Source organism: Klebsiella sp. V115_8 (assembly GCF_029967715.1).
Lineage (GTDB): Bacteria > Pseudomonadota > Gammaproteobacteria > Enterobacterales > Enterobacteriaceae > Klebsiella > Klebsiella quasipneumoniae.
Genome location: NZ_JASCAR010000025.1, coordinates 56,927 through 114,597 on the forward strand (window position 1 = coordinate 56,927; position 57,671 = coordinate 114,597).

48 protein-coding genes and 1 pseudogene (1 of these 49 cut by a window edge) are annotated in these 57,671 nt (G+C 59.1%); 15 read left to right on the top strand and 34 right to left on the bottom strand.

The features are described from left to right. The 4 genes from purM to ppx form a co-directional block, all read left to right on the top strand. On the top strand, window positions 1-767 hold the 3' portion of the coding sequence (purM, locus tag QLG03_RS09870; protein ID WP_004201922.1) for a phosphoribosylformylglycinamidine cyclo-ligase. The gene continues 271 nt to the left of window position 1, outside the view; only the last 767 of its 1,038 coding nucleotides appear in the window; the start codon falls outside the window, past its left edge; its stop codon occupies window positions 765-767. After that, window positions 764-1,405 carry a phosphoribosylglycinamide formyltransferase gene (gene purN / locus QLG03_RS09875; RefSeq protein ID WP_255988943.1) on the top strand — a complete coding sequence of 214 codons (642 nt, stop codon included), beginning with the start codon at window positions 764-766 and terminating at the stop codon, window positions 1,403-1,405. Before purM ends, purN begins: the two co-directional genes overlap by 4 nt. A gap of 178 nt (window positions 1,406-1,583) precedes the next feature. Continuing rightward, complete coding sequence (ppk1, locus tag QLG03_RS09880) at window positions 1,584-3,644, top strand: polyphosphate kinase 1 (protein ID WP_002913838.1); 2,061 nt, start codon at window positions 1,584-1,586, stop codon at window positions 3,642-3,644. A gap of 3 nt (window positions 3,645-3,647) precedes the next feature. Beyond that, window positions 3,648-5,180: an exopolyphosphatase gene (gene ppx / locus QLG03_RS09885; protein ID WP_004201914.1), complete on the top strand. Its 1,533-nt coding sequence runs from the start codon at window positions 3,648-3,650 to the stop codon at window positions 5,178-5,180. 54 nt (window positions 5,181-5,234) lie between these two features. Here ppx and QLG03_RS09890 read toward each other — a convergent pair whose 3' ends face one another. Further along, window positions 5,235-7,463, bottom strand: coding sequence for an EAL domain-containing protein (locus tag QLG03_RS09890; protein ID WP_032453707.1), 2,229 nt, complete (start codon window positions 7,461-7,463; stop codon window positions 5,235-5,237). A 370-nt stretch (window positions 7,464-7,833) separates the two neighbouring features. Between QLG03_RS09890 and QLG03_RS09895 the strand changes: the two genes are divergently transcribed. Then, window positions 7,834-8,007, top strand: coding sequence for a YfgG family protein (locus QLG03_RS09895; protein WP_017900441.1), 174 nt, complete (start codon window positions 7,834-7,836; stop codon window positions 8,005-8,007). Window positions 8,008-8,104: 97 nt separating this feature from the next. Here QLG03_RS09895 and QLG03_RS09900 read toward each other — a convergent pair. Beyond that, window positions 8,105-9,017, bottom strand: a pseudogene (locus tag QLG03_RS09900) (LysR family transcriptional regulator). Window positions 9,018-9,090: 73 nt separating this feature from the next. Between QLG03_RS09900 and QLG03_RS09905 the strand changes: the two are divergent. Continuing rightward, window positions 9,091-10,272, top strand: coding sequence for an MFS transporter (locus tag QLG03_RS09905; protein WP_044524332.1), 1,182 nt, complete (start codon window positions 9,091-9,093; stop codon window positions 10,270-10,272). On the opposite strand, the gene QLG03_RS09910 is transcribed toward QLG03_RS09905, so the two are convergent. Then, window positions 10,269-10,994: an SDR family oxidoreductase gene (locus tag QLG03_RS09910; protein ID WP_255988940.1), complete on the bottom strand. Its 726-nt coding sequence runs from the start codon at window positions 10,992-10,994 to the stop codon at window positions 10,269-10,271. The two genes, QLG03_RS09905 and QLG03_RS09910, sit on opposite strands and share 4 nt — an antisense overlap. A gap of 220 nt (window positions 10,995-11,214) precedes the next feature. Between QLG03_RS09910 and QLG03_RS09915 the strand changes: the two genes are divergently transcribed. Genes QLG03_RS09915 through QLG03_RS09925 form a run of 3 tightly spaced genes read left to right on the top strand, consistent with a single transcriptional unit; the run spans window position 11,215 to window position 12,725 of the window. Then, window positions 11,215-11,676, top strand: a complete 462-nt coding sequence (locus tag QLG03_RS09915; protein ID WP_032453709.1) for a DUF6130 family protein — start codon at window positions 11,215-11,217, stop codon at window positions 11,674-11,676. Window positions 11,677-11,711: 35 nt separating this feature from the next. Next, on the top strand, window positions 11,712-11,966 hold the full coding sequence (locus QLG03_RS09920) for a YdgH/BhsA/McbA-like domain containing protein (RefSeq protein WP_044524334.1): 255 nt from the start codon (window positions 11,712-11,714) through the stop codon (window positions 11,964-11,966). A 9-nt stretch (window positions 11,967-11,975) separates the two neighbouring features. Then, a complete protein-coding gene (locus QLG03_RS09925; protein WP_032453711.1) occupies window positions 11,976-12,725 on the top strand; it encodes an alpha/beta hydrolase in 750 nt (249 codons plus the stop codon). A gap of 61 nt (window positions 12,726-12,786) precedes the next feature. Here the strand turns inward: QLG03_RS09925 and guaA are convergent, their stop codons facing one another. Then, a complete protein-coding gene (guaA, locus tag QLG03_RS09930; RefSeq protein ID WP_008803811.1) occupies window positions 12,787-14,364 on the bottom strand; it encodes a glutamine-hydrolyzing GMP synthase in 1,578 nt (525 codons plus the stop codon). A 67-nt stretch (window positions 14,365-14,431) separates the two neighbouring features. After that, a complete protein-coding gene (guaB, locus tag QLG03_RS09935; protein WP_004151980.1) occupies window positions 14,432-15,898 on the bottom strand; it encodes an IMP dehydrogenase in 1,467 nt (488 codons plus the stop codon). 158 nt (window positions 15,899-16,056) lie between these two features. On the opposite strand from guaB, the gene xseA reads away from it, so the two are divergent. Beyond that, window positions 16,057-17,448 (top strand): exodeoxyribonuclease VII large subunit, encoded by a 1,392-nt coding sequence (gene xseA, locus QLG03_RS09940; RefSeq protein WP_255988937.1) that lies wholly within the window; start codon window positions 16,057-16,059, stop codon window positions 17,446-17,448. Here xseA and QLG03_RS09945 read toward each other — a convergent pair. The 12 genes from QLG03_RS09945 to QLG03_RS10000 form a co-directional block, all read right to left on the bottom strand. Then, window positions 17,432-17,650, bottom strand: a complete 219-nt coding sequence (locus QLG03_RS09945; protein ID WP_004201901.1) for a zinc ribbon domain-containing protein — start codon at window positions 17,648-17,650, stop codon at window positions 17,432-17,434. The genes xseA and QLG03_RS09945 overlap by 17 nt on opposite strands. Window positions 17,651-17,699: 49 nt before the next feature. Then, window positions 17,700-18,779, bottom strand: a complete 1,080-nt coding sequence (locus tag QLG03_RS09950) for a Gfo/Idh/MocA family oxidoreductase (RefSeq protein WP_255988935.1) — start codon at window positions 18,777-18,779, stop codon at window positions 17,700-17,702. Between the two features lie 118 nt (window positions 18,780-18,897). After that, window positions 18,898-20,376: a ribosome biogenesis GTPase Der gene (der, locus tag QLG03_RS09955; RefSeq protein WP_004144309.1), complete on the bottom strand. Its 1,479-nt coding sequence runs from the start codon at window positions 20,374-20,376 to the stop codon at window positions 18,898-18,900. A 113-nt stretch (window positions 20,377-20,489) separates the two neighbouring features. After that, window positions 20,490-21,668, bottom strand: coding sequence for an outer membrane protein assembly factor BamB (bamB, locus tag QLG03_RS09960; protein ID WP_023290632.1), 1,179 nt, complete (start codon window positions 21,666-21,668; stop codon window positions 20,490-20,492). Window positions 21,669-21,678: 10 nt separating this feature from the next. After that, window positions 21,679-22,299: a YfgM family protein gene (locus tag QLG03_RS09965; RefSeq protein WP_023290633.1), complete on the bottom strand. Its 621-nt coding sequence runs from the start codon at window positions 22,297-22,299 to the stop codon at window positions 21,679-21,681. A gap of 34 nt (window positions 22,300-22,333) precedes the next feature. After that, a complete protein-coding gene (gene hisS, locus QLG03_RS09970; protein ID WP_102004285.1) occupies window positions 22,334-23,608 on the bottom strand; it encodes a histidine--tRNA ligase in 1,275 nt (424 codons plus the stop codon). A gap of 91 nt (window positions 23,609-23,699) precedes the next feature. Then, window positions 23,700-24,821, bottom strand: a complete 1,122-nt coding sequence (ispG, locus tag QLG03_RS09975; RefSeq protein ID WP_004201890.1) for a flavodoxin-dependent (E)-4-hydroxy-3-methylbut-2-enyl-diphosphate synthase — start codon at window positions 24,819-24,821, stop codon at window positions 23,700-23,702. Between the two features lie 26 nt (window positions 24,822-24,847). Continuing rightward, the gene (gene rodZ, locus QLG03_RS09980; protein WP_023290635.1) at window positions 24,848-25,840 is read right to left on the bottom strand and encodes a cytoskeleton protein RodZ; all 993 of its coding nucleotides are present in this window, start codon (window positions 25,838-25,840) and stop codon (window positions 24,848-24,850) included. A gap of 276 nt (window positions 25,841-26,116) precedes the next feature. Then, entirely contained in the window at window positions 26,117-27,283 is a 1,167-nt protein-coding gene (locus tag QLG03_RS09985; RefSeq protein ID WP_002913894.1) for a bifunctional tRNA (adenosine(37)-C2)-methyltransferase TrmG/ribosomal RNA large subunit methyltransferase RlmN, read from the bottom strand. Between the two features lie 289 nt (window positions 27,284-27,572). After that, on the bottom strand, window positions 27,573-28,004 hold the full coding sequence (ndk, locus tag QLG03_RS09990) for a nucleoside-diphosphate kinase (protein WP_004144312.1): 432 nt from the start codon (window positions 28,002-28,004) through the stop codon (window positions 27,573-27,575). 160 nt (window positions 28,005-28,164) lie between these two features. Beyond that, entirely contained in the window at window positions 28,165-30,489 is a 2,325-nt protein-coding gene (gene pbpC, locus QLG03_RS09995; RefSeq protein ID WP_117136873.1) for a peptidoglycan glycosyltransferase PbpC, read from the bottom strand. Further along, window positions 30,490-35,439: an alpha-2-macroglobulin gene (locus QLG03_RS10000; RefSeq protein WP_255988929.1), complete on the bottom strand. Its 4,950-nt coding sequence runs from the start codon at window positions 35,437-35,439 to the stop codon at window positions 30,490-30,492. Window positions 35,440-35,645: 206 nt separating this feature from the next. On the opposite strand from QLG03_RS10000, the gene sseA reads away from it, so the two are divergent. The 3 genes from sseA to QLG03_RS10015 all read left to right on the top strand — a co-directional run bounded on the left by sseA (window position 35,646) and on the right by QLG03_RS10015 (window position 37,827). Continuing rightward, window positions 35,646-36,503, top strand: a complete 858-nt coding sequence (gene sseA, locus QLG03_RS10005; RefSeq protein WP_023290638.1) for a 3-mercaptopyruvate sulfurtransferase — start codon at window positions 35,646-35,648, stop codon at window positions 36,501-36,503. A gap of 164 nt (window positions 36,504-36,667) precedes the next feature. Then, the gene (locus tag QLG03_RS10010; RefSeq protein ID WP_023290639.1) at window positions 36,668-37,318 is read left to right on the top strand and encodes a DUF5066 family protein; all 651 of its coding nucleotides are present in this window, start codon (window positions 36,668-36,670) and stop codon (window positions 37,316-37,318) included. A gap of 101 nt (window positions 37,319-37,419) precedes the next feature. Then, a complete protein-coding gene (locus tag QLG03_RS10015; protein ID WP_147734017.1) occupies window positions 37,420-37,827 on the top strand; it encodes a hypothetical protein in 408 nt (135 codons plus the stop codon). Window positions 37,828-37,893: 66 nt separating this feature from the next. On the opposite strand, the gene sseB is transcribed toward QLG03_RS10015, so the two are convergent. The 11 genes from sseB to trmJ form a co-directional block, all read right to left on the bottom strand. Beyond that, complete coding sequence (gene sseB / locus QLG03_RS10020) at window positions 37,894-38,670, bottom strand: enhanced serine sensitivity protein SseB (RefSeq protein WP_135719573.1); 777 nt, start codon at window positions 38,668-38,670, stop codon at window positions 37,894-37,896. Window positions 38,671-38,766: 96 nt separating this feature from the next. Continuing rightward, window positions 38,767-40,053 carry an aminopeptidase PepB gene (gene pepB, locus QLG03_RS10025; RefSeq protein ID WP_117129413.1) on the bottom strand — a complete coding sequence of 429 codons (1,287 nt, stop codon included), beginning with the start codon at window positions 40,051-40,053 and terminating at the stop codon, window positions 38,767-38,769. A gap of 107 nt (window positions 40,054-40,160) precedes the next feature. Beyond that, a complete protein-coding gene (iscX, locus tag QLG03_RS10030) occupies window positions 40,161-40,361 on the bottom strand; it encodes a Fe-S cluster assembly protein IscX (protein WP_002913954.1) in 201 nt (66 codons plus the stop codon). Between the two features lies 1 nt (window position 40,362). Next, a complete protein-coding gene (fdx, locus tag QLG03_RS10035; protein WP_004201872.1) occupies window positions 40,363-40,698 on the bottom strand; it encodes an ISC system 2Fe-2S type ferredoxin in 336 nt (111 codons plus the stop codon). A 1-nt stretch (window position 40,699) separates the two neighbouring features. After that, a complete protein-coding gene (hscA, locus tag QLG03_RS10040; protein WP_255988924.1) occupies window positions 40,700-42,550 on the bottom strand; it encodes a Fe-S protein assembly chaperone HscA in 1,851 nt (616 codons plus the stop codon). A 15-nt stretch (window positions 42,551-42,565) separates the two neighbouring features. Continuing rightward, a complete protein-coding gene (gene hscB, locus QLG03_RS10045; protein WP_023290644.1) occupies window positions 42,566-43,081 on the bottom strand; it encodes a co-chaperone HscB in 516 nt (171 codons plus the stop codon). A gap of 74 nt (window positions 43,082-43,155) precedes the next feature. Then, on the bottom strand, window positions 43,156-43,479 hold the full coding sequence (gene iscA / locus QLG03_RS10050; protein WP_002913979.1) for an iron-sulfur cluster assembly protein IscA: 324 nt from the start codon (window positions 43,477-43,479) through the stop codon (window positions 43,156-43,158). Between the two features lie 17 nt (window positions 43,480-43,496). Further along, complete coding sequence (iscU, locus tag QLG03_RS10055; RefSeq protein WP_002913991.1) at window positions 43,497-43,883, bottom strand: Fe-S cluster assembly scaffold IscU; 387 nt, start codon at window positions 43,881-43,883, stop codon at window positions 43,497-43,499. Window positions 43,884-43,909: 26 nt separating this feature from the next. Continuing rightward, window positions 43,910-45,124, bottom strand: coding sequence for a cysteine desulfurase (gene iscS, locus QLG03_RS10060; protein ID WP_017900428.1), 1,215 nt, complete (start codon window positions 45,122-45,124; stop codon window positions 43,910-43,912). Window positions 45,125-45,302: 178 nt separating this feature from the next. Continuing rightward, complete coding sequence (gene iscR, locus QLG03_RS10065) at window positions 45,303-45,794, bottom strand: Fe-S cluster assembly transcriptional regulator IscR (protein ID WP_002913993.1); 492 nt, start codon at window positions 45,792-45,794, stop codon at window positions 45,303-45,305. 256 nt (window positions 45,795-46,050) lie between these two features. After that, the gene (gene trmJ, locus QLG03_RS10070) at window positions 46,051-46,785 is read right to left on the bottom strand and encodes a tRNA (cytosine(32)/uridine(32)-2'-O)-methyltransferase TrmJ (protein WP_023290645.1); all 735 of its coding nucleotides are present in this window, start codon (window positions 46,783-46,785) and stop codon (window positions 46,051-46,053) included. Window positions 46,786-46,905: 120 nt separating this feature from the next. On the opposite strand from trmJ, the gene suhB reads away from it, so the two are divergent. After that, the gene (gene suhB, locus QLG03_RS10075; protein WP_002913995.1) at window positions 46,906-47,709 is read left to right on the top strand and encodes an inositol-1-monophosphatase; all 804 of its coding nucleotides are present in this window, start codon (window positions 46,906-46,908) and stop codon (window positions 47,707-47,709) included. 47 nt (window positions 47,710-47,756) lie between these two features. On the opposite strand, the gene QLG03_RS10080 is transcribed toward suhB, so the two are convergent. Together QLG03_RS10080 and QLG03_RS10085 are read right to left on the bottom strand one after the other, a co-directional pair. Next, window positions 47,757-48,737, bottom strand: a complete 981-nt coding sequence (locus QLG03_RS10080) for a nickel/cobalt transporter (RefSeq protein ID WP_023290646.1) — start codon at window positions 48,735-48,737, stop codon at window positions 47,757-47,759. Beyond that, the gene (locus tag QLG03_RS10085; protein ID WP_023290647.1) at window positions 48,728-49,366 is read right to left on the bottom strand and encodes a DUF1007 family protein; all 639 of its coding nucleotides are present in this window, start codon (window positions 49,364-49,366) and stop codon (window positions 48,728-48,730) included. The genes QLG03_RS10080 and QLG03_RS10085 overlap by 10 nt, the downstream gene beginning before the upstream one ends. A gap of 124 nt (window positions 49,367-49,490) precedes the next feature. Here QLG03_RS10085 and csiE point away from each other — a divergent pair, with 124 nt between their 5' ends. Next, a complete protein-coding gene (csiE, locus tag QLG03_RS10090) occupies window positions 49,491-50,768 on the top strand; it encodes a stationary phase inducible protein CsiE (RefSeq protein ID WP_023290648.1) in 1,278 nt (425 codons plus the stop codon). On the opposite strand, the gene QLG03_RS10095 is transcribed toward csiE, so the two are convergent. From QLG03_RS10095 to QLG03_RS10110, 4 genes are all read right to left on the bottom strand, one after another. Further along, on the bottom strand, window positions 50,765-51,901 hold the full coding sequence (locus QLG03_RS10095; RefSeq protein ID WP_048336304.1) for a 3-phenylpropionate MFS transporter: 1,137 nt from the start codon (window positions 51,899-51,901) through the stop codon (window positions 50,765-50,767). The genes csiE and QLG03_RS10095 overlap by 4 nt on opposite strands. A 77-nt stretch (window positions 51,902-51,978) precedes the next feature. Beyond that, window positions 51,979-52,815 (bottom strand): aldose 1-epimerase, encoded by an 837-nt coding sequence (locus QLG03_RS10100; RefSeq protein WP_255988922.1) that lies wholly within the window; start codon window positions 52,813-52,815, stop codon window positions 51,979-51,981. Beyond that, the gene (locus QLG03_RS10105; protein WP_072422346.1) at window positions 52,815-54,251 is read right to left on the bottom strand and encodes a sugar porter family MFS transporter; all 1,437 of its coding nucleotides are present in this window, start codon (window positions 54,249-54,251) and stop codon (window positions 52,815-52,817) included. The genes QLG03_RS10100 and QLG03_RS10105 overlap by 1 nt, the downstream gene beginning before the upstream one ends. A 69-nt stretch (window positions 54,252-54,320) precedes the next feature. After that, window positions 54,321-57,587 (bottom strand): DUF5107 domain-containing protein, encoded by a 3,267-nt coding sequence (locus tag QLG03_RS10110; protein WP_255988921.1) that lies wholly within the window; start codon window positions 57,585-57,587, stop codon window positions 54,321-54,323. Between the last annotated feature and the right edge of the window lie 84 nt (window positions 57,588-57,671).

Genomic DNA, 57,671 nt, shown 5'->3' on the forward strand with positions numbered 1-57,671 from the left:
GCGTGAACGACCTGGTGGTTCAGGGCGCTGAGCCGCTGTTTTTCCTTGATTATTACGCCACCGGTAAACTGGACGTCGATACCGCAGCCAGCGTCATCAACGGCATCGCCGAAGGCTGCCTGCAGTCCGGTTGCGCGCTGGTGGGCGGTGAGACCGCAGAGATGCCGGGGATGTACCACGGCGAAGATTACGACGTAGCGGGTTTTTGCGTCGGGGTGGTGGAAAAATCAGAAATCATCGACGGCAGCAAAGTCGCTGACGGCGACGTGCTGGTGGCGCTGGCCTCCAGCGGCCCGCACTCTAACGGCTATTCGCTGGTGCGTAAGATTATTGAAGTTAGCGGCGTTGACCCGCAGACCACCGACCTTGACGGCAAACCGCTGGCCGACCATCTGCTGGCGCCGACCCGCATCTATGTGAAATCGGTTCTCGACCTGATTGCCAGCGTTGACGTCCACGCCATCGCCCATCTGACCGGCGGCGGCTTCTGGGAAAATATTCCGCGCGTGCTGCCGGACAACACCCAGGCGGTGATTGATGAGTCTTCCTGGCAGTGGCCGTCCGTCTTCAACTGGCTGCAAACCGCCGGTAACGTCAGCCAGCATGAGATGTACCGTACCTTTAACTGCGGCGTGGGGATGGTTATCGCCCTGCCGGCTGCAGAAGCAGACAAGGCCATTGCCCTGCTGAACGAGAAAGGTGAAAACGCGTGGAAAATCGGGTATATCAAAGCCTCCGATTCCGAACAGCGTGTGGTCATTGCATGAAAAACATTGTGGTGCTGATTTCCGGTAGCGGCAGTAATTTGCAGGCGATCATCGACGCCTGCGGCCGGAAACAGATAAACGGCACCCTGCGTGCGGTATTCAGTAACAAGGCCGATGCGTTCGGCCTTGAGCGCGCGCACGCGGCCGGGATCCCGGCCCACGCGCTGGCGCAAAGTCAGTTTGCCGACCGGGAAGCGTTCGATCGTCAGCTGATGCATGAAATTGACGCCTACGCCCCGGATCTGGTGGTGCTGGCGGGCTATATGCGTATCCTGAGCCCCGCCTTCGTCAGCCACTATCAGGGACGTCTGCTGAACATCCACCCTTCGTTACTGCCGAAGTATCCTGGCCTGCATACCCATCGCCAGGTGCTGGAAAACGGTGACGAGGAGCATGGGACCTCGGTGCACTTCGTCACCGACGAGCTGGACGGCGGTCCGGTTATCCTGCAGGCCAAAGTGCCGGTCTTTGCTGGCGACAGCGAGGAAGAGGTCACGGCGCGGGTTCAGACCCAGGAACATGCCATTTATCCGCTGGTGATAAGCTGGTTCGTCGAGGGACGTCTGCGCATGGAGGGCAACCACGCCTGGCTGGATGAACGACAGCTTCCCCCCCAGGGCTATGCCGCTGAAGAATGAACAACAGCCCCGCCTTTCGCCATCGCGGGGCTTTTTTTAATTAAAATTGTTTATTAATCAAACATCTCACAGAAATAATTCTTCTTACTGTCATATAGTTGTGACACAGTAAATCGCTATGCAGAAAAATTCGTCATAATAGTCTACGTCCTGTGAGTAAAACGGAGTGTGAGCGGTAATGGGCCAGGAAAAGCTATACATCGAAAAAGAACTCAGCTGGTTGTCTTTTAACGAGCGCGTGCTGCAGGAAGCGGCGGACAAGAGTAACCCACTGATTGAGCGCATGCGCTTCTTAGGGATCTACTCCAACAACCTTGATGAGTTTTACAAAGTGCGCTTCGCTGAGCTTAAGCGCCGGATTATTATCAGTGAAGAACAAGGCAGTACCGCCCATTCTCGCCACCTGTTAGGTAAAATCCAGGCCCGCGTGCTGAAGGCCGATCAGGAATTCGATAGTCTGTATAACGAACTGCTGCTGGAGATGGCGCGCAACCAGATCTTCCTGATCAATGAGCGTCAGCTGTCCGTCAATCAGCAGGCCTGGCTGCGCAACTACTTTAAACAGTATTTGCGCCAGCATATCTCGCCGATCCTGATTAACCGCGAAACGGACCTCGTGCAGTTTCTGAAAGATGATTACACCTATCTGGCGGTGGAGATTATCCGCGGGGAAAACATCAACTATGCCCTGCTGGAAATTCCGTCGGATAAGGTCCCGCGCTTCGTAAACCTGCCGCCGGAAGCGCCTCGTCGCCGTAAGCCAATGATCCTGCTGGATAACATTCTGCGATATTGCCTGGACGACATCTTTAAAGGCTTCTTTGATTACGATGCGCTGAACGCCTACTCGATGAAAATGACCCGTGACGCCGAGTACGATCTGGTGCATGAGATGGAGTCGAGCCTGATGGAGCTGATGTCCTCCAGCCTGAAACAGCGCCTGACCGCCGAGCCGGTTCGCTTCGTCTACCAGCGCGATATGCCGGACGCGATGGTCGAAATGCTGCGCGATAAGCTCTCCATCTCCAACTATGACTCAATGCTGCCGGGCGGCCGCTATCACAACTTTAAAGACTTTATCGGCTTCCCGAACGTGGGTAAGGCCAATCTGGTCAATAAACCCATGCCGCGCCTGCGTCATCTGTGGTTTGATAAATTCCGCAACGGCTTCGACGCCATTCGCGAACGCGATGTGCTGCTCTACTACCCCTATCATACTTTTGAGCATGTGCTGGAGCTGCTTCGCCAGGCCTCGTTCGACCCCAGCGTACTGGCGATCAAAATCAACATCTACCGCGTGGCCAAGGATTCGCGCATCATCGACGCGATGATCCACGCCGCCCACAACGGTAAAAAAGTCACCGTGGTGGTGGAGCTGCAGGCGCGTTTTGACGAAGAGGCCAACATTCACTGGGCGAAACGCCTGACGGAAGCGGGCGTTCACGTGATCTTCTCCGCGCCGGGCCTGAAGATCCACGCTAAGCTGTTCCTTATCTCGCGTAAAGAAGGCGATGAGGTGGTGCGCTACGCCCACATCGGCACCGGTAACTTCAACGAGAAGACCGCGCGGATCTATACCGACTATTCGCTGTTAACCGCCGATGCACGCATTACCAATGAAGTCCGCCGGGTGTTTAACTTTATTGAAAACCCCTACCGCCCGGTCAGCTTCGATTACCTGCTGGTGTCGCCGCAGAACTCGCGTCGTCTGCTGTATGAGATGATCGACCGCGAGATCGCTAATGCGCAGAACGGGCAACCGTCCGGTATTACCCTGAAGCTGAACAACCTGGTGGACAAAGGGCTGGTGGACAGACTGTATGCCGCCTCCAGCTCCGGTGTGCCGGTCAACCTGTTGATCCGCGGCATGTGCTCGCTGATCCCCGGTCTGGAAGGCATCAGCGAAAATATTCGCGTCATCAGCATTGTGGACCGTTTCCTCGAGCACGACCGGGTCTACTGTTTTGAAAACGGTGGCGATAAGCAGGTCTGGCTCTCCTCTGCCGACTGGATGACGCGTAATATCGATTATCGTATCGAAGTTGCCGCCCCGCTGCTCGACCCGCGCCTGAAACAGCGGGTGCTGGATATTTTTGATATCCTGTTCAACGATACGGTAAAAGCGCGCTATCTTGATAAAGAACTGAGTAATCGCTATGTGCCGCGCGGCAATCGCCGTAAAGTGCGCGCTCAGATGGCGATTTACGATTATCTCAAATCACTCGAACAACCCGACTAACCTATGCCAATAAACGAAAAAACCCCTCGACCGCAGGAGTTCGCTGCGGTTGACCTTGGTTCGAACAGTTTTCATATGGTGATCGCCCGTGTCGTTGACGGCGCCATGCAGATCATCGGACGCCTGAAACAGCGCGTACATCTGGCCGATGGCCTCGATGAAAACTCGGTGTTGAGCGAAGAAGCCATGACCCGCGGGCTGAACTGCCTGTCGCTGTTTGCCGAACGCCTGCAGGGATTTTCTCCCTCCAGCGTCTGCATCGTCGGGACGCATACGCTGCGTCAGGCGACCAATGCGGCGGAGTTTCTTAAACGCGCGGAAAAAGTGATCCCCTACCCGATCGAGATCATCTCCGGTAATGAAGAAGCGCGCCTGATATTTATGGGCGTGGAGCACACGCAGCCGGAGCGCGGCCGTAAGCTGGTGATTGATATCGGCGGCGGTTCGACCGAGCTGGTCATCGGTGAAGATTTTGAGCCCCGCCTGGTGGAAAGCCGCCGCATGGGGTGCGTGAGTTTCTCCCAAGCCTACTTCCCGGGCGGGACGATCAATAAGGAAAATTTCCAGCGCGCTCGCCTGGCGGCGGTGCAAAAGCTGGAAACCCTGGCCTGGCAGTTCCGTATTCAGGGCTGGACCGTGGCGCTGGGCGCCTCCGGCACCATTAAAGCCGCCCAGGAAGTGCTGGTGGCTATGGGCGAGAAGGACGGGTTTATTACGCCGGAACGCCTCGAAATGCTGGTCAGTGAGCTGCTGAAGCATAAAAACTTCGACGCGCTCAGCCTGCCCGGCCTCTCGGAAGACCGTAAAGCGGTCTTTGCCCCGGGGCTGGCGATCCTGTGCGGCGTGTTTGACGCGTTAGCCATTAAAGAGCTTCGTCTGTCTGATGGCGCGCTGCGTGAAGGCGTGCTGTACGAAATGGAAGGCCGTTTCCGCCACCAGGATATTCGTAGCCGCACGGCGCAGAGTCTGGCGAATCAGTACAACATCGATCGCGAACAGGCGCGCCGGGTGCTGGAAACCACCACCCTTATGCTGGAGCAGTGGCAGGAGCAGAATCCGAAGCTGGCCAATCCACACCTCGCGGCGCTGTTGAAGTGGGCGGTGATGCTCCATGAGGTGGGCCTGAATATTAACCACAGCGGCATGCACCGCCACTCGGCCTACATTCTGCAGAACAGCGACCTGCCGGGCTTCAACCAGGAGCAGCAGATGCTGATGGCCACGCTGGTGCGCTATCATCGCAAAGCGATAAAACTCGACGACCTGCCGCGCTTTACGCTGTTCAGGAAAAAGCAGTTTCTGCCGCTGATCCAGCTGCTGCGCCTCGGCGTGCTGCTGAATAACCAGCGTCAGGCCACCACCACGCCGCCGACGCTACGGCTGCAGACGGAAGCTCACCACTGGACGCTGACCTTCCCGCACAACTGGTTTAGCCAGAATGCGCTGGTGCTGCTGGATCTGGAAAAAGAGCAGCAGTACTGGGAAGGTGTGCCGGAGTGGCTGCTGAAGATTGCGGAAGAAGAGCCAGACGCCTGATCGCCTCTGTGGATAGCATACGAGCCGGGCCATCGCGCCCGGCTTTTTACCGCTTCAGGCGCTCATCCCCTCCGCCAGCTGCGCCAGAGGTACCGGAACGCCAATATCATAGCCCTGCATATAATCTATCCCCAGCGCGATAACCGCCTGGCGTATCTCCGGCGACTCGACATATTCGGCCACCACCTGCATGTTCTTCATCCGCGCCAGACGACAGATAGAGTCCACCACCTGGTAATCAAGACTGCTGGCGAGCAGATTGCGAATAAAGCTGCCGTCGATTTTAAGAATATCGACGTTCATCGTTTTTAACCGCGCATAGCTGGCGTAGCCGGTACCAAAATCATCGATCGCTACCCGGCAGCCCAGCGCCCGCAGACGCTCTAAAGTCTGGCAAACCAGCTCGGGGTTGCTGAGCGCATAGTTTTCGGTCAGCTCGAAGATAATCTGCCATGGCTCAATGTTATAGGCCTGCAGCAGGTTTTCGACCTCCTCGGGAAACTGACTGCGGCTCAGCGAGACCGGAGAGAGGTTGATCGCCAGCCGCAGACCGGGCAGCGCCCGCCGGTTGGCATCCATAAAGGCCAGGGTGTGCTCAATGACCCACTGATCCACGCGCGTGGACAGCCCAAACTCGTGCGCCACCGGCAGGAACTCGTTTGGCCCCGTCAGCTCCCCCGACTCCCCTTTCATCCTCAACAACACTTCATGGTAGTTGTCGCCGCGAATGCCCTGGATAGGCTGCGCCATCAGGACAAAATGGTCTTGCTCCAGCGCCTTGAGGATGCGGTTCATCATCACCACTTTGTCTTTCAGATCCTGCTGGACATGCCCGGCGCCGCGGCGCTGCAAATTCTCCGGATGGCCGCTGGCCAGCGACATGTCGGCAATCGTGTTCAGCTCGCCAAGCAGCAAATACAGATGCTTCACCGGCGAGCGGACGTTACAATAGCTCATGCCGATCCTCGGCTGCAGGGGAACCCCGTCCCAGTGAAAACGGAACTGTCGCAGGGAGCGCTCAATTAAGTGAATGCGCGCCTGGTGCCCTTCGCTGTTGAGACGAAACACTAAATCGTGACCGGCAAGATGATATACCGCTTCGTTCGGCTGCAGCAGCGCACGCAGGTGATTCGCCAGCATTTGCTTATATTGAATGCGCAACAGCACCCCATAGTGGCGGCCCAGCAGCTCAAGCTCAGGAATACGCAAAAAACAGAGCGTCGACCAGCTCGCGCCGTTCAGCGCCCGGCTCAGCGCCCGCAGATTCGGCATATGTACCACCGGGTCGAGGAAGGCCATCTGTCGGACGCGGGCGTAGATCAGCCGCTGCTGTGTCGCCAGCATCGCCGTATAGGCGACAATAAACGAGAACACCAGATAGCTTGACGAGGTGATCGCCAGCTGAGTGTTATAACTTGGATAAATGGGTAAATAACGGTAATGAAAATGGATCACGGCGATCAGTACCGGCGTCCAGATCAGCGAGATAAAGCGATAGCCAAAACGCATCGCCCCCCACAGCATCACCGGCATCAGTAAGGATAATGTATAATTTGTACTGAATATAGTGCTGCTATCATTAAGCGGCATCAATAATAGCCCCAGCAGCAGGATTAATATCGCCACCCAGCTGATGATTTCAATTTTTTTTATTTTTGGATCAATTTGTAAGCGAACCTGAGAAATAAATCCGCGTAAATAAAAAGGATTACGAATTACCCGCAGCAGTAAATAACATAAGGGCACGCCGGTCAGGCACCCTACCATCAGCGCCTGAAAGGTGATTAACGACCGTAAACTAAACGGCGAGACGCCGGTCATCTCCGTTGTGCGCGGATGCAGCCCCAGAAACTCGGCGATCTGCGACAGAATCAGAAAAATGACCGAAGGGAGCAGCATTTGCCAGAACAAACGATGCGGCATCAGTCTGACGTTACCGTGGGATACCTGCTGACGTTGAGGAACAAAGATGCGGTATCCGCCCCAGCAGAGTACGCAGGGGATCAGAAAATGGAACAGTACGCCAAAGGCCTGTTCCGGCGTCATACCCCGGGCCAGCGTAAGCAGCAGGCCAACGATAATACCGGGGATCGCCGCCCAGCCGAAAAACATCATCAGGCTGAGCACCAGCGCCAGGGGAAGATAATAAAGATAAACCATGTGACCATTCAGCACGGTATATGTATTCATCCCTCTGGCAAGGGGTAATAACAGCACAGGCAGGAGAAGCGGTAAGGCCCACCATTTGTCGCGATATTGTTGATAGTATTTTAATAAATTCATAGGTGCTCTACAGAGAGCCTCTGCTCCTGCGAGGCATATTCAGGCAGGCATCCAACCACCCCATGCTGACCGCATAAGTAATAACGATACGGTAACGTCCGCTGATTTTAGTGGCCAAGAGAATGAGGCTGTTGATATAAATCAACAAATGCTGACACCAACATTAATAAAACTTATTTTTTCACCATTCCCTGGCTAATAAAGTGAGCATGTAAATACGCCGATTATCTTATATAACATTAATTAATGTTTTCACTGCCGCACTTTTACATCTGCATCAATTGACCCCACCTCGTTCCTGTGCCTTAATACCCCCATCGCCCATCTTCGGGTATACTTCAAGGAACCTTTTGTGAGTCAGGCACCCAGTATGCGTAAACGACATCGATTTAACCGTCGCATGACCCGTATCGTACTGCTTATCAGCTTTCTCTTCTTCTTTGGACGCTTTGTCTACTCCTCCATTGGCGCCTGGTACCATCACCAGGATAAAAAAGCGTCGCAGGAGTCAACGCTCACCGTCGAGCCTTCCGCCCGCGAGTAACCCGTTGAGCCCGATGCCGGGTGCGCCCCCAACCGCTGTCAGAGACGCCCGTTTTCGAGACTCTATCCCTGACGAGGCATATGTTGCTGCTGGCGATTTATAAGCGCACGGCCTGTAGCAGACGCAGCATTTCCGCCATTCCTTTGGTAATCACTTTATCCTGACGCATGACAACCGCCAGCTGACGGTACAGCGACGGGGCCAGAGAATGCACCGTTAAGCCACAGCGATCCTCCGCCTGCTCCACCGCCATGCGGGGCACAATACTGTAGCCCAGCCCGGCCCGCACCATGCGTTTGATCGCCTCGATGCTTCCCAGCTGCATCACCGGCGTGACCGCCAGGCCCGCCGAACGGAACCAGCGGTCAATCAGATCCCGCGTGCCGCTGCCCGCCTCGAAGGCAATGAGCGGCAGCGCCTGCAGCGCTTCAGGGGTGCACACCGCCGGGATCCCCGCCTCGTGGCTGGGATGAATGACCACGAACTCCTCGTCAACCACTGCGGTCACTGCCAGACTGCGCCCCTGCACGGGCGGGGTAACCAGTCCAAGATCGAGCCGGTTTTCCTCCACCGCCCGGACGATATCCAGCGTGTTGCCGGTGGTTACCCCCACCGTCAGCAGCGGGTGCTGCTGACGAAGATGCTGCAGAAGCGGCGGAAGAAGATGAATGCAGGCCGTCGCGCCGGTCCCCAGCGTCAACGAGCCATTAACTTCCTGGCTAAATGCGCTGACCGACTGCACCGCGCTATTCACCGCCCGATCGATCTGCTCGCTGTGGGCCAGTAGCGCCATTCCCGCCGCCGTCGCCTTGATCCCACGCCCGGTGCGCTCCAGCAGCCGAGTCTGTAAAAATTGCTCCAGCTGACGCACCTGCAGGCTAACGGCAGGCTGGGAGATCCCCAGCGCGTCGGCGGCGGCGGAGAAGCTGCCGCGCTGTACGACCAGCCGGAAGGTCGCCAGGTTTCCCAGGTTCAGTGTTGTCATGCAAAGTTTCTCTTATACCGCGCATAAGGTGGCCGCTCTGCCAGAACAATAGCCTGCCGGGTATGCTCAGGACAACTGTCTTAACGGAATGAAAAACCATGGAAACACCGGCTATTCCCCGACGCCTCGCCTTCACGGCGGGCGCTCAGCAACTGATCAACTGGGGTATCTCTTTTTATATGCCCGGCACCTTTGCCGGGGCGATGTCGGCAGATACCGGCTGGTCATCCCCACAAATCTACTCAGGCCTGACGCTCGCCATGCTGGTGATGGCCACCCTCTCGCCGTTTGTCGCCCGGCTGCTGTCGCGTGCTGGCGGGCAACGCGTGGTGATGGCAGGCTCCCTGCTGCTCGCCGTCGGTTGTCTGCTTATGGCTGACGCACACTCGCTTGTCGCCTGGTACAGCGCCTGGCTGTTGACCGGCATCGGCATGCGTTTGTCGCTGTATGACGCGCTGTTTGCCGCGCTGGTTAATCTCTACGGCAAGCAGGCGCGACGGACGATCTCCCGCATAACCCTGACGGGTGGGCTGGCCTCGGTGGTGTTCTGGCCGCTGGGGGAGGCTCTGCTCGCGGCCATGAGCTGGCGGGAAGCACTGCTGATCTATGCCCTGTTCGGCTTGCTAAGCGCCGCGTTAACCCTGTCGCTACCCAATAAAACAGGCTTTATCGTCAATAAACCCGCCGCCCCTGCCGCGGTACGGGATCGGCGAAACGGCTGGCTGTACGCCGCGTTTATCGCGCTGATCACCTTTGTCTCTAATGGCACTTCCACCCATCTGCCGGAATTTATCATAAGCGTCGGTCTGCCGGTTGCCGTCGGCATGTTATGGGGCGTTGGACAGACTGGTGCACGGTTTCTGGAGGTGGTGGCCGGGGCGGGGCTCACCCCGCTTCGCCTGACGCTGCTTACCGCGCTGGCTATGCCGGTGTGCTTTATGCTCGGCCTGAGTAGCTCGCTTTTTCTCTGGTCAGCCGCCGGTTTTGTGCTGGGCTACGGGGCGATTAACGGGCTGGTGACCATCGTCAAAGCCACGCTGCCGCTGCAGTTGTTTGCCCCTGAAGCGTACGCCAGACGCACCGGGGTGCTGCTGATCCCGGCCCAGCTGATGGCGGCGGCCTCCCCGCTGGCCTATGCGTGGCTGAACCGGGCTTTAGGGACGATCGGGGCGATGTGGCTGTCGTGGGGGTTAACGCTGCTGATTGCCGTACTGGCGGTGGCTATCGTCAAGGGGCAGGCATCGCACCAGGCTGAGGGTATCCCTGCCCTTAGCGACTAGAGCACAAAGCCGCCGTCGATGGTCAGGCTTGTACCCGTCATGTAGCCGGACGATTCACCGGCAAGCCAGGCCGCCAGCGAGGCGATTTCGTCCGGTTCGCCCATACGCTGCAAGGGAATGCGCCCGACGATCTGCTCCGCCATTCCGGCAGTCATATCGGTGGCGATGGGCCCCGGCTGGATGTTGTTAATCGTGATGCGCCGTGGCGCCAGATCCAGCGCAAGGTTCTGCACCATTGAGGCGGCAGCCGCTTTACTCATGGCATACACGCTACTGCCCACATGGCCGGTACGCACCGCGGTATTACTGCCGATGGTGATCACACGCCCCCCTTCCGCCATCGGCTTAACCGCCGCCTGAATGGCAAGGAAGACACCACGCACGTTGACGGCCAGGGTGGTATCCAGATCGTCCAGCGAATAGGCCTCAAGGGTACCGAGACGCAGCACGCCCGCATTTACCACCGCGACATCCAGCCTGCCGTAGTGCCGTAATGTCTTATCCACCGCGGCCTGGATAGCCCTGGGGTCTGCGCTGTCGGCTTCAATGGCTATCGCCTGACCGCCCCGTTGCTCAATCGTTGAGACCAGCGCCTGCGCCCGATCCGGGCGTGATACCCAGGTGATGGCAACCCGATAGCCCTCGTGCGCCAGTCGCGCCGCAATGGCCGCCCCGATACCGCGCGCGCCGCCGAAAATCAACGCTACCTTTTCGTGATTCATGATGGTCATTCTCCTGTTTGCTGTAGCACCCACCCGGGTGCCTCTGCAGACACCATGCCAGCAGATACAGCCCTTCGCATGCGCGGAATGTATCGCACTGTATCCACGCCGCCCTGCTTACGCAGCCATACAAAAAAGCCGCCCACAGCAAACAGACCCGATACATAAAAATGGTTTTATGAGGCTGTCGCCATTGATGACCCGATGAGGAGATACCCCGATGATACGTCCACATTTACTCTTCACGCTGTTCGCGCTGACATCAGGCTGCGCCTGGGCTGCACCGCTTAGCGGACTCAGCGCCGCGGATGTTAACGGCCCCGCCGCCGTTGCACCACCCGAACAGCCCCAGCCACCGGCAACACTGATTGTGGATCCGCCGCTGGCGGGCCCGCTGAGTAAAGGTGCGGTCTTTATTCAATACCGCGCCGAGAACATGCGTATTGAACCGGTGTTCGGGCCCGAGGCGCTGAAAGTGGCGCCGCGCATCGGCCATATCCACGTCATCGTGGATGACAACCCCTGGCACTGGGCCGACGCCAGCGGCGAGCCGGTTATTCTGGTGGGCCTGCCTGCCGGTCATCACAAGGTGACCCTTATTCTCGCCGATCCAACCCATAAACCTGTTGATCGCAAGACCGTCGAATTCATCGTACCGCCGCATGCTGCGGTTATGCACTGAACGCCACCAGTCACTTATTTTTGAGGATCTTAACCATGAAAGCATTACTGATTGCTGTTCTGACCTTCTCCGCCGCAATGGCGTCTTCCGCTTTCGCTGCCCGGGAAATTAACCAGCCTCAGGGGCTGCAAAAAATTGGCACCGTTTCCGACAGCAGCGGCGCAACGTCGCTGGCGGATCTGGAGGCGAAACTGCAGGCCAAAGCCGTTAAAGCGGGCGCCGGTGCGTTTCGCATTACCTCCGCCGGGGGGAACAACACCCTGTCGGGCACCGCAGATATTTACCGTTGAGGCGTCACCATGAAAAAACAGTCTCTTCATACCTTCGCGGTGGGCCTGCTGCTGGCCGCCGCCAGCGGTACCGCACTGGCGAGTAGCAATAAAACCGTGGTGCTGGTGCACGGCGCTTTTGCCGACGGCAGCAGCTGGAACCAGGTGATCGACAGACTGCAACGCCAGCATACCGAGGTCATTGCCGTTCAGCTGCCGCTCAACTCGCTGAAAGAGGATGTCGCCGCAACCCAGCGCGCCATCGCCCGGGCCCACGGGGATGTGGTGCTGGTAGGCCACTCCTGGGGCGGGACGGTGATCAGCGAGGCGGGTAACGCTGCGCGGGTCAAATCGCTGGTTTACGTGGCGGCGTTTGCCCCGGACTCGGGCCAGTCGACTGCGGATCTGGCGGGGAGCTACCCTGCCCCACCGGGCAGCGCAGGTATTGCTAAAACCGCAGAGGGTTTTCTCTGGTTACCTGAAAAATCGGTACGCCAGGACTTTGCGCCAGATATTAAGGCTGCTGAGCAAAACAGGCTGATCGCCACCCAGGGCCCGATCCGCGCGGAGGCCTTTACCGAAAAGGTCACGCATGCGGCCTGGCATGATAAGCCGAGCTGGTATGTGGTCAGCAAGAATGACCGGATGATCAATCCGGATCTGGAGCGTTCGATGGCGAAGGCGATTGATGCGAAAACCACTGAGGTGGCGGCAAGCCATGTGTCGATGGTGAGCCAACCGGAGGAGATTGCCCGGGTGATTGAGCAAGCGGTGAAATGAGACAGGCAATAAAAAGCCCGCAGGATGCGGGCTTAAATCAAAAACGATTAACGGGCGGGCGTTATTCCCACTCGATCGTTGCTGGCGGCTTACCGCTGATGTCATACACCACGCGGGAGATACCGTTCACTTCATTGATAATGCGGTTAGAGACGCGGCCGAGGAAATCATACGGCAGGTGCGCCCAGTGCGCGGTCATGAAGTCGATGGTTTCCACCGCACGCAGGGAAACCACCCAGTCGTATTTACGGCCATCGCCCATCACACCGACGGAGCGAACCGGCAGGAACACGGTGAACGCCTGGCTCACTTTGTTGTACAGGTCAGCTTTGTGCAGCTCTTCGATGAAGATAGCGTCGGCGCGACGCAGCAGGTCGCAGTACTCTTTCTTCACTTCGCCCAGCACGCGCACGCCGAGGCCCGGACCCGGGAACGGATGACGGTAGAGCATATCGTACGGCAGACCCAGCTCCAGACCGATCTTACGCACTTCGTCTTTGAACAGCTCGCGCAGCGGCTCAACCAGCCCCATCTTCATCTCTTTCGGCAGGCCGCCCACGTTGTGGTGAGATTTGATGACGTGCGCTTTACCGGTAGCGGAAGCGGCAGATTCGATAACGTCAGGGTAGATGGTGCCCTGCGCCAGCCATTTGACGTCGTCCAGCTTCAGCGCTTCTTCGTCGAACACTTCCACGAAGACGCGGCCGATAATCTTACGTTTCGCTTCCGGATCGTTCTCGCCTTTCAGCGCGTCGAGGAAACGCTGCTCGCCTTCGACGTGAACAATGTTCAGGCCAAAGTGGTCGCCGAACATGTCCATCACCTGCTGGGCTTCGTTCAGACGCAGGAGACCGTTATCCACGAATACGCAGGTCAGGTTTTTGCCGATGGCGCGGTGCAGCAGCATCGCGGTCACCGAAGAGTCCACGCCGCCGGAGAGGCCGAGGATCACTTTGTCATCGCCAACCTGCTGGCGGATACGCTCAACGGCGTCGTCGATGATTTTCGCCGGGGTCCACAGGGCTTCGCACTGGCAGATGTCGCGCACAAAGCGCTCCAGCATACGCATCCCCTGACGGGTATGGGTCACTTCCGGGTGGAACTGCACGCCGTAGAAGCGTTTTTCTTCGTTGGCCATAATGGCGAACGGGCAGTTGTCGGTGCTGGCGACGGTGACGAAGTCAGACGGGATGGCGGTGACTTTGTCGCCGTGGCTCATCCACACGTCCAGCAACGGTTTGCCGTCCGCGGTCAGAGAGTCTTCGATACCGCGCACCAGCGCGCTGTCGTTAACTACTTCAACCTGCGCGTAGCCAAACTCACGCTCGTTAGAGCCTTCTACATGGCCGCCCAACTGCATCGCCATGGTCTGCATACCGTAGCAGACGCCAAATACCGGCACGCCGGCTTCGAACACATACTGCGGCGCGCGCGGGCTGTTCTCTTCGGTGGTGCTTTCCGGGCCGCCGGAAAGAATGATGCCGCTTGGATTAAATTCGCGGATCTGCGCTTCCGTGACATCCCATGCCCACAGCTCACAGTAGACGCCCAGCTCACGCACGCGACGCGCCACCAGCTGAGTATACTGTGACCCGAAGTCGAGAATGAGAATGCGATGTTTATGAATGTTTTCCGTCATTGACGCTAATTCCGAGGCAAGTGAAACAGAGTAAATAAATCGCCCGACGCAAGGTCGGGCGAAGAAATCAGGAGCCCAGACGGTAGTTCGGGGACTCTTTGGTGATGGTCACGTCGTGAACGTGGCTTTCCTGAATGCCCGCACCGCTGATGCGTACGAATTCAGCTTTGGTACGCAGCAGGTCAATGGTACCACAGCCGGTCAGACCCATACAGGAGCGCAGGCCGCCCATCTGCTGGTGAATGATCTCTTTCAGGCGGCCTTTATAGGCCACGCGGCCTTCGATACCTTCCGGCACCAGTTTGTCAGCGGCGTTATCGCTCTGGAAGTAGCGGTCAGAAGAGCCTTTCGACATCGCGCCGAGGGAGCCCATCCCGCGATAGGATTTGTAAGAGCGCCCCTGGTAGAGTTCGATTTCGCCCGGGGATTCTTCGGTACCGGCCAGCATGGAGCCGACCATCACTGCCGCCGCACCGGCCGCGATCGCTTTAGCGATGTCGCCGGAGAAACGGATACCGCCGTCGGCGATAACCGGAATACCGGTGCCTTCCAGCGCTTCCACCGCGTCGGAAACCGCGGTGATCTGCGGCACGCCTACGCCGGTCACGATACGGGTAGTACAGATGGAGCCCGGGCCGATGCCCACTTTCACCGCGCTGCAGCCGGCTTCCGCCAGCGCGCGCGCGCCTGCGCCAGTGGCGACGTTGCCGCCGATGATTTGCAGGTCCGGGTATTTCGCGCGCGTTTCACGAATACGTTGCAGAACGCCTTCGGAGTGGCCGTGAGAGGAGTCGATCAGCAGGACGTCAACGCCCGCAGCCACCAGCGCGTCAACGCGCTCTTCGTTGCCCGCGCCGGCGCCGACCGCAGCGCCTACTCGCAGACGGCCCTGCTCATCTTTACAGGCATTCGGTTTACGTTCCGCTTTCTGGAAGTCTTTTACGGTGATCATCCCGCGCAGGTGGAAGCTCTCATCCACAACCAGCGCCTTCTCAACGCGTTTTTCGTGCATCTTCGCAAAGACCACTTCACGGCTTTCGCCTTCACGAACGGTAACCAGACGCTCTTTCGGGGTCATGTAGACGCTGACCGGCTGGTTCAGATCGGTGACGAAACGCACGTCGCGGCCAGTGATGATGCCGACCAGCTCGTTCTCTTCGGTAACCACCGGGTAGCCGGCGAAGCCGTTACGCTCGGTCAGCTCTTTCACTTCACGCAGGGTGGTGGTCGGCAGAACGGTCTGCGGGTCGGTGACCACGCCGGACTCATGTTTCTTCACGCGGCGAACTTCTTCCGCCTGGCGCTCGATGGACATGTTTTTGTGAATAAAGCCGATGCCGCCTTCCTGTGCCAGGGCAATAGCCAGACGCGCTTCCGTTACGGTATCCATGGCTGCGGAGAGCATAGGAATATTCAGACGAATGGTTTTCGTCAGCTGAGTGCTGAGATCGGCTGTATTCGGCAGAACGGTAGAATGAGCGGGAACGAGGAGGACGTCGTCAAACGTCAGGGCTTCTTTAGCGATACGTAGCATGGGCAATATCTCGACCAGGGTGGATAAATATTGCCGTGGCATTATACAGAGCGTAACCGATTGCATCTACCCTTTTTTGCAAATAATACTTGCCATCCCCTCTGAGCGCGTTACTATCGACTGAATAACCTGCTGATTTAAAGTTTGATCTTGCTCACATGTTACCCTCTCAATCCCCCGCAATTTTTACCGTTAGCCGCCTCAATCAGACGGTGCGTCTGCTGCTTGAGCGCGAAATGGGCCAGGTCTGGATCAGCGGCGAGATCTCTAACTTCAGCCAGCCTTCTTCCGGCCACTGGTACTTCACCTTAAAAGACGATAACGCCCAGGTGCGCTGCGCGATGTTCCGCAACAGCAACCGCCGGGTCACGTTTCGCCCACAGCATGGACAGCAGGTGCTGGTTCGCGCCAACATCACCCTATATGAGCCGCGCGGCGACTACCAGATTATCGTCGAAAGCATGCAGCCCGCCGGCGAAGGGTTGCTGCAGCAGAAGTATGAGCAACTGAAAGCGCAGTTAACCGCGGAAGGGCTGTTCGATCAAAAACATAAGCAGGTGCTCCCCTCCCCCGCCCGCTGCGTCGGGGTCATCACCTCGAAAACCGGCGCCGCGCTGCACGATATTCTTCATGTCCTCAGACGCCGCGACCCCGGGCTGCCGGTGATCGTCTACCCGACCGCGGTCCAGGGTGACGATGCCCCCGGGCAGATTGTGCGCGCCATCGCGCTGGCGAACGCGCGTCAGGAGTGTGACGTGCTGATTGTCGGACGCGGCGGCGGTTCGCTGGAGGATCTGTGGAGTTTTAACGATGAGCGGGTGGCGCGCGCTATTTTCGCCAGCCAGATCCCTATCGTCAACGCCGTCGGTCATGAAACCGACGTCACTATCGCTGATTTTGTTGCCGACCTGCGAGCGCCGACCCCTTCTGCCGCCGCGGAGATCGTCAGCCGTAATCAGCAGGAGCTGCTGCGCCAGCTACAGGCCGGGCAGCAGCGGCTGGAGATGGCGATGGACTATTTCCTCGCCAGTCGCCAGCGCCGTTTTACCCAGTTGTTCCATCGTCTGCAGCAGCAGCACCCGCAGCTGCGGCTGGCCCGCCAGCAGACCGCACTGGAACGCCTGCGCCAGCGGATGCGCATCGCCGTGGAATCGCAGCTTAAACGCGCCGAGCAGCGGCAAAAGCGCACTGTTCAGCGCCTGAATCACTATAACCCGCAGCCGCGTATCCACCGGGCGCAATCGCGCGTCCAGCAGCTGGAATACCGGCTGGCGGAAACGATGCGTAGCCGCCTCAGCGAGCGGCGTGAACGGTTTGGGCACGCGGTGACCCATCTGGAGGCGGTGAGTCCCTTAGCCACCCTGGCGCGCGGCTATAGCGTCACTTCGGTGAGCGACGGCACGGTGTTGAAGCAGACAAAACAGGTCAAAACCGGCGATCTGCTCACCACCCGCCTGAAAGACGGCTGGGTCGAAAGTGAAGTGAGGCAGATTGCGCCGGTGAAAAAAACGCGGGCCAGAAAGCCATCGCCGCCTAAACCAGCGGAATAAACTCCACCCGTTTTTTCGAGATCAGGCCGTGCCCGTGCTGGCAAAAGTAATCCACCGCGCCGCACGCCTTCAGCACCTCCAGCGGCTGGTGGCATTCCGGGCAGCGCGCCTCAAGGGCAAATACCCTTTCGCACTGAGCGCAATGCGCGCTGCTGCCTTTGACATCTAACGGCGCGTGGCACAGAGGGCAATCAAGTTCCATAACCATTCCTTTCAACGTTTATCTGCACCTATTTTATCATGTTCCGGGTTTAATGAGGGCCGCGTAATTGCTGCTGCAACCTGAGCAGCCATTCCACTTCCTCAAGCCGACGCCGCGTCAGCCCGGCCACGCTTTCGGGCGTCCGGGTAAACACATTCTCCGCGCCAAGGATCTGCTCATCGAGACAGTGCGCATAGATCGCTCCGGGCCGGGTCCAGCGCTGGATCCGCTCGCCGTCCTGTAGCGTCGCCACCTCGCCATCAGGGGCGCGATCGAGGGCAAGCAGTCGCCCGTCCCGCAGCCCTATCCGCATTCCCTTTTGCCCGCCCGCGGGACCGGCATATTTGTTAAGCCAGATATTCAGCGGGATATCGCCCAGGCGTCCCTGCAGATGCGCCTCTCCCTCGGCAGTGACCGTATCCCCATGAGCAATATCTCGGCCGAGACGGTCTTTCGCCGCCCGAACGGCGAGGTCCAGCGTCACATAGCCCCCGCAGTCGAGCAGCGTTTCCCGCAGCATCGCCAGGACATGGGTACCGATATCGAGGATCACGCCGTCAGGATGACGCAGCCGCCGGCTATCCAGCTCGCCGGTGGCAAAGTTAAGCGCGACCGGTTCTCCGGCAGCGTTAAAGCCGCTTGGCTCCTGCAAATAGCCTTCTATCCAGGCGATATCCTGCGCTGAAAGGTGCGGCGGCGGCAGGCCGCTACCCTCCTCTTCCGCCTGCCACGGCGGAGCAAGAGCGTTCAGGGCTAACCCACGCGCCATCCAGTGGTCGAGGGCCAGCACCCGACCGGCCTCCCCCGCCGGTGCCAGCAGCGCCCGCAGCCGCGCGGCCTGCTCAAGGTTGGCCACTATCGGTTTCTCCACCACGATGCGGGGAATGGCGCTGGCTAACGCCCTCTCCAGCACGGGCAGGTGCTGGAGGGATGACGTGGTGATGAAGAGCGTATCCAGGGGTTTGGCCAGCAACGCCGACAGCGAACTGCAGCGCTGGATCCCCGGCAGCGCTCTGCTGCTGTCCAGGTCATAGCCCTGGCAGCTGTCAATACGGTATCCGAGGCGACGCAGCGCGGGTAAATAGGCGGTTTCCACCACCGCGCCGAGGCCGATAAATCCAATTTGCATGTTTAGTCCACCCCTGAGCCGATCTGTTCCCGGCGAAGTATCGCGGGATTATGGCGGATGGTTTTGACATTTACCGGCATGGCGGCCACAAAAAAACCCGCCGAAGCGGGTTTAATGATTATTTGCTTTTCTTGATGTGCTTGATCAGGCGCTTACGTTTTCGCATCTGGTTCGGCGTCAGGGTGTTGCGCTTGTTGGCGAACGGGTTTTCCCCTTCCTTGAACTGGATACGGATTGGCGTACCCATCACGTCCAGGGATTTACGGAAATAGTTCATCAGATAGCGCTTGTAGGAATCCGGCAGATCCTTCACCTGGTTACCGTGGATCACCACGATAGGCGGGTTGTAGCCCCCGGCGTGGGCATATTTCAGCTTCACACGACGGCCGCGAACCAGCGGTGGCTGATGATCTTCCGCCGCCATGTTCATGATCCGGGTGAGCATCGCGGTGCTTACGCGGCGGGTTGCGCTATCGTAGGCTTCACGTACCGATTCAAACAGGTTGCCGACGCCGCTGCCGTGCAGGGCGGAGATGAAGTGCACCCGGGCAAAGTCGATAAAGCCCAGACGATAGTCGAGGGTCTCTTTCACCTGCTCCTTCACTTCCTGGCTCAGGCCGTCCCATTTGTTGACGACGATCACCAGGGAGCGGCCGCTGTTGAGGATAAAGCCCAGCAGCGACAGATCCTGATCGGAGATGCCTTCGCGGGCATCAATCACCAGCAGCACGACGTTGGCGTCTTCAATCGCCTGCAGCGTCTTGATGACCGAGAATTTCTCCACCACGTCAGTAATTTTACCGCGCTTGCGCACCCCGGCGGTATCGATGAGCACGTATTCGCGCTCGTCACGCTGCATCGGGATGTAAATGCTGTCGCGGGTGGTGCCCGGCATATCATAGACCACCACGCGATCTTCGCCGAGGATGCGGTTGGTGAGCGTCGATTTACCGACGTTAGGACGTCCGACAATCGCCAGCTTGATCGGCAGATCCTGCGGATTGAAATCGTCTTCCGGTTCTTCTTCCGCTTCACCGTTCTGCTCAGCTTCGAATTTTGCCCAGTATTCGGCGTCTTCATCCACTTCTTCCTGAGGATTAACCTCATCGACCCATGGCAGCAGGGCCTGCTCAAGCAGGCTGGTCACGCCGCGGCCGTGCGAAGCGGCAATAGGATAGATATCGCCCAGGCCGAGCGACCAGAAGTCCGCCATCGCCTGGTCGACGTCGATGCCGTCGGTTTTGTTAGCCACCAGGAAGGTGGGCTTTTCACGAGAGCGCAGGTGTTTAGCGATCGCGATGTCCGCCGGCATCAGGCCCGCGCGCGCATCGACCATAAACAGCACCACATCGGCCTCTTCGATTGCCAGCAGCGACTGCTCCGCCATCCGGGTTTCCACGCCCTCTTCCGTACCATCAATACCACCGGTATCGATACAGATGAATTCGCGGCCTTCGACTTCGGCCCGACCGTACTTACGGTCACGAGTCAGCCCCGGGAAATCCGCAACCAGCGCATCACGAGTGCGCGTCAGGCGGTTAAAGAGCGTGGATTTTCCAACGTTAGGGCGCCCGACAAGCGCGACCACAGGTATCATGTTAAATGCCTCATACAATCACTAAGCAACATCGTCATAACGACGTTTTTAAAAAAGTCAAAACGGCCCCTGTCTGCCAGGGGCCGTTTCTTAATCACTCACGACAGCGGTAATTAACGCGTAATCGCGTACAGCGTACCGTCTTTCGCCTGGATCAGCAGTCGACCATCGGCCACAACCGGGTCGGTCAGGAAACCGGAGCTGTCCACTTTCTGCTGCGCCACAAAATGGCCATCTTCCGGGTTCACCCAGTGCATATAGCCTTCGCTATCGCCGACCACCAGATTGCCATTATACAACACCGGCGCGGTCAGCAAACGGTGCAGCAGATCGCTTTGTGTCCACAGGGTCACGCCGCCATCGGTAGTCAGCGCCAGCAGGCGGTCATTCTGGTCAACCAGATAGATACGGTTGCCATCGACGATGAAATCATTCACCGAACCCAGCTCGCGTTTCCACATAATCTGGCCGCTGCGCAGATCCAGCGCGGTCAGGTTACCGTTGTAAGCCAGCGCATAGACAACGCCGTTGACGATAATCGGCGTGGTGTCGACGTCGCTCAGACGGTCGATTTCCGTCGGCCCGGTGGCCGTGGAAATACGCTGCTGCCAAATCATCTGCCCCTGCTGCATCAATACCGCGCTGACGCGGCCATTGTCGCCGCCCACGATCGCCGCGCCGTAGGCGGTGGCCGGAGCGGATTCGCCGCGCAGGGAGAGCGCAGGCATATCCAGGTTAACCGTCCACTTCACGGCGCCATCGGTCTCATTCAGCGCCTGCAGCTGGCCGTTACTGGTGTGGACCAGCACCATGCCATCGCTCACCACCGGGCGCGACAGCGCTTCGCCGGCGACGCGGGTTTGCCAGGCAACGGTACCATCGCTGGTATTCAGCGCATACAGCTGCGCTTTCTCACTGCCGATATAAACATGGCCGCCCGAGACGGTCACACCGCCGGAAAGCAGCGCCGGGGTGCGCGAGAACCAGCCATCTTTCTCCGCCAGATTCACCGACCACACCTCTTTGCCGTCGTCAGCGCTCAGCGCTTTGACGGTGCCTTTACGGTCAGCGGCATAGACCACGCCGTCGGCGAAGGCCGGATGAAGGTTAGAGTAAAATTCGCCGATACCATCGCCAACCGAGGTGCTCCAGGACGTGGACGGCGTAAACTGGTTTTCTACCGTCGGCAGCGGTGACATTTTCACCACATCTTCTTCGCTATTAAACAGCGAACACCCGCTCAGCAAGGTAACGGAAAGCAGCCCTGGCAAAAGTAATTTACGCAATTGCATCGAGTCCCTCTCAGATGGACAAATTATTCATTTTCATACGCATCATTTCGCTGAGCGCAGGAGAAGCATCGCTTTTCACGCCAGCTTCCCACGCCGCACGGGCCCCTTGCTTATCGCCTTTGCTCAACAGAATTTCGCCGCGCAAATCAGCCACAATCGCGGTCCAACCTTCGCCTTTAATGCTGTCGAGGGTTTTCAGCGCCGCATCAGCCTGCTTCATCTGCAGCTGAACGCGGGCAAGACGCATACTGATAACCGATTTCAGGTTATCATCAGACGCGGCCGCCAGCCCCTGCTGAAGCTGCTTTTCGGCGTTCGGCAGATCGTTCTGTTCAACAAAATGCTGTGCCAGCTCGAGAGAGGCGAAGGCGCCGTAGGTATTTTTATTGTCAGCCGCGAACTTCTCCGCCCCTGACAGCACGTCTGGCGTATTTGATTTCAGCGCGGAAGTCGCCTTTTCGTAAGCCAGCGACGCGTCTCTGGCGGTATCCTGCTGATGGGAGGTCCAGTAGCGCCAGCCAACCAGCGCGCCAATCCCTAAAATCACCCCGACCGCCAGCGCTTTGCCGTTTTCGGCAAAGAAGCGCTTCAGCGCATCGACCTGATCGTTCTCGTTGTTAAAAGTTTCCACGCAGTCCTTCTCCTGACTAATAATTCCCGGGAGATTAACCCAGAAGTGTGCGCAAATGCGCGGCAACGCTCTCCTGCGTTACGGTAGTTTGCTCACCTGAGCGTAAATCCTTCACTACCACGTTTCCGTCAGCGATCTCTGACTCACCCACCACCAGGGCGATACGTGCGCCCCATTTATCGGCACGGGCGAACTGCTTCTTAAAGTTGCCGCCGCCGTGGTTGGTCATCAGTTTCACGCCGGGCAGCGCATCGCGAACCTGCTCAGCCAGACGCATGGCGGCGGACTGAGTATCGGTCCCGGAGGCTACCAGGTATATATCGACAACAGGATCGGCTTTAAATTCCGGATTCACTGCCTGGACCAGTAAAACAAGACGTTCCAGACCCATGGCGAAGCCCACGCCCGGGGTGGCACGACCGCCAAGCTGCTCAACCAGGCCGTCGTAGCGGCCGCCGGCGCAGACGGTGCCCTGAGAACCGAGACTGGTGGTCACCCACTCAAACACGGTGCGGTTATAGTAGTCGAGGCCGCGCACCAGGCGCTGGTTGACGGTATAGCGGATCCCGGCATCGTCAAGCAACGCGCACAGGCCGACAAAGTGGGCTTTCGACTCTTCGTCGAGATAATCGCCGAGCGCCGGCGCGTCGTTCAGCAGCGCCTGCACGTCCGGGTTTTTGGAGTCCAGCACCCGCAGCGGATTGGTATACATCCGGCGTTTGCTGTCTTCATCAAGCTTATCGGTAAACTGCTCGAGATAAGCCACCAGCGCGTCGCGGTAGTTGGCGCGGGCTTCCAGAGAACCGATGGAGTTCAGCTCAAGGCTGACATGATCGGAGATGCCCAGCTCACGCCACCAGCGCGCGGTCAGCATGATCAGCTCCGCATCGATGTCCGGCCCCTGCAGGCCGAAAACTTCGGCGCCGATCTGATGGAACTGGCGGTAACGGCCTTTCTGCGGACGCTCGTGGCGGAACATCGGCCCGACGTACCACAGGCGCTGTTCTTGATTGTACAGCAGACCATGTTCGATGCCGGCTCGTACGCAGCCCGCCGTCCCTTCCGGACGCAGCGTCAGGCTGTCGCCGTTGCGGTCCTCAAAGGTGTACATCTCTTTTTCAACCACGTCGGTCACTTCGCCGATCGCGCGTTTGAATAACGGGGTCTGCTCTACAATCGGCAAACGGATTTCGCTGTAACCGTAGCTACCGAGCACCTGCTTCAGTGAGCCTTCAATGCGCTGCCAGAGAGCGGTTTCGCCCGGCAGATAATCGTTCATGCCACGGATGGCTTGAATGTTCTTTGCCACGTTTATTCTCTTTATATATACAAAAATGAACCCCGGCGCCTCGCGCCCGCAGGTTCAATCATACACGGGAAGCGTATCGCTTCCCAACACGTTATTTTGCTTCAAGCTGTTGAACGTCAATCCGACGGGCTTCATCGAGCATCGAGGCTTTGGCGCGGATCCGCGCTTCCAGCTGGTCGATCATGTCGTTGTTGTCCAGGCGATCTTTACGCACGCCGTCTTCATACAGGCCGCTTTTCTTGTTGCCGCCGGTCACGCCGAGGGTGGAAACCAGCGCTTCGCCCGGGCCGTTCACCACGCAGCCGATGATCGAAACATCCATCGGAGTGATGATATCTTCCAGACGTTGCTCCAGGGCGTTCACCGTCCCGATAACGTCAAACTCCTGACGCGAACAGGTCGGGCAGGCGATGAAATTAATACCGCGGGAACGAATACGCAGCGATTTGAGGATATCGAAGCCGACCTTGATCTCCTCCACCGGATCCGCCGCCAGCGAGACGCGCAGCGTATCGCCGATCCCTTCAGACAACAGCAGCCCAAGACCGATCGCCGATTTCACCGCGCCGCTGCGCGCGCCGCCCGCTTCGGTGATCCCGAGGTGCAGCGGTTGATCGATCTGTTTCGCCAGCAGGCGATAAGACTCTACCGCCAGGAAGACGTCGGAGGCTTTAACGCTGACTTTAAACTGATCGAAATTGAGGCGATCGAGATGATCGACGTGGCGCATGGCGGATTCGAGCAGCGCCTGCGGCGTCGGCTCGCCATATTTTTCCTGCAGATCTTTTTCCAGCGAGCCGGCGTTAACGCCGATGCGGATCGGGATATTTTTATCGCGCGCGCAATCTACGACCATGCGGATGCGCTCTTCGTTGCCGATGTTGCCCGGGTTGATACGCAGGCAGTCGACGCCGTATTCCGCGACTTTCAGCGCAATACGGTAGTCAAAGTGGATATCGGCGACCAGCGGGACGTTGACCTGCTGTTTGATCAGTTTGAACGCCTCGGCGGCGTCCATCGTCGGAACAGAGACGCGGACAATATCCGCGCCCACGCGCTCTAACGCTTTGATTTGATTTACGGTTGCCGCCACATCAGTGGTGCGCGTATTAGTCATTGACTGAACGGCGATGGGAGCCCCATCGCCAATTGGCACATTACCAACGTAAATACGTTTAGATTTTCTACGTTGAATCGGAGCCTGGTTATGCATGAAAAATCTCCCGCGTTACCCGTCTGTTACTGCGCCGGTGATGATTCGGCATTAAGGGTCAGACGCGCAACCTGGTTAGTTCTGATAAAACGACTTAAATCGACAGGCTTGCCCAGATACTGGATCTCTACCGCAGCCGGGGCGCCAATTTTCAGCTTATACGGCGCCTGACCGCTCAGGTTCAGGTTGCCGCCTTTACGCTGCAGGCCGCTGAACAGTTTTTTGCCGGTGGCATCGCTCACTTCCAGCCAGCAATCGGCGGAAAAGTTCATCACCAGATCCTGCGCCGCCGCCGCCGGGTTCGTCACGTTCGCCTGATCGGTCGGCAATGGCGAGGCCGGGGTAGCCGGCGCCGTCGGCGCCGCGCCTGCGGTATCGACATTGGCCTGGGAAGGCGCGACAACGGCGTTATTGTCCGCCGGCGTCTGGGCCGGGGCGCTGGTGGTCGGGGCGCTGGCGGTATCGGTTGGCGCGCTGTTCGCAGCGCTATCGGCGGTCGGGGCTGCCGGGGCGCTGGTATCCAGCGGCACGCTCTGGCTGCTGGTGTCGCCGCTGTTCAGCTCAGCGGAAGACTGATCGGCCATGGTGGAGATCTCTTCCTGCTGCGCCTTATGGTCTTGCCACCACCAGGCGCCGCTCAGGCCGATAACCACAAACAGCACCAGCCAGGTGAAGCTCATCAGCCAGCCGTCGCGTTTTTTGCGACGTTTACCTAAAGAGAAGCTCTGCATTGGCGCGACTTTCGCCGCGCGGATGGGCGCTTGCTTAGCCATCATCGGCAGCAGCTCGTCTTCCGGGATATGTACGAGGCGAGCATAGGAGCGGATGTACCCGCGCAGGAAGGTGGAAGCGAGGTCGGCAGGCGCCTTATCGTCTTCAATATCACGAACCGTGGACACCTTCAGGCATAAGCGTTCTGCCACCGCTTGCTGGCTAAGTCCGAGTTGTTCGCGGGCGTGACGCAGACGCGCGCCCGTGGTGTTTGCTTCTTGATGATCTTGAGTGGCTTCAGTATTCATTCGCTACAACTACTGGTACGTGAAATTTAAAGTTCAGCGCGGGAAAAAGCCGGCGCCGCGAGACATCTGTGGTACGTCAGCCTCACAGTATAGGACTGTCAGCCGCGCGATCACAGAGACGAATCAAAATTGAATGCTAAGCGGTTGTTGTGCCGCTACATACTGCCTCAAAGTCGACAAAAACGCACCGTAATTATTAACCGAATCAGCGTATTTCGCCTGGCTATTGGTCATAAATATGACCCGTGCCGCCTGCGCTGCACGGGCCATCATTTGTCAGACCGCTTTTACGTCAATCGCTTCGCCCTGCATCCGCTTACGCAGCGTGCGCTTGGTACGGTCGATGACGTCGCCCGCCAGCTGACCGCAGGCGGCATCGATATCGTCGCCGCGCGTTTTACGCACGATGGTCGTAAAGCCGTACTCCATCAGAACTTTGGAGAAACGGTCGATGCGGCTGTTGGAGCTGCGGCCATACGGCGCGCCCGGGAACGGGTTCCATGGGATCAGGTTGATCTTGCACGGCGTATCTTTCAGCAGCGCCGCCAGTTCGTGGGCGTGCTCGGTGCCGTCGTTGACATGATCCAGCATCACGTACTCGATGGTCACCCGGCCCTGGTTGGCGTTGGACTTCGAAATATAGCCGCGCACCGAGTTGAGGAAGGTCTCGATGTTGTACTTTTTGTTGATCGGGACGATTTCGTCACGAATGGTGTCGTTCGGCGCGTGCAGGGAGATGGCCAGCGCGACGTCGATCATATCGCCGAGTTTATCCAGCGCCGGCACCACGCCGGACGTCGACAGGGTGACGCGACGTTTGGAGAGGCCAAAGCCGAAATCGTCGAGCATGATTTCCATTGCCGGAACGACATTGTTGAGGTTCAGCAGCGGCTCGCCCATGCCCATCATCACCACGTTGGTGATCGGACGTACGCCGGTGGTCTTCACCGCGCCGACGATTTTCGCCGCGCGCCAGACCTGGCCGATAATTTCGGAAACCCGCAGGTTGCGGTTAAAGCCCTGCTGGGCGGTGGAGCAGAATTTACACTCCAGCGCGCAGCCTACCTGGGAGGAGACGCACAGGGTGGCGCGGTCTTCTTCCGGGATATAGACGGTCTCGACGCGCTGATCGCCAACGGCAATCGCCCATTTAATGGTCCCGTCGGTTGAGCGTTGCTCTTCAACCACTTCCGGGGCGCGGATCTCCGCCACTTCTTTCAATTTACTGCGCAGGACTTTGTTGATGTCAGTCATCTCATCAAAGTCGTCGCAGCAGTAGTGATACATCCATTTCATCACCTGATCGGCGCGGAAAGGCTTCTCGCCCATGTTTTTGAAAAACTCGCGCATCTGCTGACGGTTTAAATCCAGCAGGTTGATTTTGGCATCTTTGTTCGGCACCGTCAGAGCGGCGGTATCAGGCGTGACAATTTGTTCAGACATAATGTTTTCCGGCCTCGTTATTACACGTTATGGCCCCAGGTGGGTTGAAAAAGAAACGCCCCGGAGAGCGACAGCTCGTCCAGGGGCGCTATATTCTACAAATTCTGGCGGATCATTGCCACGTTTGCACAAAGCAATGATAAAAAATCTGTTACTGCGTACATAATCCTCTATGGCTTTTCGATTGTCGCAAGGCGGCAAGCAAGTGAATCCCCGGGAGCATAGATAACTATGTGACCGGGGTGAACGCGCGTAGCCAACGCCGCGACGGTCGAAAAGACGACGAGGATTAGCGAGTGCGCGGGCAAACCTCGCCTTCAGCAAAGAAGAACGCGATTTCGCGTGCAGCGGATTCTACAGAGTCGGAACCGTGGGTGCCGTTCTCGGTGAAGCTGTCAGCGTAGTCAGCGCGCAGGGTACCCGCCAGGGCGTTTGCCGGGTTGGTGGCGCCCAGCAGGTCACGGTGACGCTGAACGGCGTTTTCGCCTTCCAGGACGGAAACCACGATCGGGCCGGAGGTCATGAACTCAACCAGACCGTCGAAGAACGGGCGACCTTCGTGCTCAGCATAGAAACCACGAGCCTGCTCTACGGTCAGGTGCAGCATTTTGGTGCCGACGATTTTGAACCCTGCAGCTTCAAAGCGGGAAAAGATGCTGCCAATAACGTTTTTTGCCACCGCGTTTGGTTTGATGATGGAAAAAGTACGTTCAATAGCCATGATTACCTCTAATTAAATGTTCTGTTGTTGCGCATACGATCGTATGGCCTGGCGCGCATTATAATGAGCATCCCCGCCCCTGCCTACGGCTGAAGGTAACATTTTGTTAAAATAAGATGAGTATTGAAAACACAAACCGCCAACAACAAATTTACCCTGGTTATTGCAGGGTAAAACGCGCGGCCGCCGTTTGTCCTGCCTCATCCATCACCACCAGCTGCCACTCGCCGGGCTTATCCAGAGTTAGCGTGGTTCTCGCGCCGGCGGCATCTATCGGCTGGCCGTTGATAAACCACCAGCGCCGCCCTTCACCACCGCTGGTTTGCAGGGGCAACATCACCCGCGCCTCCCCCGGCAGACGTTTAATCACCGCCCCCTCGCGAACCCCGGAGAGCACCAGCGGCGCGGCATCCTGAGTTTGCAACGGCGGGCATGCCTTCGATGCCGGCCCCAGACGCGCGGAGCGACGTTCCCCCGGCGGTAGCCAGGGATCCAGCGGCAGCGGCCAGACCTCCACCACACTTTCGCGCGCCCCGGGACAATCCGCCGCCACCCGTTCGCCGTGTTCATTGCGCCACACCGGGAAGCGGATCCCGCGCACGCCCTCCTGCCCCGGCAGCAGCAGGGTCGGCGGCTGGCTGTCTTCCAGCAGCCAGCTGGCCAGGCGACGACGGCAGTTGCTGTCGCCCGCCGGCAGCGCCTGGCCGCCGGGCCAGCAGAGCGTCCCGCGGCTGACCGTTGCCGGTCGCGGATCGACCGGCAGGCCGCCGCGGCTCATCGCCGGGCGGGCGAGCAGCAGATTATTGACCTGATTGAGCAACGGCACCGCGCTGGCGAAGCCAAACTGCCCCACCACCGGCGTACCGTCCGGACGCCCGGTCCAGATGCCAATCAGATAACGCGCATTGAGGCCCACCGCCCACGCATCGCGATACCCGTAGCTGGTGCCGGTCTTCCAGGCCAGCGGCACCACTTGCGGGAGTGAGGCATCGGGAACCGGCTGCGCTTCGCCGGCCAGGATGCGCCGGACGATCCACGCCGCCCCCGGGGATATCAGCGCCCTTTCCACCAGCGGGTCTCCGGGCGTCATGCGCAGCCGCGCCGCCTTCCCGTGGCGGGCAAAGGCGCTGTACGCCGCGACGATATCTTCCAGCCTCGCTCCGGCGCCGCCGAGGATCAACGACAGATTCGGCTCGGCGCCGGCGGGCAGCATCAGGGGCAACCCGGCATTGCGCAAATTCGCCGCGAAACGTTTGGGCCCGTAGGCTTCGAGCACCTGGACCGCCGGCAGATTCAGGGAGCGCACCAGCGCGTCGCTGGCGCTCACCGGGCCGTGAAAGCCGCTGTCAAAGTTACCGGGGCGATAATCGCTAAAGCGCCGCGGCACATCCTGCAATAACGACGCCGGATGGATCAGTCCTTCATCCATCGCCAGCGCATAAATAAAGGGTTTCAGCACCGACCCAGGCGAACGGACCGCCGACGCCATATCAATGTGGCCAAAGCGACTGTCGTCCGTAATATCCGCCGACCCCACCCAGCCGCGGACTTTCATATCCGTGTGGTCGACGACAACCATCGCCAGCGAACTGCGCGGCGGCAGGCGCGACTTCCAGTTCAGCGCCAGATCCTCGAGCTGTCGCTGCAGTCCGGCATCGAGGGTCGTCACCACCTTTTCCTCACGACTGGTCGCCAGCGCCCGGCGGGCGAAGAGCGGCGCCAGCTGCGGCATCTGCCGCGGAAACAGCCACACCGGCTCCTCCATCGCCTCCTTTACCGCCAGCCTCGGCCAGACGCCCTGGCTGACCATGCGCGCAAGGACTTTATCCCGCGCCGCCTGGGCCCGCTGCGGCCAGCGGTCCGGACGTAAACGGCTGGGCGCCTGGGGCAGCACCGCCAGCAGCGCCGCCTCGCCGTAGCTGAGCTGCGCGGGCGGCTTGCCGAGATAAGCCCAACTGGCCGCGCCGATCCCCTGCAGGGTGCCGCCAAAGGGCGCACGGTTCAGATACAGGGTCAGGATTTCGCTCTTTGACAGATGCCACTCCAGCTGCAGCGCCCGCCACAGCTGGCGCAGCTTGCCGCCGAAAGTGCGGGGGTGGGGATCGAGCAGGCGCGCCACCTGCATGGTGAGGGTACTGCCGCCGGAAATGACCCGCCCGGAGGTAAGATCCTGCCAGGCGGCGCGCACTACAGCGAAGGGATTGACCCCCGGATGGCGCCAGAACCAGCGGTCCTCATACTGAATAAGCGCCTGCAGATAGCGCGGCGACACGTCGGCGAGAGTCACCGGATAACGCCAGACGCCCTGCGCGTCGGCAAACCGCCACAGGGGGGTCCCGTCCTCCGCCACGACCACCCGGGCAGGCGTGACGTCATGCAGCGGCAGCGGCCACAGGCGATCGGCGGTCAGAACCGCCAGCCACAGCAGAAAAATAAACGCCGCCAGCCAGCGCCAGCGGCGTTTTACCCGATGCACTACGCCCATTTACGGCGTCACGGTGAGCGGACCGCTGGCGGTCCCGGTCGCCCGCCACTGCGGCACATACATCGATTCCACCTGCGGCTGCGGGACCTGGTAGGTGCCCGGCGTGACCGCCCGCGCCAGGTAGACCAGCGTCACCGGCTGACCTTCATTGACCGCGACAGCGGCGACGAAGCGGTCGTCGCGGAACTCGATATGCTGAATATCGGCCTGCTGCATCTGGTTAAGGAGGTTTTGCACCGCTTCGCCATTCTCCTGCAGGCTGGCGCTGCTGTTGGCCAGATTCTGGTTTTCCAGCTCGAGTCCCGCCGGCAGCAGGTCAACCACCAGCGCGTCAGGCACGTTGCGTCTGGCGGTCACCTCCAGCTTGACCAGCACCAGTTCGCCGCTGCGCAGAGACGACAGCGACTTCTGCCGCCCCTGGGTATCGAAAACGGCGCGTTCAATCCCCAGGACGTTGCCGCCTGGCTGCGGCGCGCTTTGCGGATAGCCGCTGCTGTCCAGACGCAGCCACAGCGGTTGACTGCCGGTGTTGCTCACCTGCAACGTCGCCAGCCGATCGCCGTCGAGGTTACGGGTTTGCGCTTTATCGCCGGCCAGCGGCTCAGCCTGCAGCGAGGTTTGCGCCTGCCAGTTGCCCGGCAGGTCGGCAAGCGTACGTCCGGCAAGGAACAGGGCGTTGGTTTCCTGGGTCGACAGCCAGCGCTGGCCGTAGGCCTCTTCCGACAGCGTGCTCAACAGCGTGTTTTGCACCTCCGGCAGCAGCTTGTTCTCTTCCAGCAGCGCCAGCTTCAGCGCGTCATCGCGAAGCGGGCTACCGTAATCGCCCAGCCAACGATTCTCATCATGGCGCGGCGTGGTAACCGCCAGCTTCATGGCCTCATCGCCGCGCGGCGCATCGCCCATGGTTTTCAGCGCAATGCCGAGCTGCAACAGCGGCAGGCCGGATCGCGCCTGGTCGTGACGGCTCCAGATTTCACGCAATGCGCCGAGGGGGGCTTTTTGCTGACGCGCCAGCACCAGCGCGGCATAGGCCTGAGCGGCAAAGCGGCTGGCCTGGGCGTCGTCGCTGTAGCGCACGGTCATCAGCCCCGGCTCCTGAAGATAGCGCAGCAGGCGTTCGTTACCTTTATTAATGGCGTTGACCGGTACGCTATAGCCCTGCTCGCCCGCGCGAACAAGGAAATCCATGGCGTAAGCGGTCAGCCAGTACTCTTCCGGCCCCTCTTTATCCCATAGCGCAAAGCCGCCGTTTTCCAGTTGCATCTGCAGCAGGCGCGAGATCCCGACATCGATTGCCGCGCGACGTTTTTCGTCGCTGTCCCCGCTGATGCCCAGCGCTTTTAGCTGCGCCGCGCTGGTATACAGGGACGGGAACAGGCCGCTGGCGGTCTGCTCAAGGCAGCCGTAAGGATAGGCTTTCAGGTCGCGGATATAGCGCGCGAGATTCAGCGGCGGCTTGCCGCTGAGCAGCAGCTGGCCCTGCAGCGTCTGCGGGGCGAAACCTGCCGATTGCGCCGCTGGCGCCTGCCAGCTTTCGCCGGGCTGCAGCACGGCGCCGCTGTTGACGGTCTGCGCCGGGAACGCCGGACGAACGCCGATTTTCCACTGCTTCTGCAGCGGGGCGAAGGTTTCCCCCGGCAGGCTCAGGCCGCTGATAGTGGCGCTCACCTGGCCATCGCCAAAGCCCGGCAGCGCGCTCACCGGCACAAACAGCGTGCTGCGCGCCCCCGGCGCCAGCTGCACCGACGGCAGTTGACCCTCGGTCAAGGTCACCAGTCCGCTGGCGGCAAGGTGTACCTGCAGAGTTTGCGGTTTATCGGTCAGGTTGCTGAGATCCAGCGCCAGACGGGTGGTGTCGCCGCTGGCGAGGAAGCGCGGGGTATTCAGCTCGGCGATGACCGGGGCGGCCACCACCACTTTATCTTCGCTGCTGCCGAAGTCATCCGCCGTCCAGGCCTGAGCCATCACCCGCAGCTCGCCGTTAAAATCACCGATCGGCAGCGTCACCGTCCCTTCGCCCTGATCGTTCAGCACCACCGGCTGCGCCTGCTGGGCGATGATGGTCACATGGTTAACCGGCGGTTTACCGCCACGTTTTAACTCGTCGCCATCGCCGCCGAAGCGCAGACTGGCCACACGCCCCTGCCCTTCAATCACCTGGCCGTAAATATCATAAATATCCGCCCCATAACGTTTCTGGCCGAAGAAGGCGTTCCACGGATCCGGGGTGGCGTAATCGGTAATATTCAGCACCCCGCTATCGACAGCCGAGAGCAGAACGTTAACCTGCTTCGGCGCCTCTCCCTCTTTGACGCTGGCTTTCACTTTCACCGTCAGCGGCTGGTTGGGGCGCATTTTATCCGGGGCCTCCAGCGCCAGCGTCAGGCGACGGTTTTCATCGCCCAGCGGCAGATGCAGCAGGCCCACCGCGCGTTTCGGCGTCGCCGAGCGGGATTTATCGCCGGGGCGAACCACCAGCGTGCTGAGGTAGAGGTCGTGGCGATTCCAGGCGTTATCCATCGGGATCGACAGGTCCATCCCTTCGGCGGGTACGTCAAGCTCCTGCCACCACAGCGGCCCTTCGCTGGATTCCACCATCGCGTAGCCTTTACCCGCCGCCGGGGCGGAGATGTGCAGCCTGATGGTGTCGCCCGGCTTATAGCTCGGTTTATCCAGCTTCATGGTGACCCGGTCCGGGCGCGCTGCGCCGGTGCCTTCGCTGTTATCCTGCCAGCTGTAGCCCGCCCAGAAGCGCACGCTGCTGACGACATCGTCCGGTCCTTTCACCTCCAGGCGATAGGAGCCCCACTCTACCGGAAAGCTCACTTTACCGATCTGGCCGGCCTGCAGATCCAGCGACTCCTCGCCCTCCTGCAGATCTTTTTGATCGAACTGCGACTGCCAGCCTTCGCTATCGGACCAGTTCCAGTAATAATCCCGGCGCTCGCGGATCAGCCGTACCTGCAGGCCGGAAACGGCTTTTTTCTCGCCTTTGGCGTCGGCATAGACGATATCGAACGCGGCGTTGCTGTTTTCATCCACCACCGGCTGCTTCACCGTGGTGTCGGTGCGGTAGTCGTAAACGTCCTTCAGGGTAAATTGCGGGCGGATCCCCGGCAGCGCCTCGGCAGGCCAGATCGGCTGCTTAACCGTACGGGTGACCGGACGCCCACCGGACTCCAGCAGGCTCGCCTGCAACACCACCTGCAGCGGCGAATGGCTATCCTGCCACTGGCTGGAGGTGGTCACTTCGCCATGGCCTTTTTCATCCAGCGTCAGCTGGACTTCATCAAGGCTGCGGGAGAGATTTTCTTCTGCGATATCGCCGAACTCAAAGCCCGGCAGCGCGGCGACGGCGTCGCGAAGCGGGCGCAGGAACAGTTTGCCCTGCAGCGTGTTGCCGCTGGCCGGCGCGCCGTAGAGATAAGCGCCGCTGACATCAAAGGCGACATCGGCATTCGGCGCGACAGGCGCCGCCTGCGGCGTCAGCTTCAGCGCCATGCGTTCCGGCATAAAGTCTTCGACGTGGAAATCCCACTCGCGGGGCTGGTTGTCGCCGGTGCTGGCGCGAATGTGCCACATGCCGGTGGCCGCGCCGCTGTCGAGCGGATAAGTAAACTGGTACAGGCCGTTAACCGGTTTGCTCATCTCCGAGCGGATCACCTGGCCATCCGGCTGGACCACCTCCAGCTTCACCGGCTGTTCCGCCAGCGGCTTGCCGTCGCTATCGCGCAGCAGCGCATTGAGGATCACCGTTTCGCCCGGACGATAGAGATCCCGTGGGCCAAACATAAAGAACTGTTTGCTGAAGCCTGGCGCGCCGGCAATGGAGAACTCAGCCAGATCCAGCGCCGGCAGTTTGAGGTCGAGCAGCGTGGTCTGTCCCTCTTTGCGCGCCAGCAGCAGCGCGGCTTCTTTATCGGTTTGCAGGGTGACGTGGCCCTGGCTATCGCTTTTCGCCTGCGCCAGGGTCTGCCCTTTGGCGTTGAGCAGCTGGACATCGATACCAGACTGGGCGGCGCCGTTTTCCAGGCTCTGGGTAAAGACGTCCAGCCGGTTGTGGTAGCGATGCGCCGACACGCCGATGTCGCTAAGGGTAAACAGCGTCGCCGCGTTGCTGTAGCTATAATGACCCGCCGGGTTCATGACCGCCACGTAGACGCCAGGCTGCTGGAGCGGCTTGATGTCGCTCAGCGGCAGCAGCAGCTTTTCGCGGGTATTGCGCGCCGGATTGAGGTCAAAGCGGCCGCTGTATACCAGATCGGCCATCTTCAGCAGCTCGTCGGATTCCCAGTTGCTTAATGAATTGCGGTATTCCCACTGGCTGACGAAGGCCGAGAGCGATTCCGGCTTAATGCGGAAGAAGTTCACGTCGACGTTATCGACGTTCAGCGCCATCACCGGCAGCCCGGCGATCACGTTGCCCGGCAGCAGCGAGCCGCGGCTGGCAAATCCGACGCTTGGCGCGATATCGCGGGTAGTCAGGGTCTTCTCGAACGGTTTATCGAGCGTCGCCTTGTTCAGGGCGGTCAGCGTCGGGTCGACCGAGACAATCAGCTCGCGCTTTGGCTCAAGGTGACGCAGACGCAGCTCTTTCAGGTTCGGCGCCAGCTCCCACGCGCCATCTACCTTACCGCTCTTCTTATCCACCAGGTGCACGCTGCGGGAGAAATCCTGGTCCGGCTGCAGCGGTACGGAAAAGGTCAGCACCAGGGTCGCGGCGCCATCCAGCTGCACCTCCGAGGCGTCGAGCAGCGTCAGCGCTTTGCCCTGGCTTTTTTCCGCCAGCGCCGCCAGCTGGGCGCTGTCCGGTTTTGCCGCCGCGCCAGGGCCGCTATCGGCGGCCGGCGTCGGGGCCGTAGCCTGCGGTGTACCGCTGTCATCACACCCGGTTAATGAAAATGCGGTAAGGAGCGCCAGTGACAGCGCCGCTAAACGAAATGGTTTCATCCTTCTAACCCCTCGGCCGGTGGGCCTGATGCAAATTATCACTTTTTATTATGCGTTAAGGCGGCGCTTCTCAACAGTGATGACGCGGGTTTCTGCCGATTAATCAGAAAAGTGCCGTGACGTCGTCCCCACTCTGGCGTCCTTAACTTGTCAGCACCCGTTAAAACGCCGACAATTCAGTCATGAATAGTAAAACGGAGGCACCTATGTCCACCTCGTTTTTTGTCGCCGCCGACTGGCTGGCGGAACATATTGATGACCCGGAGATCCAGATTATCGACGCCCGCATGGCGCCCGCCGGGCAGGAGGCCCTGCGCGATATGGCCGCGGAGTACCGCGCCGGCCACGTGCCGAACGCGCTGTTTTTCGATATCGAGGCGCTGTCCGATCACACCAGCCCGCTGCCGCATATGATGCCGCGCGCCGAGGCGTTTGCCGTGGCCATGCGCGAACTGGGCGTCTGCAGCGATAAGCACCTGGTCGTCTATGACGAAGGCAATCTGTTTTCCGCCCCGCGCGCCTGGTGGATGCTGCGCGCCTTTGGCGTGGAGAAAGTGTCGATTCTGGCCGGTGGGCTGGAGGGCTGGCGTCGCGACGAGCTGCCGCTGGAACAAGGGGTGCCGGAGGTGGCCGAAGGAGAATTCGACGTGCGGTTCGATCCTCAGCAAATTAAGCGCCTGACCGACGTGCTGCTGGTCAGCCATGAAGGATCGGCGCAGATTGTCGATGCGCGTCCGGCGGCCCGGTTTAACGGCCAGGCTGACGAACCGCGCCCCGGCCTGCGGCGCGGGCATATCCCCGGCGCGCTGAACGTCCCGTGGACGGAGCTGGTGATTAACGGCGAGCTGAAGACCGTCGACGAGCTGAACGACATCTTTTTGCGTCAGGGCGTCGATTTTGATCGGCCCATTATCGCCAGCTGCGGGTCCGGCGTGACGGCGGCGGTGGTCGTGCTGGCGCTCACCACGCTTGGCGTGAACGGCGTCTGCCTGTACGACGGCTCATGGAGCGAATGGGGGGCGCGCAGCGATCTGCCGATTGAACCGGCTCCTGCCGCTCAGTAAACGCCGCATGGCCGCGGACGTCCCGTCCCGCGGCCACTAAATAATTTCTGATTTTCTCCGCCTCATTCTCCTGCCAGTCGCTAAACCAGCTACTCTGTGCGGCCGCAGGGCTTGCGCCTGCCGTGTTGGCTTTACTGCCGCCCACTATATAAGGAAATTGAATGATGGCTTTTTCATTAGCGGATCTCATGGATGTCGTACACAAGCACAACCGCAATCCCACCCCGAAACCGATGCCTGTAGACGAAGTGGATCGCCTGCGCGTCCGGAAATACCGTGATCCGCAAAATAGCGAAACCGTGGCGCTTCCGGAGAGTCTGAAAGCGCTGCTGGCCTACGATTGCCAGCTGACAAGCCCCTACGGTCAACGGGTGCTGGAATCGGTTCTGAACGCCATTGATGAACATGGCGTCCTGCTTTCCGACTCACTGGATGAAGAGGCTTATTATATGAATGGCCTTGATATGATCGGGCTGGATTTTGAAGAGCTAATGCCCGTCTGGAACGACGATCCGCGTCTTCCTGCCCTGATTCGCCTCTGCCATCCCGGGGATCAGCAGGTATTTATCTACGTCACCGAGCGTGATGAACAGGGTGAATATCCTGTCGTCCGCTTCGAGGGTAAAGAGAATGAGCTTTGGCTGGCAGAATCGTCGCTGATTGAATATTTGCAGGGGATTTTTACCGGTGGAAAGGAGAGCCACGACGAATGGCAGCATCAACAAGCCCTCAACGAGTCACGCGATGGCGCCTTGCTGGAGCTGGAATATATTCATGAGGATCTTTACGCCAGGCTCGAAGGTTGTCCTGACTAATTCACCATCTCCCACCGATAGCGCGATTAACGCGCGCCGTCGGGGCCAGCGCCAGGATTGAGCGTTTAATCTATAACCTGATGGCACCACAAGGAGTGAAAATGGCATTAGTCTCCAACCCAGATTTTGCTTATTCCCCGCGCCTTCCCTGGCTGGGAGGCATAGCTGGCCTGCTGGTCGGCGGCGCAATCCTCTATTTTTGGCCGCAATGGAACCGGACATGGTTAAGCCTGGTTCCTGCGCCCGTTTCCGTTTATACCCGCTTTCTCGGCGTCACTTTGGAAGACGTCCCGCTGATCACCTATGGTCATCAAGCGCTGCTGGGTTTTCTGATGGTGCTGGTCGCCGGGCTGGTAGCAGCGCTACGCTATCTGCTGGGAGAGGAAAGGTGCCGTGCCTGGCGCGGGGATATGGCGCTCTTCAACGGCGTCGTCACGCTGTGCGTGACGGGATTTCTGCTCTATAACATGGTGTCAGCCTATCCGCGGATCGTTGCCGCCCTGCATTAACTTTTGCAACCCCGCTTTTGCATCGAGCTGAAAGCATACCGAAACCGGGGGCAGCCGCCCCCGCTGTCAGATAATGCGGTTTTGTTTGAAATCGCGCAGGAAGCTGCCCCAGCGCTTTTCATAGAACGGCGTGATATGGGCAATCATAAAGTGGCTGATGCCCTTCTCGCCTTCCACCACCTGGCAAATATCGATCGGCTCATCGCCGGGCAGGGTATCGGTGGCCACGCTGCCGGTGGTCTGAATGATGGACTCGATATCCCCTTCCGCTTCAATGCCGATCAGCAGATTAGCGGGCGCGTCGGCGTGCTCTTTGATCGAGCACAGGAACGCCCGCTTGACGGTTTTCAGCGTTTTGAAAAGCGTGGTCAGCGAATCCACCATCTGCGCCGGCGGCTCGGCGACTTCAGACAGCAGCAGCGCTTCCCCCCCTTCCAGCACCGTCTGGGTGCTGAGCGGGCTGCCCTCTTCCCCGAGCAGATGGCTGATTTCGCGCGGGGTAAACGCTTTACCGTTCGGCAGCTTCGGGTTGAGGAACAGCGATTCACCGAGAGTCATCGCCATCAGCGTGCGGGCCGGCATCATCACGAAAGCCTGTTCGTCTTCCACCGCCTGCTGCAGGGCCTCAAGCGAAGTGAAGAACGGAATGACCGACGTGCCGTCATCTTTTTCCCAGTGCTGCAGATCCAGCGCGCTATCTTCGACAATCTGCTCGCCATCGGCTGCGCGGCCTGGTACCCAGACGGTGGCCTCAAGCAGCGCGCTGAAAAATGCCGGACGATAAGCGGGCTCGGTAGCCGCTTTTTCCAGCAGGGTTTCTAATTCGTTTTTGGTTTCGGACATAGTTTGGCTACTTCAAAAATCGCCCGGCGGCGCTACGTCCGCACGGGCCTGCGGATTTTCCAGGCCGGGTAAGCGTAGCGCCACCCGGCAAGGCCATTACTCAGCCGTCAGCAGATTGGCGATAGTACGTACGCCAAGCCCCGTCGCGCCCGCCGACCACTGCTCAACGGCAGATTTGCGGTAGGTTGCCGAACAGTCGATATGCAGCCAGCCCTGGTGGTAGTTTTCAACGAAATGGGACAGGAAGCCCGCCGCGGTGCTGGCGCCGGCCGGATAGGCGGCGCTGCCGGTATTGTTCAGTTCCGCGAAATTAGACGGCAGCTGATGACGGTGGAATTCGGCCAGCGGCAGACGCCAGAACGCTTCATTTTCCGCCTGAGCGCTCGCCAGCAGGCGATTCGCCAGCGCATCGTCAAAGCTGAACAGCGCGTGGTAGTCGTTGCCGAGCGCGGTTTTCGCCGCGCCGGTCAGGGTGGCGGCATCGATGATCAGCTCCGGCTTCTGCGCCGAAGCGTCAATCAGGCCATCCGCCAGCACCAGACGACCTTCGGCGTCGGTGTTCATGACTTCGACGGTTTTGCCGTTGCGATAATGAATAATATCGCCCAGTTTGAAAGCGTTACCGCTGATCAGGTTGTCGGCGCAGCACAGATAGAGCTTCACGCGCTTGTTCAGCCCGCGGGTAATAGCGAAGGCCAGGGCGCCGGTGATAGTCGCCGCGCCGCCCATATCGGATTTCATTGAATCCATAAAGGCGCTCTGTTTGATGCTGTAGCCGCCGGAATCAAAGGTGATGCCTTTACCTACCAGACAGGCGTATACCGGGGCTTCTTTATCGCCGGTCGGGTTATAGTCCAGCGCCAGCAAAACCGGCGGGCGCTCGGAGCCGCGGCCCACCGTGTGCAGGCCGAGATAGCCCTGCTCACGCAGATCTTCGCCTTTGGTGATGCGATAGCTCATCTTCTCGCCCGCCACGCTGCACAGCAGGTCGACGGCGCGCTGCGCCAGCTGTTCCGGGCCCAGCTCTTCCGCCGGCGCATTGATGGTGTCGCGCACCCAGTCAATAATGGTCAGACGGTTATCCAGTTCGCTTTTCTGCGCATCGTCCAGCGTCGGCCATTCAACTTTACGGGTGCCTTTCGGGCCTTTATAACCCGCCCAGAACGCCCACGCGCGGTCGGTGTTCCAGCCTTCGCCGCTTAACGCGACATGCTTGATCCCCATGCCGTCAATTTTACGCGCCGCGCGCTGAATCAAGCCCAGGTCGTCTTTGCCGTTGAGATGCAGGGCGATGCCGTCATGATTAATGCTGTAAGACGCCTTTTCTCCCCAGCGCGCATCGGCTGGCTGAGTGCAAAGCGTAATCTTCATGGCTTCGGTCATTATCATTATCCTTCTTAGCAAACGGGCCACCGTATGGCAGCCCGTAACGTTCTCTCGCTCAATGATTCATCCGACTTTATACCGCCGCATAAATCATGATGCGAAAATTATTCGGCTTCGTCTAACCAGACTAACAGAATCGCCTCGAGAATTTTTTCATTGGATGCGTTCGGGTCATCATCAAACTCTTCCAGATCGCAAATCCACTGATGCATGTCGGTAAAGCGAACGGTTTTTGGGTCGAGGTCAGGGTAAGCGTCATACAGCGCTTCGCCGATTTCACGACTGTCGGTCCATTTCAGTGCCATATTAGTGCTCGCGTGCGTGGTTGATGGTGTAACGCGGGATCTCAACGACCAGATCTTCGTCGGTGACGCGCGCCTGGCAGCTCAGGCGGCTGTCAGGCTCCAGTCCCCAGGCTTTATCCAGCATATCGTCTTCATCTTCGGTACTTTCCGCCAGCGAGTCAAAGCCTTCACGCACGATGCAGTGGCAGGTGGTGCAGGCACAGGATTTTTCGCAGGCGTGTTCAATCTCGATGCCGCTACGCAGCGCCGCATCCAGAATAGTTTCACCGGTCTCAGCTTCCACAACGATGCCATCCGGACACAGGTCCTGGTGGGGCAGAAATACAATTTTTGGCATTTTAAACCTCGTCCACGGATTGGCCTTTCAGCGCGATACGGACCGACTGATCCATACGGCGGGCGGCGAATTCCTGGGTTTGTGTGTCGATATTTTTAATCGCTTCTTTAATGGCGTCGGCGTCGACGCCTGCCGCGGCGGCGCGTACCTGCTCCGCAGCGTCATCGATAGCCTGACGCTCCGCGGCGCTTAACAGCGCGGCGTCGGCGGCCAGCGCGCTTGTCAGGCTCTCCAGGACGCGTGCGGCTTCCACTTTCTGTTCAGCCAGCATGCGCGCCTGAATATCCTGTTCGGCGTAGCTCATCGAATCTTTAATCATGGTGGCGATTTCGCCATCGGTCAGACCGTAAGACGGTTTCACCTGAATAGAGGCTTCCACGCCGGTCGACTTTTCCATCGCCGTGACGCTCAGCAGGCCATCGGCGTCCACCTGGAAGGTGACGCGAATATGCGCCCCGCCCGCCGGCAGCGCCGGGATACCGCGCAGCGCAAAGCGCGCCAGGGAGCGGCAATCCTGCACCAGCTCACGCTCGCCCTGCATCACATGAATGGACATCGCCGTTTGGCCATCTTTGAAGGTGGTGAACTCCTGGGCGCGGGCCACCGGAATGGTGGTATTACGCGGGATCACTTTCTCCACCAGGCCGCCCATGGTTTCCAGCCCTAACGACAGCGGGATAACGTCGAGCAGCAACAGTTCGCTGTCCGGCTTGTTGCCGACCAGAATATTGGCCTGGATCGCCGCGCCAATGGCGACGACTTTGTCAGGGTCGATGGAGGTCAGCGGGGTGCGACCGAAGAAGTCGCCGACGCGCTCGCGCACCAGCGGCACGCGGGTGGAACCGCCGACCATCACCACTTCCAGCACCTCTTGCGCCTCAACGCCAGCGTCTTTCAGCGCCCGGCGGCAGGCCATTAACGTGCGTTTTACCAGCGGGGCGATCAGATCGTTAAACTGGCTGCGAGTAATATCGCCCTGCCAGCCGCCGACCTCAACGTGCGCCACCTCGGCATCGCTAAGGGCGATTTTCGCCGCGATGGCGGCATCCAGCAGCTCACGCTGCAGGCGGTTGTCGCTACGGTCGCTGAAGCCCGCCTGCTCGCGCAGGTAGTCCGCCAGCAGATGATCGAAATCATCGCCGCCGAGGGCCGAGTCGCCGCCGGTGGCCAGCACTTCAAACACCCCGCGGCTTAAGCGCAGAATAGAAATATCAAAGGTGCCGCCGCCGAGATCGTAGACCGCAATCACCCCTTCCTGGCCGGAATCAAGGCCATAGGCGATAGCCGCCGCGGTCGGTTCATTAAGCAGTCGCAGCACGTGCAGACCCGCCAGGCGCGCCGCGTCTTTGGTCCCCTGACGCTGGGCGTCATCAAAGTAAGCGGGGACGGTGATGACCACGCCGTCGAGCTCGCCGGCCAGCGCTTCAGTGGCCCGGGCGGCCAGCGCTTTCAGGATATCGGCGGAGACGCGAATCGGGTTCAGCAGGCCGCCGGCGGTCTGGATCATCGGCAGGCCGTTTTCACTGGCCTGCAGCTGATACGGCAGATGCGGATAGCGGTGTTGGATATCGGCGAGGGAGCGCCCCATCATCCGTTTCACGGAGCTGATGGTGTTGGCGGGATCCTGGGCGGCGTTCACCCGGGCGTCATAGCCGACGGTCAGCCCCGATGCGTGGTAATTCACCACCGACGGCAGCAGATAGCGGCCTTGATGATCGGGCAGAGTCTCGGCCTGGCCGCTACGCACGGTAGCCACCAGAGAATTGGTGGTGCCCAGGTCGATACCGGCCGCCAGACGACGCTGGTGCGGCGCGGCGCTCAGGCCGGGCTCACTAATTTGTAATAAGGCCATAATTGCTTCCGAAAATTAAAAATCGAGCAGTTTTTCTTCGAGTTCTTCAGCACTGCTGCGCAGTTTATCGAGGAAACGGAGCTTACGAACCGTGTCCGCCGCCGCCTCCCAGCTCTCATTATGCAATTGGTCAACCATCAGCTGATGGCGGGTATCAAACAGCGCTTTCACTCGTTTGATAAAGCCTTCCAGCCGCGCTTCGTCTTTCGCCTGGCCGATCTCATCCAGCTCTTCGCGCAGTTCCAGCTGTTCCATCAGGAACGCGGTATCGCGAACGGTATGCTGCTCGCTGGCCAGATCGAAGCCATGCAGCGAGAGGAGGTATTCTGCGCGGGTCAGGGGATGGCGCAGCGTCTGCCAGGCCTGGTTAATGGTGGCGGAGTACTGAACCGCCGCAAGCTGTTCCGCAGCGGGCGCGCTGGCAAATTTATCCGGATGGTACTGGCGCTGCAGATCCTGATACCGGACAGCCAGTTGTTCAAGCGAGAGGGTATAGCTGGCTGGTAACCCGAAGAGGGTGAAATAGTCCATAGTAACCTCAGGGTCATGCATCTAAACGAAAACCCCACGCGCGGCGTGACCGCGGTGGGGTTGGGGAGTACCGATTATACGTTAAAGCTTTCGCCGCAGCCGCACTCATCTTTGACGTTAGGGTTAGTGAACTTGAACCCTTCGTTAAGGCCTTCTTTGACGAAGTCCAGCTGCGTGCCGTCGAGGAATTGCAGACTTTTGCCGTCGATCACGACCTTCACGCCTTTGTCTTCAAACACGGTGTCTTCAGCCGCCGGCTCGTCAACAAACTCCAGTACATAGGCCATACCTGAGCAGCCGGAGGTTCTCACGCCCAGGCGCAGGCCAAACCCTTTTCCGCGGTTTGCCAGGAAGGCATTGACTCGCGCTGCTGCACTGTCGCTAAGAGTAATCGACATAACAAAACCTCAACTAATTATTTTGCTTCACGTTTGCTTTTGTAATCCGCAATCGCGGCTTTAATCGCGTCTTCCGCCAGAATAGAGCAGTGAATTTTCACCGGCGGCAGCTCCAGTTCATCGGCGATATCGGTGTTCTTGATCGCCTGCGCTTCGTCCAGGGATTTACCCTTCACCCACTCGGTGACCAGAGAGCTGGAAGCGATAGCGGAACCGCAGCCGTAGGTCTTGAAGCGCGCGTCTTCAATGATACCTTCATTGTTGACTTTAATCTGCAACTTCATCACGTCGCCGCAGGCCGGCGCGCCGACCATGCCGCTGCCGACGTTCTCGTCGCTGTTGTCAAAAGAGCCGACGTTGCGCGGGTTCTCGTAATGATCGATAACTTTTTCGCTGTAAGCCATGATGAATTCTCCTTATTGGTGCCGAATTAGTGATGTGACCATTCAATACTGTTCAGATCCACGCCCTGTTTGAACATTTCCCACAGTGGAGAAAGCTCGCGCAGACGGCCAATGGATTTACGAATCAGGTTGATGGCGTAGTCAATCTCTTCTTCGGTAGTGAAACGACCTAAAGAGAAACGAATAGAACTGTGCGCCAGTTCATCAGTCATGCCTAACGCGCGCAGCACGTAGGATGGCTCAAGGCTCGCGGAAGTACAGGCTGAACCGGAGGAAACCGCCAGGTCTTTCAGCGCCATAATCAGCGACTCGCCTTCAACATAGTTGAAGCTGACGTTAAGAATGTTCGGCGCGCCCTGCTCGAGGTCGCCGTTGAGGTACACTTCTTCCATATCCTTCACGCCATTCCACAGACGGTTGCGCAGCGTGCGCAGACGCGCCATCTCGCTTTCCATCTCTTCTTTGGCGATACGGTAAGCTTCACCCATGCCGACGATCTGGTGAACAGGCAGAGTACCGGAACGCATACCGCGCTCGTGGCCGCCGCCGTGGATTTGCGCTTCGATACGAATACGCGGCTTACGACGCACGTACAGCGCGCCGATGCCTTTCGGACCGTAGATTTTGTGACCGGAGAAGGACATCAGGTCAACTTTCAGCTGGCTCAGATCGATAGGCAGCTTGCCCACGCTCTGGGTGGCGTCTACGTGGTAAATGATACCGCGGGCGCGACACATCTCGCCGATGGTAGCGATATCCTGCACCACGCCGATTTCGTTATTCACATGCATGATGGAAACCAGGATGGTGTCGTCACGCATCGCCGCTTCCAGCTCTTTCAGATCGATAATCCCGTTGCTCTGCGGCGCCAGGTAGGTCACTTCGAAGCCTTCGCGCTCCAGCTGACGGCAGGTATCCAGAACCGCTTTATGCTCGGTTTTGCTGGTGATGATGTGCTTGCCTTTTTTCTGATAAAAGTTGGCTGCACCCTTGATCGCCAGGTTGTCGGATTCAGTCGCACCAGAGGTAAAGACGATTTCGCGCGGGTCGGCACCGACCAGCTCGGCAATCTGATTGCGGGCGATATCAACCGCCTCTTCAGCCTGCCAGCCAAAACGGTGGGAACGGGAGGCCGGGTTACCAAAGGTCCCGTCCATGGTCAGGAACTGCATCATTTTCTCGGCAACACGCGGGTCCACCGGCGTGGTTGCGGAGTAATCGAGGTAAATCGGTAATTTCATTGCTCTTAAACTCCGTACATCACTCAATGCAAGGAATCAGGCAACCGGCTTGATGTACGACCGAGTACACGGAATGTCGGAGCATCCCGGCCTGATTCTGAAAGCTCTTTATAATCGTTGTCCCGCCGTTTCGCGCTGCCTCGCCCTGTCAGCCGCAGCCCGAAACGGGACGGGTCACTCAGGCGCGCAGTTTAACGTCGATCGCGTCCTGGGTGCGCGCATTGCGCTGGGTTTCGTGCTGATGCTGACGACCGGAAACATCGAGGATCTCCTGGTTATTCACCAGTTCCCCGAGGGTGATATTGTTCAGGAAGCCGGTCAGGCGTTCGCTCAGATCGCGCCACAGCGCGTGAGTCAGGCATTTATCACCGCCCTGACAGCCGCCCTTGCCCTGGCAACGGGTGGCGTCAACGGATTCGTCCACGGCGCTAATGACTTCGCCGACGGCGATACTGCCGGCATCTTTACCTAACAGATAACCGCCGCCTGGGCCACGAACGCTGGAAACCAGGCCATTTTTACGCAGGCGAGAGAACAGCTGTTCCAGATAGGAAAGCGAAATTCCCTGACGCTCTGAAATATCTGCCAACGGCACCGGGCCCGTTTCAGAGTTGAGCGCAACGTCAAGCATCGCGGTCACGGCATAACGCCCTTTAGATGTCAGTCTCATGTCTTACTTAACCTCAAACTCGCCCCTGGCCGGGCTTTTTATTAATATGGGTATTGCATAGCAGGGCCAAGTCTGACATTCCCGAGTAATTTGGTCAACTATTTACTTGACTGTTTTAGTCAGGTATTTGGCTTTCCGTGCCGTTTTCCTTCCGCGTTGCCGGGCGCCCTCACCCCGGCCCTCTCCCACCAGGAGATAGCAAGGGCCGCGTGATTTGCATGCCGGATAAGCGCAGCGCCATCCGGCATCAACGCGGTTACTTGCCTTTATTCTGCTGGTCAATCGAGGCCAGCATGCCGCGCAGGATGTTCAGCTCCTGGCTTTCCGGGCGCGCACGAGTGAACAGACGACGCAGTTTGTTCATCACCTGCCCCGGATGATTCGGGCGGATAAAGCCCGTCGCCAGCAGCGTCTGCTCAAGATGACCGTAGAAACGCTCCAGGTCATCCACCAGCGGGTACGGCGCTTCTTCGTGCTCAACCGCCGGCTGCGCTTGCTCCTGCGCCGCCAGCCAGGCCATCCGCACTTCGTAGGCGATAACCTGCACCGCCATCGCCAGGTTCAGCGAGCTGTACTCCGGGTTGGCGGCGATGGCCACATGGTAGTGACACTTCTGCAGTTCGTCGTTGGTCAGGCCAACGCGCTCGCGGCCAAACACCAGCGCCACCGGCGCATGCTGGCCTTCGGCGATGCTTTTCAGGCCGCATTCGCGGGGATCGAGCATCGGCCACGGCAGCGTGCGGGAGCGCGCGCTGGTGCCAACCACCAGGCTACAGCCCGCCAGCGCTTCATCAAGGGTATCGACGATCTGCGCGTTGCCAATGACGTCGCTGGCGCCCGCGGCCAGCGCAATGGCCTGGGAATCAGGTTTCACCAGCGGATTGACCAGCCACAGGTTGGTTAAGCCCATGGTTTTCATCGCGCGGGCAACGGAGCCCATATTGCCGGTGTGGGAGGTTTCTACCAGTACGATTCGAATATTTTGCAGCATTATGGTTCTTCGGCTAAAGATTATTCGGGCATGCTACCATAAAACGGAGACATAAGCAGAATTCGCTGTTATTATATGCGCCGTTTTTTCCCGTTCTTTAACATCCAGTGAGAGAGACCGATGCATCCGATGCTGAACATCGCCGTGCGCGCCGCGCGCAAGGCGGGTAATTTAATTGCCAAACACTACGAAACGCCAGACACCGTAGAAACCAGCCAGAAAGGCAGCAATGATTTTGTGACCAACGTCGATAAAGCCGCCGAAGCGATTATTATCGAAACCATTCGCAAATCTTACCCGCAGCACACCATTATCACCGAAGAAAGCGGTGAACACGCTGGTGAAGAGCAGGATGTTCAATGGGTTATCGATCCACTGGATGGCACCACCAACTTCGTTAAACGTCTGCCGCACTTCTCTGTTTCCATCGCCGTACGCATCAAAGGCCGTACTGAAGTCGCGGTGGTTTACGATCCGATGCGTAACGAACTGTTCACCGCGACCCGCGGCCAGGGCGCGCAGCTGAACGGCTACCGTCTGCGCGGCAGCAACGCTCGCGACCTCGACGGCACCATCATCGCGACCGGTTTCCCGTTCAAGGCGAAGCAGCATGCCACCACTTACATGAATATTCTCGGCAACATGTTCACCGAATGCGCCGATTTCCGCCGCACCGGCTCCGCCGCGCTGGATCTGGCCTACGTTGCCGCCGGCCGCGTTGACGGTTACTTTGAAATTGCCCTGAAACCATGGGATTTCGCCGCAGGCGAGCTGATCGCCCGTGAAGCAGGCGCTATCGTTTGCGACTTCACCGGCGGTCATAACTATATGCTGACGGGCAACATCGTTGCCGGTAACCCGCGTGTGGTGAAAGCGATGCTGGCGAATATGCGCGAGCAGCTGAGCGACGCGCTGAAGCGTTAATCTCTTGCAGATGTAAAAAGGAAGCCGCGGCTTCCTTTTTTTATGTTCTAAAACGGTCGCAAACCGCCGCCTGGCGCGATCGCGCTACTCCACATCACGACAGCGGCCACCAGCAGCGCCACGCCGCCGGCCAGCGCCAGCGTCAGCCAGCCCACCTGACGCCACAGCGGCGGCGCCTGATGCCGACCCAGCTTCACCGCCAGCTGGCGAAAACTGTGCACCAGCAGCGCCAGCGCCGTGATAGTTAATGAGGTCCCTGCCGCCATCGCCAGCGCCGCCGCCATCCCCCAGTTGAACACCCCGATCACCTTGCTGAACAGCAGGACCATGATCGCCCCCGAGCAGGGACGCATGCCCATCGACAGGACAATCACGGTGCGAGCCCGCCAGTCGTCGCCGGCCTGCAGCTGCTCCGGGGCCGGGAGATGCTGATGCCCGCAGCCGCAGTGTTCGTTATGAACATGATGCGGGGTAAACGCGGTAAACGTTGGCCGGCTCAGCAGCAGACGCAGCTTTTTCAGCGCCCGCCAGCAGAGCAGCAGACCTAACGCGCCCACCAGCAAATAGCTCCCCTTCTCGAGCCAGAAACTACTGAGATGCAGCTGGCGCGCCGGCAGCTGCAGCAGCGCCAGCACCACTACCACCAGCGCGATAGCCACCAGCCCCTGCAATAAAGAGGCGGCCAGCGTCAGGTTAATACTCGATTTCAACTTCGAGGGATGGGTGGCAAGCCAGGTGGTAATGACAATTTTGCCGTGGCCGGGCCCTAAGGCATGGAGCACCCCGTAAACGAAGCTGAACCCAAGCAGCGACAGCCCCGCCGCCGCCGGGTTCTCCGCCACCGCCTGCAGCAGGCGGCTGAGCTCCAGATTGAGCGCGCGCTGCCAGACCGCGCTCTGCATCAGCACCTGCGGCCAGGCCTGCCACAGCCAGAAGCCGCCCGTGACGCTCACGGCCAGCAGTAGCGCCAACGGCCACAGCGCTTTCCAGCGCGACGCGCGCGTGCGCGGGGTAAAAATTACTGACATGTCAGGGTCACCTTCTGGGCAAAATAGCTGCCCAGCGCCATATCCTCCGGCGGCGCATCCGCTTTATCCAGCGACTGGGCGTATGAGAGCATTTTGTCATTCGGTTTTGGCGTCATTACCGTTGCCTTACAGTCGGCCTGCAGCCCTGCGGGCAGGGAAAAATCGCTATCTTTGTCATAAAACATGTCGACATAGTAGGTCGGGTCGAAAGTGGAAAAGGTAAATGTCTGTCCGGCAACGGGTTGCGGCGTCGCCAGCGGCAGAGTGAAGGTCAGTACCGCCTGCAGGCCGTCGCGCTCAAGGCCGTAGCCGTCGGGGCGATTTTCAAATTTCACCCGCTGGCCGTTGTGCCACAGCTCGCTGAAATAGTGCTGGCCGAGCACGTTGGCCATCACCTCCGCCGCCAGTTTTTTCCATACTTCGCTGCCCGGTTTAGCGTTTCCGGCGTCGTAGAGCAGATCCGATGAGGTAATTTCATCCATCGTCCAGCGCATTTTAAACCCGCTCAGCAGGCCGTCTTTGACCACCGGCTCGCTCTGCAAACTGATGAAGCTATGCGGATGCGCGGCGGCTGTCCATGATAAAACCATGAAAAACGCCGCGCTGGTGCATTGTTTCACTCTGTTCATCTGTTCCTCACGTGAAAAATTCTGTGAACTTCGCCAGCAATCCTGAGCTAAAGCGGGCGCACTTCCCTGCCCCCGCCGCTGTCATTGTCTATTCTTAGCGGAAACCCTAACTGGAACTTACCAGATGATGACCGTCATTGAACCACCATCTGCGCTTTCCAGTCCACAGCGCCGTAGCCAGGTGCTCCTGATGTTTTATCTGCCCGGACAGTCGGTAACGACTGAACGGCTTGGCAGAATCAACCTCGTTGATGAGACCACGGCCCGGCAGGATATTGAGGAGACCGGACGCGAAATTCAGCGTTACCACCGCCTGACCCTTCGGTCACAGGTGGACGGCAGCTATCGGATTGAAGGCGCCGCGCTCGACCAACGTTTATGCCTGCTGCATGCGCTGCGGCGGGGCCTGCGCCTGTGCCCGCAGTTCGTTAACCATCATTTTACCCCGGCGCTGAAAACGCAGCTTAAACAGGAAGGCATCGCCCGTACTCTGTACGATGATACTAACCTGCAGGCGCTGGTGAACCGCTGCGCGCGAGCGCTCAATCGCCAGTTCGACTGCCGGGACGTTCAGTTTCTGCGCCTGTACCTGCAGTACTGTCTGCTTGAGCATCACCGGGGATATTCACCCGACTTCAATGATGAACAGCAACGCTGGGCGCAGACCGCCGCCGAGTTCACCCTGGCGCAGGAGATTGTCCGCCACTGGCAGCGTCGGGTCGGCGCGACGCCGCATGTCGGAGAGCCTTTTTTCCTCTCGCTGCTGTTTATGATGCTCAAAACCCCCGATCCGCTCCGCGATGGTCACCCGCAGGATCGACGCCTGCGGCTGGCTATTTCCGGCCTGATCCACCGCTTCCAGATGCTCGCCGGCAGGTCGTTCAGTGACGAGCAGGGGCTGAGCGATCAGCTTTATATTCACTTGTCGCAGGCGTTGATCCGCAGCGTGTTTGCTATCGGCATCGATAACACGCTCACAGAGGAAGTGAGCCGGCTCTATCCTCGCTTACTGCGCACCACCCAGGCGGCATTGAGCGAATTCGAGGAGGCCTGGCACGTCCGTTTTAATGAGGAAGAGACCGGCTTAATCGCGGTGATCTTTGGCGCCTGGCTGATGCAGAAAAGCGACCTGCATGAGAAGCAGGTCCTGCTGCTGACCGATGATAATCCGGATATGGAGGCGGCCCTGGAGCAGCAGTTGCGCGAACTGACGCTGCTGCCGCTGAACATCAAATACCAGAGCGTAGAGCGCTTTCAGAAAGAGGGGGCGCCCAAAGGGGTGACGCTTATCGTCACCCCCTATGCGACGGCGCTGCCGCTGTTTTCACCGCCGCTGATCCACGCGGAGAACTGCTTCACTGAACGCCAGCAGCAGCATATCTGCGCGATGCTCGAAGACTAGGCCGCCACCGTTTTTGGCCGGATAGCCAGCGCCGGGATGGTCAGCAGCGCCATCACCCAGAACACGCCCTGGTGCAGGTGCTGGTAGAGGAAGCCGGCGAAGACGGTCATGATGGCAATACTACCGCCCATCGCCACCGCGGAGTAGACGGCCTGCAGGCGGATCACTTCGCTGCCCTGGCGGGCGGCGATATAGCGCATCGCCGCCAGATGACACACCGTAAAGGTGCCGCAGTGAAGGATCTGCGCGAGGATAAGCCCCGGCAGCGCCGTGGTCCAGCCCATCAGCGTCCAGCGGACCAGCCCGCACAGGGCAGAGAGCAGCAGCAGATCCCGCGCGCTAAAGCGGCGGAACACCTTTTTACTCAGCGCGAAGATCACCACTTCCGCCACCACGCCTAGCGACCACAAATAGCCCACCGCCGAGGCCGAATAGCCTGCCTGCTGCCAGTAAATGGCGCTAAAGCCGTAGTAGGCGGCGTGCGCCCCCTGCAGCAGGCAAACGCAGGCGAGAAAGCGCCAGCTCTGGCGCACCAGCGTCAGCCAGGCCGCCAGGCCGGCCCCCTGCTGCTGGCGCGACGCCCCCTCGGGCATCACCGACGGTTTCAGCAGCATGCCGAGCAGCATCGAGGCGACGCCCAGGCTGAGCATCAGCAGGATCGCCCGGTAATCAAACAGGCTCACCAGCTTGCCGGTCAGCGCCGAACCAATCACAAAGGCGATGGAGCCCCATAGCCGCACCCGGCCATAGTCCATGGTGATTTGCTTTTGCCAGGTATTGGCCAGGGCATCCGTCAGCGGCACCAGCGGCGAAAAGAACAGGTTGAAGCCCACAATGATCGCCAGCAGCCATGCGACATGGCTGCCGGCCCAGAAGGCCAGCGCGAAGAGCAAGGTTAACAGCGCCAGCACGCGCAGCGCGGCGATCAGCCGGGAGGGGTCGCTCACCCGCGGGGCGATCAGCAGGCTGCCGAGAAAACGGGCTACCAGACCGGCGCCGAGCAAGATGCCGATGGTTTCCGGGGTCAGTCCGTTACCGGCCAGCCAGACGCTCCAGAAGGGCAGAAAAATACCGTAGCTAAAAAAGTAGGTGAAGTAACTGAGCGCCAGCCAGCGCGTGGAGTGCAAGACCATGATTCCCTCCCGAATGGAGGCGACAGTCTGGCGATAAAGCGGGGCGGGTGCAAGAGGCCCTCGCCCCAAAAATGGCGCTATCCGCGCCCCTGAACGTCAATTGTTAGCGATAAGTTCAGCGTATCTCCAGCGCGCAAAACCCGCAGCCCCGGTTGGCCGTCCATGTTATGGGCGTTTACCGGGTGAGTTTGCGGCTCGAGGCAAAGGAACGGTTCATCCTGCATTCTGAAAAGCATCAACCACGGAGTTTGCGAAAGAATTGTGACATCCATCACATCACTAATCACCCTCGCCCGCCCGCTCCAGCCGGAATAGCCGACGTTTAGCCAGCGATCCTCACCGTACTGCGGGTGGCTGAAATCGGCATAGCCGGGAAGATGGCTTTGCCAGTCCAGCGGCAGGTGCTGTTCCCCTTCCGGCCAGTAGCCACTGGCGGCAAACTGCGCCGTGCTGCGCTTATCAAAGGAGAAAAAGGGATGAAAACCGCCGCCGTAGGGCATAGGCGTACTACCGCAGTGGGTAAGCATCAGCGACGCTATCAGTTGGTTACCCTGCAGCTGATAGCGGATCTGCGCCAGGTAATCGAAACCGCAGACATGCTGCCGACGCAGCTGTAACACGCAAAAATCGCCCCCGCGCGCAATGATATCCCAACGCTGCAGCCAACCGTCGCCGTGGAGAAAAAAATGCGCGTCGGCGTGGTGACGAGGCAGGACTATCTCGCGTCCCTGAAAAATAAAGCGATTTCCGGCAACGCGATTGGCCATCGGCAGCATCGGAAACATGCCGCCGGCGGGATTTTCATATAGCACCGGCGCCTGATAGTGCCGCGAGAATAAACTTTGCACTTTGCCGCCCAGAGAAGAGACGCACATCCGCAGATGCGCGTTCTCCAGAATCCACGCTTCCGCCATTAGCGCATCTGCTCCTGCTTCGCCGCATTAACGCCCGTATGGCGTTGCGCCAGCTGTTCTTCCAGGGCTTCGAGAGTGATCCCCTTTGTTTCCGGCACGTTGCGCAGAATATAGAGATAGCCGGCGGCGCAAATGACACCATACAGCAGGAAGCTGCCCGCCGCGCCCAGACCGGCATTAAGCAGCGGGAAAGTGTAGGTTAACAAGAAACAGGCAATCCACAGCGCCAGGGTGCCTAAAGACATGGCGAGTCCGCGAACGCGGTTGGGGAAGATTTCCGCCAGCAGCACCCAGGTGACCGGCGCCAGGGTCAAAGCGTAAATGGCAATCGCCGCCAGCACCAACAACAGTACCGGCCAGCCCATTATGCCCATGGCGTAAGCGCCGGCAATCAGCACATAGATCAGCGTCAATCCGGAAGCGCCGAGCAGCATCAGTTTACGGCGGCCGATCTTATCCACCAGCGGCAGCGCGGCGAGGGTAAACACCAGGTTGACGATCCCTGTTGCGACGATCGATTTCAGCGTGCTGTTAATATCGAATCCCGCCGAGGCAAAAATCTCCTGTGCGTAGTTAAAGATGACGTTAATTCCGCACCACTGCTGGAAGATAGCGAGGACCATGCCGATGATAACGATCGGTTTTACCTGCGGAGCCAGCAGCGCGCTATAGGAGATTTTATGGTTATCATTTTCCAGCGTGTGCGCGATATCGCGTAATATTCTGTCTGCATAATCGGCGGAACCAATGCGTTCCAGCGCGGCGCGGGCGCGCTCGGGCTTCCCGGCCTTCATGAGCCAGCGCGGCGATTCGGGAACAAAGAACATTAGTATCAGAAACGCCAGCGCCGGCACCAGTTCTGCGCCGAACATCCAGCGCCAGCCCATCTGCCCGTTCCAGGTTTCGACAATCATTTGCTGTGTCGCTCCCGTCGCCACGGGTTCCGCAATCATCAGGTTGATAAGCTGAGCGGCCAGCACGCCAATCACGATAGTGAGCTGGTTTATCGCAACAAAGCGCCCTCTTTTTTCTGCCGGGCTGACTTCGGCAATGTAAAGCGGGCTGAGAGCGGAAGCCAGACCAATCCCCACGCCGCCCACAATGCGGTAAACCACAAACATATCGAAACTGCTGGCGACCGCCGTCCCCCACGCCGAGGCGCTGAACAGCACGGCGGACAGTATTAAGGGCCGCTTGCGCCCGAGTTTATCGGCGCACCATCCCGAGATTAATGCGCCGAAAACGCAGCCCGCCAACGCCGAACTCATCGCCCAGCCGGACTGTGCCGGATCGGTAATAGAAAACCAGGCTTCATAAAATGGCTTTGCGCCGCCAATGACTACCCAGTCATAGCCAAACAGTAAACCACCGCAGGCGGCGACCAGACAGATAGTCCAGACGTAGCCCATTTTGAGATGTGTCTGCGCATTATTCATAATGATTCCTCTATAAGGGAAACGCAGGGAACAGTAGGGTTCAGGCGGGCCAGGCCCGCCCATTGAGGTTCAGGAAAAAATGCCGCTTTGCAGGGCATGACGAATCAGATGCGCCTTATCGTGAGCCGGGTTCAGCTGCAGAAGCCGCTGCATCGCCTGCTGGCTGGCGGATGCATTCCCCAGCCCCAGATGGCCCAGCGCTTCAATAAACAAGCAGTGCTGCTGATGTTGCTGCTCCGGGCTGACGTCCAGCGCCACCAGATCCGGCAGCGATACGGCAAAGAAGTCCGTTTCCGGCACGCAGTCACGCTGTTGTTCTACCCAGTCGAGGAAGCTGTGGAAATGCGCATCCGCTTCAGAAGACTGACCGTTTGCCCGCATCGCCATACCCTGCCAGAACAAATAGTCAGCAGGCTGGTCATTGTAGTAACGCCCGGCGCTCAGGCCGTAATCCCCCAGCAGCGCCCGCGACAGCGCCTGAACGGCCAGCGCGTCTTCGCCTCGCATTTGATGGCAGTGCGCCAGCAGATACCAGATGTCGTTATCGGTCTGCCCCGGCAAGCGCCCTTCCCCCAGGTTCAGCGGATAGCGTAGCCCCTGCTGTAGTAATTCTATCGCCAGGCCGCTATCGCCCAGGGACATCGCCGTCAGCGCACGATGGATTTGGTTAAGCAGATACTGCCCCGTTACCTTCCCTTCCCCGCCCTCCCAAGGATGGAAATCGCGTTCGCGCAGCACCTGCGCCGCCTCGGCATATTCCCCAACGCCATTCCACAGGCTGAGCAGCTCGGCAGTGAGATCGTCACGCTTGAGCACCACTTCGCGACGCGGCGTCAGTAACGCCAGCCGCGCTTCCCGACTCTGGCCCTGCTGTTTGTTGAGATAATCCAGCTCAAATAAGAAGCGGGCGTTGTCTGGCTCCAGTGCCACCGCTTGTTGTAAATAGCGGCTCGCCAGTTGGGCGTTATGCTGTTTATTCCAGGCGTAGATCCCCAACAACCGGTGCACGGGCGCAAAGTCGGGCTGTTGCGCCAGCGTCTGCTGCCAGCAGGCAATGGCATCATCATAGCGACGTTTGCTGTACCAGAAGCAACCGAGCAGATAACAGGCAAAGGCGTCCTGTTGCAGAGATTGCAGCATCACTACTTCATCGAGCGTATTGGGGAAGCGGACGCATTTGGCAAAACTGCGCTGGGCATTAAGTAGATATGACTGCGGGTTGTCGCTGAGCGAAGCCTGCCAAAGCAGCGGCAATGTTTCCTGACAGTCCAGCTGCGCCAGCAGTTCGCTAGCCGCCTGCTTTTTACCCAGCGATACCAGCCACCCCGCCAGCGTACTGGCGTTAATACCTCGTCCCCCGGTCACCTGACGCAATGCGTCGCCCGACGCCTCATCGCCGCTAATGGCCCAACGCGCATAGTGCAACACATAGCTCAGCGGGTGCGTTTTCAACGCCAGGTCAATGTAGGTCAACGCCGTCTGTTGACTCTGCGTTGTTGCAAGCGCCAGCGCTTTCAACCCCATCGCGAGGTTATTACTGCCATTAAACTGCAGGCTGAGTTCAACCTTTGCCAGCGCGTCAGCCTCATCGCCGCGCACCATCGCCAGCCGCGCCAACGAATAAAACGCCGCATCGCGGCAGTTGCCGCTCCAGCTTGCCTTATAGTAGCTATCCCATGCTTTGCTCACTTCGCCCTGACGCTCGAAAGCCGCCCCCAGCAGTAGACTAGCTTCTCCATCGCGTGGGTTCTTGTTCAGTCGATGTGCACGAGCCAGCGCCGATTCAGCACAGCGCTGCGCCATCAGCCAGTCGGCACGGTTCAGCGCCAGATTGCCCAGCGCCACGTTATTGCGATAGTCCTCCGGGTCCAGTTCAATGGCCCTACGGTAATAATCCTCGGCGTAACGGCTGGCGTGGTTGTACTGCTCAATATGCTGGCCGATGAAATAAAGTTCTTCAGGGTTATGCAATTCGTGTGGCTGCTTTGGCGCGCTGGCGGCGTTGGGCAGCGGCGTCGCTTCGGGAATGTGCTCCTCATACTGCAGCAGCGGCGTACCATCGCTGGCTAACACCGCCATGGTCAGGCGCTGCGGCCACCCCTCCGCCAGCGTCTCCTGCCAGCTTTCGCCCGGCTCCAGCGTCACCTGCGTACGCCACAGCGTTTGCTCGCCATCGCGAATTTCCACCCGCACGTCGTGCAGCGGCGCAACGGCATACAGCCCCAGCGCCAGCTGCGACGCCTGACGTTCAAGACGCATCACCAGCCGGGTACTGGCGTTCTGCACCGACGATAGCTCACTGTAGGGGAGAAAATTCTGTACAAAAACCTTCTCTTCATACGGTGCAAGCCAGGTGAAGTCCGGCTGGTTATCGGTGTACACCCCGGTCATCAGCTCAATGTAAGGGCCGTTTTCGTCGGTCAACTGACGATCCCAAGCCTGACCAAACTCGCCGTGACCCCATGACCACTGTTTTTTTCCGGGCGAGATGTGATGATCCGCCACGTGCAGCAAGCCACCGCGCTCGCCGTGATGCCAGGCGCCGACAAAATCATATTCTGACTTTTCCGCCATGTAGGAAGTGGGGACTGGCACATTCTTATAGCGAGAGATATCGACACCCGCGGAATAGTCCACTTTGTAATAGGTACCGGTGGCAATAGGAAATGACGAGACGGCACGTTTACCGTGATCGAACACCGCCGTGACGTCTGGCGGGAATACGCTCTGGTGATCGTCTCCCCCCTTCACCGCTGGGTTTGACCACCACAGGAAATGGCGCGGTGTGGCGTTACCGTTAAACACTTTGCCGGTAATTTCCACGAGCGCCCTGTCCGGGTACAGCGTGAAGCCAGCCATCAACTGTAAGCCGCGCATCGGTTCGACTTCCCCCATCCACACCGTTTGTTCACCCTGTTCACCCTGCGTAATGGTGAAATCAACGGGCATAAAAGTGGTTGGACGATGGTGCTGAGGCCAGTTGAACTCGATACCGCCGGAGATCCAAGGCCCTAATAGCCCAACCAACGCGGGTTTCACCACTTCGTTGTAGTAGACGAAATCACGCTGTTTGACCTTGTCATACGCACGATGAATACGGCCGCCGAGTTCCGGTAACAGCATAATTCGAATGAAATCATTCTCCATCCATACTGCCTGATAATCACGCATCTCACGTTCGCCGGTCAGGGTGTCAATCACCCCATAGGGATACACCGCGCCCGACGACCCCTGATACACACGCTTTTCGAGAAACATCGGGTTTGCGTCTTCATTGCCCGTTGTCCACGTTGGTAACGTAAGGGTCTCCTTCCAGACCTTAACCACTCCGTACATAATCATTCTCCAGTAAACAAAACACAGTGAAATACGATAGGATGGCAGTGTAGAGGAGTTAATTTCCGGTAAATTGCTTGATGC

What these genes read in the sequence shown, in the direction of transcription:
- purN (WP_255988943.1), top strand. Translation starts at nt 764, where the DNA reads ATGAAAAACATTGTGGTGCTGATTTCCGGTAGCGGCAGTAATTTGCAG.
- ppk1 (WP_002913838.1), top strand. Translation starts at nt 1,584, where the DNA reads ATGGGCCAGGAAAAGCTATACATCGAAAAAGAACTCAGCTGGTTGTCT.
- ppx (WP_004201914.1), top strand. Translation starts at nt 3,648, where the DNA reads ATGCCAATAAACGAAAAAACCCCTCGACCGCAGGAGTTCGCTGCGGTT.
- QLG03_RS09890 (WP_032453707.1), bottom strand. Translation starts at nt 7,463, where the DNA reads ATGAATTTATTAAAATACTATCAACAATATCGCGACAAATGGTGGGCC.
- QLG03_RS09895 (WP_017900441.1), top strand. Translation starts at nt 7,834, where the DNA reads ATGCGTAAACGACATCGATTTAACCGTCGCATGACCCGTATCGTACTG.
- QLG03_RS09905 (WP_044524332.1), top strand. Translation starts at nt 9,091, where the DNA reads ATGGAAACACCGGCTATTCCCCGACGCCTCGCCTTCACGGCGGGCGCT.
- QLG03_RS09910 (WP_255988940.1), bottom strand. Translation starts at nt 10,994, where the DNA reads ATGAATCACGAAAAGGTAGCGTTGATTTTCGGCGGCGCGCGCGGTATC.
- QLG03_RS09915 (WP_032453709.1), top strand. Translation starts at nt 11,215, where the DNA reads ATGATACGTCCACATTTACTCTTCACGCTGTTCGCGCTGACATCAGGC.
- QLG03_RS09920 (WP_044524334.1), top strand. Translation starts at nt 11,712, where the DNA reads ATGAAAGCATTACTGATTGCTGTTCTGACCTTCTCCGCCGCAATGGCG.
- QLG03_RS09925 (WP_032453711.1), top strand. Translation starts at nt 11,976, where the DNA reads ATGAAAAAACAGTCTCTTCATACCTTCGCGGTGGGCCTGCTGCTGGCC.
- guaA (WP_008803811.1), bottom strand. Translation starts at nt 14,364, where the DNA reads ATGACGGAAAACATTCATAAACATCGCATTCTCATTCTCGACTTCGGG.
- guaB (WP_004151980.1), bottom strand. Translation starts at nt 15,898, where the DNA reads ATGCTACGTATCGCTAAAGAAGCCCTGACGTTTGACGACGTCCTCCTC.
- xseA (WP_255988937.1), top strand. Translation starts at nt 16,057, where the DNA reads ATGTTACCCTCTCAATCCCCCGCAATTTTTACCGTTAGCCGCCTCAAT.
- QLG03_RS09945 (WP_004201901.1), bottom strand. Translation starts at nt 17,650, where the DNA reads ATGGAACTTGATTGCCCTCTGTGCCACGCGCCGTTAGATGTCAAAGGC.
- QLG03_RS09950 (WP_255988935.1), bottom strand. Translation starts at nt 18,779, where the DNA reads ATGCAAATTGGATTTATCGGCCTCGGCGCGGTGGTGGAAACCGCCTAT.
- der (WP_004144309.1), bottom strand. Translation starts at nt 20,376, where the DNA reads ATGATACCTGTGGTCGCGCTTGTCGGGCGCCCTAACGTTGGAAAATCC.
- bamB (WP_023290632.1), bottom strand. Translation starts at nt 21,668, where the DNA reads ATGCAATTGCGTAAATTACTTTTGCCAGGGCTGCTTTCCGTTACCTTG.
- ispG (WP_004201890.1), bottom strand. Translation starts at nt 24,821, where the DNA reads ATGCATAACCAGGCTCCGATTCAACGTAGAAAATCTAAACGTATTTAC.
- rodZ (WP_023290635.1), bottom strand. Translation starts at nt 25,840, where the DNA reads ATGAATACTGAAGCCACTCAAGATCATCAAGAAGCAAACACCACGGGC.
- QLG03_RS09985 (WP_002913894.1), bottom strand. Translation starts at nt 27,283, where the DNA reads ATGTCTGAACAAATTGTCACGCCTGATACCGCCGCTCTGACGGTGCCG.
- ndk (WP_004144312.1), bottom strand. Translation starts at nt 28,004, where the DNA reads ATGGCTATTGAACGTACTTTTTCCATCATCAAACCAAACGCGGTGGCA.
- pbpC (WP_117136873.1), bottom strand. Translation starts at nt 30,489, where the DNA reads ATGGGCGTAGTGCATCGGGTAAAACGCCGCTGGCGCTGGCTGGCGGCG.
- QLG03_RS10000 (WP_255988929.1), bottom strand. Translation starts at nt 35,439, where the DNA reads ATGAAACCATTTCGTTTAGCGGCGCTGTCACTGGCGCTCCTTACCGCA.
- sseA (WP_023290638.1), top strand. Translation starts at nt 35,646, where the DNA reads ATGTCCACCTCGTTTTTTGTCGCCGCCGACTGGCTGGCGGAACATATT.
- QLG03_RS10010 (WP_023290639.1), top strand. Translation starts at nt 36,668, where the DNA reads ATGGCTTTTTCATTAGCGGATCTCATGGATGTCGTACACAAGCACAAC.
- QLG03_RS10015 (WP_147734017.1), top strand. Translation starts at nt 37,420, where the DNA reads ATGGCATTAGTCTCCAACCCAGATTTTGCTTATTCCCCGCGCCTTCCC.
- sseB (WP_135719573.1), bottom strand. Translation starts at nt 38,670, where the DNA reads ATGTCCGAAACCAAAAACGAATTAGAAACCCTGCTGGAAAAAGCGGCT.
- pepB (WP_117129413.1), bottom strand. Translation starts at nt 40,053, where the DNA reads ATGACCGAAGCCATGAAGATTACGCTTTGCACTCAGCCAGCCGATGCG.
- iscX (WP_002913954.1), bottom strand. Translation starts at nt 40,361, where the DNA reads ATGGCACTGAAATGGACCGACAGTCGTGAAATCGGCGAAGCGCTGTAT.
- fdx (WP_004201872.1), bottom strand. Translation starts at nt 40,698, where the DNA reads ATGCCAAAAATTGTATTTCTGCCCCACCAGGACCTGTGTCCGGATGGC.
- hscA (WP_255988924.1), bottom strand. Translation starts at nt 42,550, where the DNA reads ATGGCCTTATTACAAATTAGTGAGCCCGGCCTGAGCGCCGCGCCGCAC.
- hscB (WP_023290644.1), bottom strand. Translation starts at nt 43,081, where the DNA reads ATGGACTATTTCACCCTCTTCGGGTTACCAGCCAGCTATACCCTCTCG.
- iscA (WP_002913979.1), bottom strand. Translation starts at nt 43,479, where the DNA reads ATGTCGATTACTCTTAGCGACAGTGCAGCAGCGCGAGTCAATGCCTTC.
- iscU (WP_002913991.1), bottom strand. Translation starts at nt 43,883, where the DNA reads ATGGCTTACAGCGAAAAAGTTATCGATCATTACGAGAACCCGCGCAAC.
- iscS (WP_017900428.1), bottom strand. Translation starts at nt 45,124, where the DNA reads ATGAAATTACCGATTTACCTCGATTACTCCGCAACCACGCCGGTGGAC.
- iscR (WP_002913993.1), bottom strand. Translation starts at nt 45,794, where the DNA reads ATGAGACTGACATCTAAAGGGCGTTATGCCGTGACCGCGATGCTTGAC.
- trmJ (WP_023290645.1), bottom strand. Translation starts at nt 46,785, where the DNA reads ATGCTGCAAAATATTCGAATCGTACTGGTAGAAACCTCCCACACCGGC.
- suhB (WP_002913995.1), top strand. Translation starts at nt 46,906, where the DNA reads ATGCATCCGATGCTGAACATCGCCGTGCGCGCCGCGCGCAAGGCGGGT.
- QLG03_RS10080 (WP_023290646.1), bottom strand. Translation starts at nt 48,737, where the DNA reads ATGTCAGTAATTTTTACCCCGCGCACGCGCGCGTCGCGCTGGAAAGCG.
- QLG03_RS10085 (WP_023290647.1), bottom strand. Translation starts at nt 49,366, where the DNA reads ATGAACAGAGTGAAACAATGCACCAGCGCGGCGTTTTTCATGGTTTTA.
- csiE (WP_023290648.1), top strand. Translation starts at nt 49,491, where the DNA reads ATGATGACCGTCATTGAACCACCATCTGCGCTTTCCAGTCCACAGCGC.
- QLG03_RS10095 (WP_048336304.1), bottom strand. Translation starts at nt 51,901, where the DNA reads ATGGTCTTGCACTCCACGCGCTGGCTGGCGCTCAGTTACTTCACCTAC.
- QLG03_RS10100 (WP_255988922.1), bottom strand. Translation starts at nt 52,815, where the DNA reads ATGGCGGAAGCGTGGATTCTGGAGAACGCGCATCTGCGGATGTGCGTC.
- QLG03_RS10105 (WP_072422346.1), bottom strand. Translation starts at nt 54,251, where the DNA reads ATGAATAATGCGCAGACACATCTCAAAATGGGCTACGTCTGGACTATC.
- QLG03_RS10110 (WP_255988921.1), bottom strand. Translation starts at nt 57,587, where the DNA reads ATGTACGGAGTGGTTAAGGTCTGGAAGGAGACCCTTACGTTACCAACG.